We start from the raw sequence: 49141 nt of genomic DNA, 5'->3' as shown, positions 1-49141 counted from the left end.
CCTCGGTGCGTCAAACCCAAACCTAGTAAGTACCCTACTAAAAAGAAAAATGCCAGTCAGCTTAACTGACTGGCATTAAGCGTAAGCTCGCTTTTTTATTGCTAGAAGAAAAAGGGCCGCACCCTTTTTTAGTCGCTTATACTGTTGATAAAGCGCTGTATGCACTGATTAACGCTATCTGGCTGTTCCGCAAATACCATATGCGTAGCACCATCAACAACACTGATACTTGCGTTCGGCAGCTGCTCGTTTAGAAAGCGCGAATATTTAACGGGCGTCATCACATCCTCACTCCCTACAATCAATTGCACGGGAATTGTGATGCTGCTTAATTTATTCATCACATCGAAATCGTTACAGGCCAGAAAGTCTGTAAGCATGACAGCAGCACCGTTTTCTTTCATCGCTGTATTTATTTGCGTTCTTAGCGGCTCATCTATTCCTTGGTTGGGAGTAAATAAGAACTCTGGCAGTGGCCCCTTCTTCTCTACTATTTCAGTAAGTGCACTTAAAAACTGAGGCAACACCTTTAACCTTGCACCAGTACCAATTAATACCAACGCCTTTACTCTACTTGAATGTGCTAGCGCTGCTTGTAACACCACAGCGCTTCCTAAGGAATGCCCCACCAGCACCACATTATCTAAACTCTGCTTTTCTAAGGTAGTTAACAACCATTGCGACATGTCGGTAACACTTAAAAGTGCGTCGCCCTCTGGGTGTCCAGGCAGGTCTACAGCAACACTATTTTGAAAAAAAGAAACCTGATGTGACCAAACGTGATGACTACAGCCAGAGCCATGTACAAAAACTAAATTCATATCGTGATTCATAAAAAGCAGTTTTACCGTGAATTTCACATCACCATATAACGAAACCTGTGATTTTTCTATATGTTAGGTAGGCTTGGATGACCCCGTCTCTATATGAGTTCTTTGTGTGAGCTCTCTATGTAACTCTCCCTGCGTGCTCTTTCAAGTTAGCTTCAAGTTAGCTCTCCTTGGTAGCTCTCCCTGTTAGCTCTTTGTAAGCGGCGCATGTCTGCTTTAGTTAGGGGCTTTAGTTTGGGGCTTGTGCTCAGGTATCAATGCTTAGCACCTCACATGGTAGTGAATATGGCACCTAAGGGAATAATGAAAAACAGCCCACCAATATAAGCAGCACCATAGAGCTTTTGCTCCGCCGCCACCACCGATAGTCGATATGACAGAGTAAGGGGAATTTCCCGCAATAACGGTATACCGTAAATAACGGTTACGCCCAGCACGTTATAAATTAAGTGAACTAGCGCAATTTGAAGAGCAAACCCACTGTTCACCCCCACAACGCCCAACGCGGCAATAAGCGCAGTAATGCACGTGCCGATATTAGCGCCAAGGGTAAATGGATAAATATCTCGCGCCTTTAAAATACCACTGCCTACCAAAGGCACCATAAGAGAGGTAGTGGTAGATGATGACTGCACTAGCACTGTCATCACTGCACCGGAAGTAATACCTGAAATAGGCCCCTTCCCAATGCTTTTATGCAGAAGCTCTTTTGCTTTACCTACCATGAGTGACTTCATTATTTTACCCATATAGGTTATCGACAGCATGATAAGGCCAATCCCAATGATAATTTTAGCCACGCCTGGATAAATGGAAGGTAAAAACTGAAGTAAATTGGTTATCACATCGGTCACTGGTTGAGTAGCCGCCTTTATAGGGTTCACTCCTTCAAGTGACAACGACTGTGAGGTATTAAACAGCGATACAATTTCACCGCTAAGATATTCTAAAATACCAAAAGCCATTTCCAGGGGGAGAAATATAAGTACAGACATAACGTTAAAGAAATCGTGAATAGTAGCGGCATTAAAAGCACGCTGAAATTCATCTTTGCGAGCGACATGACCTAAGCTCACCAATGTATTAGTAATGCTAGTACCAATATTCGCCCCCATCATCATAGGTATGGCTATTGTAATGGGAAGGCCACCGGCCACCATACCTACAATAATCGAGGTTACCGTACTAGATGATTGAATAAGCGCGGTAGACACCATGCCAATGATAAGACCCATAATAGGGTTGGACGCAAAGCTAAACAATTCTCTAGCGTGCTCGCCCGTAGCATATTTAAAACCACTGCCTATCATGCTTACCGCAAGCAGCATGACATAGACTAAGAAAGCCAGCAGTAGCCAGCGCTGCCAGTTGTCGTGCTTTGAAAAGGTGCTTCGACCTACAACTTGAGGGTCATTAGTTGACATAATTCATACAGATAGAAAAGTAATACTTAATACTATGACGCTCGTATGACACAAAAATGACGGATTACTCACCTGCTCACTGACTAGCGCAATACACAATATGAAAAGGTGTTCAAAGGAAGAAAAGTCGGCGGCCTAATGAGGGGAACAGCATTGATACAAAAACACCGGCGCTAGCGGCCGGTGTTTTTACGTAGTGTTTTTTATATAAAGGTTTTTTATATAAAGATAATGAAACCGTTATAGCGAAAAAGCTATACAGATAAGCTAGCCATATCAATAACAAAGCGATGCGCTACATCACCAGCTCTTAAATGGTCGAAGGCTTCATTTACCTGCTCTGCTTTTATCACTTTGCATTCAGGGTGAATACCGTGTTCAGCGCAAAAATCTAATACTTCTTGAGTTTCTTTTATTCCGCCAATAAGCGAACCCGCAACGCGGCGTCGGCCCAGTACTAAAGGCGCAGTCATAGACTCTTCCATAGGTCCTATTTGACCCACGATTACCAACGTACCGTCAATATCAAGCAGCGGCGTGTACTGATCTAAAGAATGCTTCACTGGCACGGTATCAATGATTAAATCGAACGTTGACGCAGCTTCTTTCATCGCCTTTTTGTCTGTTGATACCAAAATACCGTCAGCGCCACTTGATTTCGCATCTTTCTCTTTAGAATCTGAACGTGAGATAACAGTCACTTTGGCGCCCATGGCTACAGCCAATTTCACCGCCATGTGCCCTAGACCACCCATACCGATAACACCTACTCGGCTGCCTGCTTTTACATTCCAGGTTTTAAGCGGTGAATAGGTGGTAATGCCAGCACATAAAATAGGCGCAGTTTTAGCAATATCTAACGCATCCGGTACGCGCAAAACAAATTCTTGGCGAACCACAATATGTTTGGAGTAGCCACCTTGAGTGGTTTCACCAGAAATTCTGTCTGGCGCACCATAGGTAGGCGTCATGCCGTTACGACAGTATTGTTCTTCACTGTGCTCACATTGGTCACACGTTTGACAACTATCAACCATACAACCGACGGCAACGTGATCGCCAACACTGTAGTCACTCACGTCTGAACCAATATCAATCACTTTACCCACTATTTCGTGCCCAGGTACTAACGGGTAAGGTTGAGGCCCCCAATCACCATTTACCGTGTGCAGATCAGAGTGGCACACTCCGCTGTATAAGATCTCAATGGCCACATCATTGTCACGCAATGCTCTGCGTTCGAAATGATACGGTTCCATATGGGCATCTGAAGAATGCGCTGCGTAGCCAATTGTTTTCATGTAGACCTCGATAGTGTTTAGAATAAAGTCGAACAAACAGCATATACCCTTAATACCTTATCGTCATGACCTGTAAGGTGAAAAGAAGCCGCAGTGCTATGAAAAACACAAATAAGTGGTTATTGCTGCCTTTACCGTACTTCTTACCGTACTTCTCACCGTACTTCTCAGGTGTTTTGATTGCAGCACTTTCAATCTCTATCAGAAGGGTTTATGTTTAATAAAAACAGAGGATGTACCCATGAAAATAAAAACGTATAAAGCGAAAGCCCCCTATACACTTCTTATCTTAGCCGCAGCGCTCAGTATATCTGCTTGTACAGAAGAAGATAAAACAGTGGAGTCGACGATGTACGAAAAAGAGAATGCGAAAACAGACAAAATGAAGGCGCAGGAAAATGCCCCCACTGAATTAAAAGCCGAGCCAGTGACACAAGCTGAAGCTAAAGAAGTGAGTGTTAACGATAGTGTTACGTTGAAAGGCAGCATTATTTATAAAGAATTAGAAGGCGGCTTTTTTGCGTTTATTACTGAAAGCGGCGACCGATTTACGCTACACGGTTTAGATGAGGATTATCATCAAAATGGTCTAATTGTTGAAATTGAGGGAGTGACAAAACCCGAAATGATGACCATTACACAATTTGGCACCGTGTTAGAAGTACTCAACGTTAAAGTGCTCGACACCAGCAAAGTTATTAACCGAGTTGAAACACAGTAATAATACTGACCGGGTGAGCACGTAATAGTGAATTCGTGCTGATCGTAACTTCAATTTAAGCGTAAACATCCTTACTGAGGCGTGTTGATCTTTGCTGTACGATTTTTGGGCTAAATGGAAGCATTTTAATCACGGAACAGTCCTGCAGGCCTAGTGGGCTAAGTCAAAGGGCTGTGACAAAGAGTAAAATGCTTCCATAACGCCCCCTTCGGGCAGCGCCTGTGAGCTATTTATCCTGCGTTGAATGGTTTCGATTTAGCCCGCTAGACCTTCAACCATTCGCCTTGTCTAAATAGCTCACAGACCGCTGCAAAAATGTACAGCAAAGATAAACACGCCCTAAATAAAGTTATTAAACAAATGTAATTAAGGATGAACGCAATGATAAACGCATATGCAGCAAAAGAACCCGGTGGAAAGCTGGAGAAATTTGAGTACGATCCTGGGGAATTAGCCAGTCATGACGTTGAAATTGATGTAGAGAGTTGCGGCATTTGCCATAGCGATTTAAGCATGCTCGACAATGAATGGGGATTTACTGAATACCCGTTTGTGCCAGGTCATGAAGTAGTTGGTACCATTAGCAAAGTAGGTGCTCACGTCACCTCTTTGCAGATTGGACAACGGGTTGGTCTTGGTTGGCATGCAGGATACTGCAACAGCTGTCGTACCTGCGAAGAAGGCGATCATAATTTGTGTCAGCAAGCGACCATGACTATTGGCGGTCGACACGGTGGGTTCGCTGAAAAAGTGCGTGCACAAGCCCGCGCAGTTGTGCCATTGCCTGAAAAACTAGACGGCACGAAAGCCGGACCGCTATTTTGCGGTGGTATCACTGTATTTAATCCCCTTGTACAATTTGATATTAAACCTACCTCTGAAGTCGGCGTTGTAGGGATTGGTGGTTTAGGCCACTTAGCATTGCAATTCTTAAATGCCTGGGGCTGCAAAGTAGTAGCATTCACCTCAAGTGAGTCTAAGAAGAAAGAAGCCCACGAATTAGGCGCTCACGACACCATTAATAGTCGCGATGAAGATGAGATACAAAAAGCCGAAGGCCGTTTCGACCTCATTATTTCTACCGTCAATGTAAAACTTGATTGGAACTTGTACTTATCAACGCTTGCGCCAAAAGGTCGTTTACATTTTGTAGGCGCAACCCTAGAACCACTTGATATTGGCGCATTCAACCTTATCGGCGGTCAAAAAAGTGTTTCCGGCTCTCCTGTGGGCAGCCCAGCGACCATCAAAACTATGCTAGATTTTGCTGAGCAGCACGGTATTGAACCGGTAACTGAAACCTTCAAGTTCGACCAAATCAATGAAGCGGTTGAACGCTTGCGTGAAGGCAAAGCGCACTATCGTGTAGTGTTAACAAGATAGAGTATTGACGCGGTAGAGTACTAACTTAATTGAGTACTAACTTGATAGAGTACTAGCTCGATAAAGAATTAGCGCGATACAAAAAATAGTCCAATAGCAGCACTTGGGATAGGTTATATAGCCTGAGCGCTGCATTTACATAATTGGCATTTACAGTATTGGCATTTATATCAGCGAAAACAAAAGCGCCCTACAAGGCGCTTTTTTACTGCCCTTACAATTGTAAGTTAAGGTGTGCGGTGGTAGAATTCGCCGCCCTTGAAAATCGGGGTCGTGAACTATTGGCTAATTATGAGTAATGTTCTTAGGATATTTACTCAGGCCAACAGCGCGTTAACAGTGGGTTTTGGTCGCAAAAACCCACATCATTAACTTATTATTGGAGACATACAATGTCTGATTCAATTTTTAACCTAGACGCTTCTGTTCGTACAGACCTAGGGAAAGGTGCGAGCCGCCGCCTACGTCGCGAAGATAAGCTTCCTGGTATCATCTACGGTGGTGAAGAAGCACCTGTATCTATTACTCTTGATCACAACAAAGTGAACAACTCTGCTGACTTTGAAGCATTCTACTCTCACGTTCTTACATTGAACGTAGACGGTAAAGCGACTGAAGTACTAGTAAAAGATATGCAACGTCACCCGTACAAGCCAAAAATTACACACATCGATTTCCAACGTGTAATTGCTGGTCAAGACGTTCACACTAACGTTCCAATTCACTTCACAAACGAAGACAAGTCTGCTGCTATTAAAGCAGGCGGTATTGCTGAGCACCACGTAAACGAAATCGAAGTTACGTGTCAGGCTAAAGATCTTCCAGAGTTCATCGAAGTAGACATTGCTAACGTTGAAATGGACCAAACACTTCATTTGTCTGACGTTACTTTACCAGCAGGTGTTAAATCTGTTGAGCTTGGTAAAGACGACGAAGCACACGACCTTGCTGTTGTGACTGTTAAGCCAGCTCCTAAAGCTGCTGAAACAGATGAAGACGGTGAAGAAGAAGCTACAGAGGAATAATCCTCTTGGCTGATATTCGCCTTATCGTGGGTCTGGGTAATCCAGGCCCCGAATATGAAAATACCCGACACAATGCCGGCGAATGGTTTCTTAACCAGCTTGCTGACACCTACAATACCCCGCTAAAACCCGAATCCAAGTTCTTTGGAAAAACCGCTCGAATTACTATTGCTGGTAAAGACATTAGGTTGCTCTACCCTACAACTTTTATGAATAAAAGTGGTCAAGCAGTAGCAGCACTTGCGAATTTTTACCGAATTGAGCCAGAACAAATTTTAGTGGCGTTTGACGAGTTAGACCTTCCTCCGGGAGTAGCCAAGTATAAAGTTGGCGGTAGCTCTAGTCAGAATGGTGTTCGCGATATTGTGGCAAGAATGGGTAACAATAAAGATTTTCTTCGCTTGCGAATTGGTATCGGTCACCCAGGACATAAAAGCCGAGTGACGGGACATGTTCTTGGTAAGCCTTCAGCAGAAGAAAAAACGGCCATAGAAAGCGCCGTTGATGAAGCGGTACGCTGTACCGAAATCTTACTGAAAGACGACCTAAAACAAGCGCAAAATCGACTTCATGCTCACAAAGCGTGAGTTCGAGCCAGATATAACTTTTCCAGACAAGGATCCATACCATGGGTTTTAAATGCGGTATTGTTGGACTACCCAACGTAGGTAAATCAACACTTTTTAATGCATTAACAAAAGCAGGTATTGAAGCGGCAAACTTCCCGTTTTGTACTATCGAGCCAAACACTGGCGTTGTTCCTGTGCCAGACCTTCGCTTGGATAAGTTGGCTAAAATTGTAAATCCTCAGCGTGTTATTCCAACAACAATGGAATTCGTTGATATCGCTGGGTTAGTTGAAGGTGCTTCCAAAGGTGAAGGCCTTGGTAACAAATTCCTAGCAAATATTCGTGAAACCGACGCTATTGGTCATGTTGTTCGCTGTTTCGACGATGAAAATATTGTTCATGTTGCTGGTCGTGTAAGCCCGCAAGACGACATTGACGTTATCAACACAGAGCTTGCGCTTTCTGATTTAGAAACAACAGAAAAAGCCCTGCATCGTGTGGCTAAACGCGCTAAAGGCGGCGATGCTGATGCAAAGTTTGAACTGAAAGTGCTTGAAAAAATTAAGCCTCATTTGGATGAAGGTTTATTACTGCGTTCTTTAGAACTGACTAAAGAAGAGCATGCTGCGATTAGCTACATGAATATGCTTACCCTTAAGCCAACCATGTACATTGCTAACGTAAATGAAGATGGATTTGAGAACAATCCGTACCTTGATAAAGTGCGTGAAATTGCAGAAGGCGAAAACGCCACGGTTGTTGCGGTTTGTGCTGCTATCGAATCAGACATTGCTGAACTTGAAGACGACGAGCGCGAAGAATTTATGCAAGACATGGGGCTAGAAGAGCCTGGTCTTAATCGCGTTATCCGATCTGGGTATGAGCTACTTACACTGCAAACCTATTTCACTGCCGGTGTAAAAGAAGTTCGCGCATGGACATTCCCAGAAGGGTCTACTGCACCACAAGCTGCGGGTAAAATTCATACCGACTTTGAGAAAGGCTTTATTCGCGCCGAAATCGTAAGTTACGACAACTTCGTTGAATTCAACGGTGAACAAGGCGCGAAAGACGCCGGTAAGTGGCGCTTAGAAGGTAAAGAGTACATTGTTAAAGACGGCGACGTCATTCACTTCAGATTTAACGTGTAAGCCTTTTCATCAACATCGTGTAAAAGCTTAATGACAAGCCACTCGTAAGAGTGGCTTTTTTATTTGGCTTTTTTATTGTTGCCGCTTTGTGCTACTGATATAACAAGTATATTGAACACAAATAGGTATACCGATGTACTCTAGCACCCCATCAAGCTGTTCCCGTAGAAAACAGCATACAACACCTTTTTTGGCTCATTCGTGGCAACACTCTTTAAGCAGCCTCATAAAAAGTGTCCCCATAAAAAGTAGCACCATAAAAAATAGCTCCGTAAATTCTACTCAATCAAAAGCCTTTAGCTCAATTGTATTTATACTCGCCTCGTTATTCGCCATAGCACTAACATTGAGTGCCAAAGCATACAGCGCAGACAACCCTGTTACGCTAATGAGTGGCAGCAGTAACCATTGGTACAAAGTGCCATCAGAAGATACGGTGACGTTTACTACAGAGTACGGCGATGTTGTCATTGCACTAAACCCTAGCCTCGCGCCAAAACACGTAGAGCGCTTTAAAGCCCTTATTAAGTCAGGCTTTTACGATAAACAGTATTTTTATCGGGTGGTAGATGGTTTTGTGGCGCAGGCCGGCAGTAACGATACCCACGATAAAGAGAAAATAGCACCAGCGCTTTTAGCCGACATTCCTGCTGAATTTACACAACCTTTATCGCACGCTGCTTCCGTTGTTGAGACGCGCGACATGTTTGCCCCGAAAACCGGTTTTTTAGATGGCTTTGCGGTTGGCATAGACGATAAGCGCGGTGAGATGTGGGGGCTGCACTGCCCCGGCACAGTCGCGTTTGCTCGTAACAGTGAAAAAGACACAGCTTCCACTGAATTTTATATTGTGATTGGCCAAGCACCTCGTCATTTAGACAGAAATATGTCAGTGGTGGGAAGAGTGGTAAGCGGAATGCCTGCATTGCAGAAGCTACCAAGGGGAGATGCCCAGTACGGTGGTGTAATACAAGAGGTTACCGATAACAGTAGAATAGGACGAGCCCTCGTTCACAGCGATAATCACCCTAATTATTATATTCAACAGCCCAAGCACGAAGAATACCTATCGCGAATTAACACTGGGAAAACGTTAGATAACCCATTTTTTCATGACAAGGTGTACGCACCACGGCCCGTTGATATTTGTTATTACAAAACAAAAGCAACGCTTAACCCTTAATCTTTGATCGTTGGAAGCTATATCGAGGAGCAATATCGAGGGGCAATATAAAAGATATTGCCCACTTTTGACGGTTAGGTTGGTCAAATTCACTGCGTTTTGCATGTTATTCGAACGGCTCAGCGCACATATTAACCATTTAAAAAAAGTTAGCAAAAAAGGGGTTGACGGGTGCGAGTCATATACGCATAATACGCGCCACTTCCTGAGAGGGAAGAGAAGTATGAAAGGCTACGTAGCTCAGTTGGTTAGAGCACATCACTCATAATGATGGGGTCGCAAGTTCGAATCTCGCCGTAGCCACCACTTCTCACTATCTCTTTTAGGAATGTCTAGCTGCGCGGGAGTGGTGGAATTGGTAGACACGCTGGATTTAGGTTCCAGTGCTTCACGGCGTGAGAGTTCAAGTCTCTCCTTCCGCACCAAAGTTGGGGTATAGCCAAGTTGGTAAGGCAACGGGTTTTGATCCCGTCATTCGTAGGTTCGAGTCCTGCTACCCCAGCCAACTTTGTAACAGCTAGTGTCTATGCGGGAGTGGTGGAATTGGTAGACACGCTGGATTTAGGTTCCAGTGCTTCACGGCGTGAGAGTTCAAGTCTCTCCTTCCGCACCATTTGGGGTATAGCCAAGTTGGTAAGGCAACGGGTTTTGATCCCGTCATTCGTAGGTTCGAGTCCTGCTACCCCAGCCAAATTCTAGAGAGCCGCTCAAACGAGCGGCTTTTTAATGATTTGCAAAAGAAAGGCTAAGTAGCTCAGTTGGTTAGAGCACATCACTCATAATGATGGGGTCGCAAGTTCGAATCTCGCCTTAGCCACCATCTTTTACCTGTCTATTGGGATATAGCCAAGCTGGTAAGGCAACGGGTTTTGATCCCGTCATTCGCAGGTTCGAGTCCTGCTATCCCAGCCATCTTATGAAAAACCGCTCTATTGAGCGGTTTTTTATTGCCTGAAATAAATACCCCCTACTCTACTTGCATACTTTTTCTTAAGTTATGCATAATTCATCACAATAACCGCCACTTTTATGGCTTTATTTGTGTTTAGGTCATGCTAGTATTACCGACTTCTCTGAATTAGACACTTTATTTACTCCAGCTTTTGTGAGCAGTTAAAAGCCATGTCTTTTCTAAAACACCTAAATAAAATAATAACGAAGGAAAGTGCGTGATAAACGAATTCGTTTCATTTGTGAATAATATTTTGTGGGGCGACGGCCAAGTTCTTATCGTTATGCTTTTAGTGTGCGGTATCTGGTTTACCGTAAAACTAGGCGGCGTGCAGTTACGGCATTTTGGCCACATGTTTGCGCTACTTAAAAACAGTAAAACGTCGAACGAAGAAGGGATCAGTTCCTTTCAGGCGCTCTGTACCAGTTTATCGGCCCGCGTAGGCACAGGTAACCTAGCAGGCGTTGCCGTGGCTATTTCTCTTGGTGGGTCTGGTGCCATATTCTGGATGTGGATGATAGCGCTGCTAGGCATGGCCACCGGCTTTGCTGAGAGCGTACTCGGGCAGCTATACAAAGTAAAAGACGAAAACGGCGAGTTTCGTGGTGGCCCTGCTTACTACATTAAACAAGGCTTAAATAAAACCTGGCTAGCCGTTGCCTTCTCATTGTGCTTGTTTTTTGGCTACGGATTTGTATTTAGTGCGGTACAGGCGAACACCATTACCGATGCGCTAAACAACGCTTATGCGTTCAAAAGCGAATATGTAGGCATAGCCATTATTTTACTTGCCGCGCTCATTGTTGTGGGCGGTTTACGCGGAATAGCGCGATTTGCCGAGTTCGTTGTGCCGTTTATGGGAATTGGTTATGTGCTTGTTGCCCTTACCATTACTTTTATCAACATCACCGAATTGCCCGCCATGCTGCTAGACATTATTAAGTCGGCCTTTGGTCTTCAAGAAGCAGGAGCTGGTGCGCTAGGAGCTGCAATTAAAAACGGAATACAGCGAGGGTTATACTCAAACGAGGCCGGCAGTGGCTCGGTACCTCACGCAGCGGCAAGTGCGGCGCCAAACCCTAATCACCCCGTGTCTCAGGGCTATATACAAATGCTGGGTGTATTTTTAGACACGATGATTTTATGTACCTCTACAGCGTTTATCATTTTACTTGCTGGCGGCTCTAGCTCAGAACAGATGGAAGGCATACGGCTAACACAAGATGCAATGAGCAGCCACTTAGGCGAAGGTGGCACTGACTTTGTTGCTGCGGCAATAAGCTTGTTTGCTTTCACCTCGGTAGTAGCCAACTATGCCTATGGCGAGAGTAACCTGCATATGTTCAAACTAGATAACCGCGCAGGACGCGCAGCTTACACCATTGGTTATTTAGGCATGATTTATTGGGGTGCACAAGCAGCACTACCTCAGGTATGGGCCATGGCCGATATGGCGTTAGGGCTTATGACAGTCATCAACATTATTGCCATTGTTTGGATGACGCCTACCATTGTTTCTATCAGTAAAGATTACTTTAAAAAGAAAGACAGCGGAGAGACGGTGAAATACAAAGCCGGCGACTGCGAAATTCAAGGTAAATCTGAAGACGGTATTTGGAAATAGGTCTTACTTGGCAATAGACAGTACTTGGAAATAGACAGTACTAGGAAATAAACAGTACTTAGAAATAGACCGTTTTGTTTATCCAATATGATAAAAACAAAGAAAGGCCTATGTTGTAACAACATAGGCCTTTCTTATTTGTGTGCCACAGCTACTTAACTACAACGCTACAGGCAAATGCCCCGTCTTTACCCAAATCACGGTTTCTTCATCAACAAACGGATGATGCTGACTCATGTGCGGGTTTCGCATCCAGGTACCTTTCGGGTATTCGCCCGCTTCATCCTTAAATGTGCCTGATAACACAAATATCTCTTCACCACCAAAGTGCCTATGGGGTTTAAACACCTCTTTGGCAGGCCATTTAACCAGTGCAACATGCTCATGTTCGAAGTTGTGCAAAGGCATTACCTGCAGACCGCCCTGCCCCTGTAGCCATGGCGTATTAAGTGTATCTACCCTAACTTCTTGAAGATCGCGCTGGTCGAACTGGTTTAATTTTACCAGTATTACACACCCTTCTTTACTAAACGGGCTATGCTTACTGCCTGGTGGATTACGTAAATACGTACCCGCAGGATAATCGCCATTCTCATCAGAAAACACGCCTTCTAAGACAAAAATCTCTTCACCGAAGGGGTGACCGTGTTCACTAAAGCTCGCGCCAGCTTCATACTTAACCACACTGGTAGTATGCCCCGACTCCTTCGCTTCTCGCTCTAGCGGTTTACGCCATACTGTACTCGATGGCGATGCTTGCCATGGCATTGGCGTTGTATCAATCACCATCCGCTCATCAAAATTCATATTTAACATGCTACTTACCCTAGCTAACATTTTAATTTGCAGCCTTTAATTAGCTCTTATATTAAGCACTTAAAATTGGCACTGCTACGTTACACATTTATTTTGCGTCTGGTCGGCGCAATTCAAAGTAGTTACTTTCACTAATAGAAAAATAATCGCCTGCACCGCCGCCGCGCATCACTGGTTCACCCTTCAACGTTTTGTAAACGCCATCTTCAATCAGTGAGGTGTCGATGTGTACACCAACCACTTCTCCCATAATAAACCAGCTGTTCACCAACTCGCCTTTTGCCGATTTTAATTGCGTAATATCAGTTACTTTACACTCCATCGACACTAGGCTTTCTTTCACTCGTGGAACCGCAATAACCTGACTGCTGGCGGTGCCTAACCCTGATGCTGAAAACTCGCTTTCCTCAGGAGACAGAGGCCTACTCGTTTCGTTCATGGCATCGACAAGATGCTTAGATACCAAGTTCCAACAAAACTCTCCCGTCTCTCTGGCATTATTTAGTGAATCTTTATCGCCCACACTGGAAAAGCCAATAATAGGAGGCGTGTAATTCAATGCGTTAAAAAAGCTATATGGCGCTAAATTAAGAACGCCTTGAGTAGATTGCGTAGAAATCCAACCAATAGGACGAGGTGCAATAATGGCATTAAACGGGTCGTGAGCTAAGCCATGCCCGTCTTTCGGCTGATAAAAATGTGTTGAAGACAAAACCATTCCTTCACAAATATTGTTAGTTTATTTATTGTAAACACAGGGGCTTACCCTAAACAGAAAAATCGTGACCAGTAAATCGACCAAACTTCGCTAGCGTTATAAATACATTTGCTACCAGTGATAATACGCGCGTTTTACTTATCCGATCGTTTTGGTCGTTTGTTTTATTCACTGACAATAAGGTAGTACATGAATCCTCGCAATGTTGCATTTTCTCGAACTCGTTTAACCGAACTTATGGTGCCCTCCTACGCCAATTTTGGCGGCAAAGTGCATGGCGGTATTATTTTATCGCTGATGGATAAGGTGGCTTATGCATGCGCGAGTAAACACGCCGGAGCGTATTGCGTTACCGTTACCGTAGATGGCGTAGAATTTTTACAACCCGTTGAAGTAGGTGATTTACTGCATCTAGATGCCACGGTGCATTTTGTTGGCAATACATCCCTTGTAGTAGGCATTAAAGTAACCACTGAAAATATTAAAACGAACAACGTTAAACACACCAATAATAGCTTTTTCACTATGGTGGCAAAAGACGATAACGGCTCACCCGTGCAAGTGCCAGAATTAGAACTTTCCAACCATAAAGAAATGCGCAATTTCGTTACTGCAATTAGACGCAGCAAAATACGTAAAGAAGCACAGATAAAACTTCAGCGTGATTATGACGCATTTATTCCTGAAGAAGATTTTGCGCTAGTAGACAAGCACCGAGGCAACATCACGTTTGATAAGAACAGTTGATGTTAAAAGGGGTGTTCTTAGAGGAGCTTGCTTAAAGGAGCTGGCTTAAAGAAGTTGGTTTCAAGAGAGCTAAGCTTTAAAAACGTGTGATAAGAATGTGGCTAATGTAGAGCATTAGTGAGCGTTAAACGTATAGCGTTAACAAACAAGAATATAAAGAAACCTCGCTGCACTTTAGAGCAGCACAGCGAGGCTTTTTTAAATCAAAGTATCAGGTGGTGTTAGCCCAATATTAGAAGCTATACGACACTTTACCGTAAACATAGCGCCCAGTGAAACCGTATGGCGAAAAGCTTGAGTACGGGAATATGTTCGAGAACGTTGTTACTTCATCCACAAGGTCTCGCGTTGCTTCTGGGTAGACATCAAAGATGTTGTTTGCACCTACCGACACAGCCAGTTGGTCGGTAATCGCAACGCGTACATCAAGATCGGTAATCCACTCAGACGGTATTATCTCATTTCGTGCTTCAACCGATGACGGGTCTTCAACCTCACCGTAGCGAGTTGTTCGCAGCGTGGTTGAATAGATATCGTAAGACCAGGTAACGCCAAGGTTAACTTTGCTATCTGGAGCGCTTGTCTCGAATCGGCGTAACTCTACATCTGAGAATAAATTACCTTGATCAAAGCCTGCCCCCTGAAGCACTGCTGGTGCGTCCAAAATATCTGTGACTTCGTTGTCGTTAAAGTTAACGCCAGCGTTAAAATTAAATGCACCAAAATCTGAGGTATTCAGCGTGTAGGTAGAAACAATGTCTACACCCTCTGTTCTGGAATTAATGGCGTTTAAGAAGAACCGTGCGCGGGTTGCACCAGTACCTTCAAGCAGGCTTTCAATAGCTTGGCCTGAGAGGTTGTTCGACAACACAATGCGATCATCAATATCAATGCGGTAGAAATCTACCGTTAAATTAAAGTCGGCAATGGGTGAATAGGTAAAACCAGCACTGTAGTTGTTTGACTCTTCGGCGTCGAGGCCTGGGCTACCAAGGGCTTGTGCCACATCACTAGAAGGGGCGAATGTACCTGTTTCAGTAGGCTCTCCGTCAACAAATGTGGTAGCCACAGAGGTAAAATACTGTTGCTGCAATGAGGGCGCTCGAAAACCGGTTGATACCGATGCGCGAAGTGCAAAGGCTTCGCTTAGCGTGTATCTCTGCGATACCTTCCAATTAAACGTGCTGCCAAAATCAGAGTAATCTTCAAAACGACCGGCAACAGCAACATTCCAGTTTTCTGTCACATCAGCTTCTACATCTACGTAAATGCTGTAGTTATTTCGACTGTTGTCTCCCGCAGAGGCAGGGGTGAAACCAGGGAAGACCTGAGAGCCCGCAGCGCCGAAAGGCCCATCAACTGGGTCGGTCACTGCACCACCTGGCCCAAATGTGCCTTGAATGTAGGAGTTTTCTTCCCCCGCGGTAATGTCATAGCTCTCGTGGCGATACTCGGCGCCCATGGCAAAATTCATTTCACTGTAAAATACGCCAGTATCTACAAGGCGAGACGCGTCGGCATTGAATATAGTGGTATTGTATTCCAGTGTGCCTGCGTTGAAGTCTGTCTGACTAGTGGCGCCCAACGAAGTGTTTAGGCTATTTACTACGCTGTATTCCAATTCGTTGCTGCCGTGAGTTAGAGACAGGTCGTAATTCCATACATCACTATACCCTTTGATGCCGGTGATAAGTGACATGTCAGAGATATCCGTTTGGATAGACGGTAAAAAGCCATTGGGATAAATATCTACAATGTTTCGGCTGTCTTGAGCGCGACGATAAAAGCCGCCGCCTAAGGAATCACGGCTACTTAGCCCAGCAGTAGCATAAAACTCAATGTCATCGGTAAGACCCTTACCAGCGTTTACAAATAAGGCATAGTCTTCAACTTCGCCATTGCCATACACGTGGTTGTAGCGATTAACGGTTAACTCTCTTTCATCGATATTTCCGTTGGCATCTCGAGCATAGTTTTCTCTTTGGTCGAAATCGGCTCGATTTGCCTGCCCGCGATCGCGATATTCCGCCGATACGTTAACAAATCCATCTTCGCCCCATTCAAAACCAACGTTACCGCGCAGGGTGAAAGTTTGACCGTCGGTTAACTCTCTATCAGAGCCTGTATTAAATACTAAGTCGCCTTGGGCATTAGTAGTGACACTGTCTAGGTTTGGCACGCCGTCCATTGTGGTAACGTTTGCACCATAGGTTGCCGAGATGTCACCGCCTTCACTCGCATCTTTTAGCACAATGTTAATAACACCCGCTATGGCGTCTGAACCATATTGCGCCGCTGCACCGTCGCGTAATACTTCAATACGTTTAATTGCGTTTGCTGGAATGGCGTTCAAATCGACAGCAGAAGAGCCGCGACCTACCGAGCCGTTTAAGTTTAACAGCGCAGAGGTATGACGGCGTTTACCATTAACTAATACCAATGTGTGATCGGGTGCTAGGCCGCGAAGTTGCGCTGGACGCACATGGTCGGTGCCATCTGTAATAGAAGGCTGAGGAAAGTTAAAACTCGGCAGCAGCGAGTTCAAGATCATGTTGGTTTCGGTTAACCCGGTGGCCTCGATCGATGATGCATCAATAATATCAATAGGCACTGGCGAGTCGTTAATAGTGCGCCCTACTCGGCGTGACCCCACAATCTGTATTTGCTCTACTTCTTGTTCGAAACTGGCTTGATCTGAACTCGCCTGTTCTGAATCGAGTTGCACTGGGGCTTGTTGCTGTGCATGCAATGGAGAAGAAATGGCAAGCCCTGCCATCGCACTTGCAATGATCGATAGCTTGAAAACCATAGCGCTATGTTTTGCCTGTTGCATTGTGATATTCCTGAGTTTGAGTGTGTGTTGATATTATGTACAGGTATACAAACCTTCAATGTCATCGTTGAAATAGTAGGCAGGGTTACCTGCGCAACTACTATGCGGTGACATTATCGAGACGAACGAATTTGAGGGTGTTCACTTTCCCTAAACGAAGACAAATTGAATTTGTCAGAAAAAGCGCTGTTATTATTAGTATTGATACTGAGCTTTTTATAAAGCCTAGGACAACAGCTTTTAATGTCAGATTTTTATTAGAAGAATTTTTATAAACGACGTTCTGGATATAGCCACGCCGCTGACACCGCAAAGTAAAACACAGAGGTGGCGAGACATTCAATACTAAAGTAGTAATAACATATGATAAAAATGAGGATGTAATTTCAACGGTTTAGTCTTTGTGAACCACTTTCAGTCCTTGTTCATACAAAGACAATAATCATATAAAAAATCTAATCTACTTGAGGCAATGTCAGATATAGAGTTATTTCTCGTACAACGTTTTGCGGTAACAGAAAAGTAATAGAACTGTCACGCTGTTGTCTTATGAGAAAGACACAGTGACCACATACTCAGGTGTTTAAGAGCTTAGAAGCTAACGAGCTCAGAAAACAAAGAATCTAGAAGTTAAAGAGAATCTCACATGACCGAAACACAATCTTCAGTACATCTTTCGTGTTTTATAGAGGCCATTGCCCTTGCTAAACATGAACAATGCGAAACACGCGACGAACTTAAAGCGCTTTTAGAAAAAAAGGGCTATCAAGATGAGGTGACTTCCCAAACCGTTGAAGAGATTAATCCTCAGCTATTGGTTGTGTCCTAACTAACATTTTTTCTTAATGCCTTTGGTGATTCAGACATAAAAAACGGAAGCATAAGCTTCCGTTTTTGTATTACAGCCTAGCTATTACTTAGGTGACCACTCAAACTTTTTGAACGGTTCGTCAACTGGCGTATCTGCAAGGTGATTGGTGTAGTTACTCATTACTTTTTGCGCTAATATCAACACAATTTCAAGCAGCTGTTTGTGCTCGTAGCCTGCTTTGTAAAATGCATCGAGCTGCGACTTCTCTGCATTTCCTCGGCCTCGAGTTAGCGCAAGCACAGTTTCTTTAAGCGTATTTAGCTTGCTATCAGACAGCGTATCATCGTTGCGAAGCTCTTCAATTAAATCATCGCGCACTTGCATGCTTTTTGCGATGCCGGTATGAGCTGGCACACAATAATGACATGCGTGTTCAACGTTTACCGTTTGCCATACGACGGTTAACTCTTCTGCATTAAACGAGGTGTCTTGTGCGAGCTTGTGCAGCACTTGGTACCCTTCAAGTAGCGTGGGCGCTTCAGCCATTACTGCATGTAGGTTCGGTACCATGCCAAATGCTTTTTCTGAATTATCTAAAAGTGATTTAGACGCTTCTGGCGCTGACTCTTTTGTATGTAGAGTAAAATCTGTCATTTTGTTCTCCTAATGCTGTGAACGAATTGAAACAGATAGACGACAACGGCAACGCTCTGCTTTTCACTATCGATTAAAAAGCGGAACGTGTAATTGATGCACGCTATTAAAAATCGCACTATCGTTCCAGTGGCATCAAACCCTGAAAGGCATATTTACCTAGCTGGTTTAATACCGAATTTACTTAAATTTAAAAACAAGCTTACTAGGATTATCTAAAATATGACTAGCAAGCGATGTGTGTAGACTACACACACTTGAACGATCGTTCAAGTAAAATTTGAACACTCGTTCAAATTGACATAAATAGGAGTTTTAAATACGAAACTTAAATTTTGATAGATGTCGATTTTAACCCGCATTTTTCAATAATGGGTTTACCTTAGCCATTGTTCGAGAGATAATTGAACACACGTTCAAATTTGTATTGAGTATGATGTTATGAAGTACGCACAAGAAGATGCTGTCGAAAAGGCGACTATATTGTTTTGGAAAAAAGGGTTCCAAGGTTCTGGTATGCGCGATATTCAGCAAGCATTGGACATGCGTCCGGGAAGCATATATGCACGGTTTCAAAACAAAGAAGGCTTATTTAAGCTTGTGGTAGAGCAGTACGTAGCTCACAGCAAAGACAAACTGCAGAGCGTGGCCGATAGCGATACCCCACTGCTGTCCCTCCGGGAATTTTTTAAAACAGCCTTGATTAACCCTGATGAGTTGAGATACATGCGCCAATGTTTATTGGTAAAATCGATTACCGAGTTGGAACTGATTGGCGATGTGGGCAAAAAAGCAGTACTTGAAGGAATGGTGTTACTAAATAACTGCTTCGCTAACATCATCGAAAAAGCGATAGAGACGAAAGAGTTGCAAGATACCACGCCAGTGGCGTTTGCAGCCGATTGGCTGCAAAATCAATTCGTGGGATTACGCGCCTTCGCAATATTGCAAACTGACGACAGTGCAATTGAAAAAATGATTGATAAGGTGCTTTACGACCTTACAGCGCAATGGCCCTCAGACTGAATCATTACGCAATGAACTTCATATTGAATCATTATGAAAACGCTAACCTAATTAATTGAGCCACTAAAAGTAACCCCATTAGTGGCCAAATCCACTTCGCCCACTTTGCTGCGTCATCGTTACTTATGCGCATTTTCGAGCGCTCTAAAAGTGGAACAACAATAACTAACGCCGCAAACAATACCGCCAGTAAAATAAGAACTTCCATTAACGCATCCCTATAGCATATTTAAGCACTTCTTTTTTAATTGGGCCCGCATATTCGGCCACCGAAAGAAGCTGGTTTCTTATCCATTTTATGGGGGCTATGTCGTTACTAAACAAGGTGTAGAACCCATCCATTGCTGTCATCATTAACAAGTTGTCCCGTTTGCGTGGCTTCTCGTAATCATTTTTCAGCGCCTTAAAAAAGACCTGAGACGTTACATCATGGCGCTTGGCAGTGACCTCTAATAACGCTTGAACGTCTCTAAAGCCAATATTCACACCCTGCCCTGCAAGTGGATTGATGGTATGGGCAGCATCGCCGATTAATATCATACGCTCTCTCACATATTCACTGGCATGCATGCGAGTGAGCGGAAACGCTGCCTTGTCGATAATAGAGAAGTCATTCTCGTTTTGAGTAAGTTCATCTGGAAAAGCGTCAATAACTTCGTTTTTTAACTGCGTGCTGTTAAGACCTTTCAGGCGTTGTAATTCCTCAGGGGAGTTGTACCACACAAGCGATGCGTACTCGTCAAACATAGGCAAAAAGGCTTTTGGTCCTGTTGGTGTAAACTGCTGCCAGGTAATAGCCTGGGTTTCTTTTGCCATTTTAATGGTAATGCCCATCGCTTGTTGGCCATATTGCCAACCTGACGTGCCAATACCGGCAAACTGACGAACTTGGGATTTTGCACCATCTGCCCCAATAAGCCATTTAGCCTGAATCTGCGTGTTTGAAGGCTGTGTGTTTGCAGACTCAGTGTTTGAAGGCTTGGTATTTGGAGATCCTGTGACTGAAGATTCTTTGACTGAAAAGAGTGTAATACACACGCTTTGCTCGTGTGTGCTTGTCTCGCTTGAGCTTTCTGATGACAGCGCAATGTTGTCTATTTTGTGGTTAAAGATAACTGTCACGTTTTCATGCTGCGTTAGCGCTTGGTGACAGGCTAACTGCAACAAACGGTTTTCGACAAAGTAGCCTAACTGAGGTACGTCGATACTCTTTGCAGTAAAGTCAGTTCGGTGTTTGGGATTATCCCACACGCTCAAACCCACGTAGGGTTTAAGACGCATTTTTTCAATGTTTGTCCACGCCCCTAGTGCTTTTAGCAGGGTAACAGATGCTTCACTAATAGCCGACACCCGTAAATCTGGGCCTTGCTCTACTTCAAATGCGTTAGGCTGGTTTGGCTCTATCACTACCACGCGGTAATTTTGCTGCGCTAGCCCAAGGGCTAATGCTGCGCCCACCATACCGCCGCCATTAATGCAAAAATCGTACATTCGTACTCCGTGGTAACTATAACGTTGAATATAATGAAGAATATAAAATACCCGCGGCCAACACAAATTAAGCGTAAGTTATAAGGCCAGTGCTATTTTTATTACCGAAATTAATTAATCAGTAATCATCGTATTACGCTGGGAATATAGCTGCATAACAGGTAAAATATGCGGCTATTTTGAACATCTTCAACGTAACTGCGTTGTGTGGAGCAACAATATACGCTATTGCTTGCGACGTTTTTTACATTCCACCAACCACTTACCAGAACTTAACAGGTTAACGAATAGTTGTTATGACTAAAAAGCTGTATATCAAAACCTGGGGCTGCCAGATGAACGAGTACGACTCGGATAAAATGGCAGACTTACTAGACTCTACGCACGGCTACACCGCGGCAGACACCGCTGAAGAAGCCGATATCATTTTGCTTAACACATGCTCAATCCGCGAGAAAGCGCAGGAAAAAGTATTCCATCAGCTTGGTCGTTGGAAAAACTTAAAGCAAGATAAGCCTGAGCTTATTATTGGTGTAGGCGGCTGTGTTGCATCGCAAGAAGGCGACACAATTCGTCAACGTGCCCCATTTGTCGACCTTGTTTTTGGTCCACAAACCTTGCACCGTCTGCCTGAAATGATCAACGAGCTGCAAGGTGGCGCTAAATCGGTTATGGATATCAGCTTTCCTGAAATCGAAAAATTCGACCGCCTACCAGAGCCCCGTGCTGAAGGCCCCACTGCGTTCGTTTCCATCATGGAAGGCTGCTCAAAGTACTGCACATTCTGTGTTGTGCCGTACACCCGCGGTGAAGAAGTCAGTCGTCCGGTTGATGATGTGCTGCTTGAAATTGCACAACTTGCTGGTCAAGGTGTTCGTGAAGTTAACTTGTTAGGGCAAAACGTAAACGCCTTCCGAGGCGATCACTACGATGGCACGGTTTGCCGTTTCTCTGAATTACTAGAGTTGGTTGCTGCTATCGATGGCATCGACCGAATTCGGTATACCACCTCACATCCAGTAGAGTTTACTGACGATATTATCGATGCCTATGCAGGTATTCCAGAGCTGGTTGACCATTTACACCTTCCAGTTCAAAGCGGCTCAGACCGTATTTTGAATTTGATGAAGCGTGGTCATACCGCGTTAGAATACAAATCTAAAATGCGTAAGCTTAAAAAAATTCGCCCGAACATAAGCTTGTCGAGCGACTTCATTATTGGCTTTCCTGGCGAAACGGATGCTGACTTTGAAGCAACCATGGATTTGATCCAAGCCGTAGATTACGATTTAAGCTTTAGTTTTATTTACAGTGCTCGCCCAGGTACACCAGCGGCGGATGCAGTAGATGACGTTAGCGAAGAAACCAAAAAGCAGCGTTTACACCTTTTACAGCAGCGTATTACCCAACAGGCCTTGCGCATTGCTCGCCATATGGTGGGTACTGAGCAACGCATTTTGGTAGAAGGCCCATCTAAGAAAAACCCAATGGAGCTTTCTGGCCGTACTGAAAATAATCGGGTGGTTAATTTCGAAGGCACGCCAGATATGATTGGCGAGTTTGTAGATGTGAACGTGGTAGATGTATTTACCAATTCACTGCGCGGTGAAGTTATTCGCAGAGAAAGCGAAATGGGCCTGCGCGTAGCAGTATCGCCTCAAGCGATTTTGGCAAAACATCAAGCAGAATCACCTAACGAATTGGGTGTGGGTCAATTTAACCCAACCTAAAACAGTCGCCACAACAGTGTGGCGCTAATTAACAATATTGAAGACAAAAGCGTAAAGCGAGGAAAACAGAAGTTTGAGTACATTGGTAAGTAATGAATTTGAGTTAGAACCGGCAGATAGTAAGCGTTTGTCGAGTTTATGTGGACCGTTTGATGACAACATCAAGCAAATAGAGCGTAGGTTGGGTGTTGAAATAACATACCGAAATAACGCGTTTAAGGTGCTAGGAGAGCCACAGCAAATAAACAGTGCTACCGAATTACTGAAACTTCTGTACGTTGAAACGCAGCCGATAAAAGGCCGTATTCCCGACCTTGAAGCTGAGCAGGTGCATCTTGCAATTCAGGAAGCTCGCGTTATAGAAAAAGACGCAACAGGCGGCTACGGCAAAGAAATTAACATCAAAACAAAACGCGGCGTAATAAAGCCCCGTAACCCTAACCAAGCGCAATACGTTGCCAATATCGTCAATCACGATATTACCTTTGGTATAGGCCCTGCCGGTACGGGTAAAACCTACCTTGCCGTGGCAGCTGCGGTAGATGCCTTAGAGCGACAAGAGGTTCGACGTATTCTTCTAACTCGCCCTGCAGTTGAAGCAGGTGAAAAGCTTGGTTTTTTACCTGGCGACCTGTCACAAAAGGTAGACCCCTACCTGCGCCCACTCTACGATGCGCTATTTGAAATGCTGGGCTTTGAAAAAGTCGAAAAGCTGATGGAGCGCGCAGTAATTGAAGTTGCCCCCTTAGCCTATATGCGTGGACGAACGCTAAACGATGCCTTTATCATTCTAGATGAAAGTCAAAACACCACGGTAGAACAAATGAAAATGTTCTTAACCCGTATTGGCTTTAATTCGAAAGCGGTCATTACCGGCGATATTACTCAGGTAGATTTACCACGAGGCGCAAAGTCTGGCCTTCGCCATGCCATTGAAGTGCTCAGTGACGTTGACGATATTTCGTTTAACTTCTTTAGTGCCGATGACGTAGTTCGCCACCCGGTAGTTGCTCGCATTGTTCGTGCTTATGAAGAACATGATGCCGAGCAAGAGCGCATTCGCAAGCAAAAGAAAGAAGAGGCATTGCGACAGCAGCAGGAACAAAGCTCATCATCGGTAGGCAGCTCTGATACAAGCAGCAACTCGTGACCGCTATTATCGATTATCAAAATGTGTATGAAGGCAAAGAGGAAATAGCGAATGCTATTCCCTCTGCCGACAGCCTAGCACGATGGGCTAACGCGGTTTTATCTGCAGAAGACTTACGCGAACAAGAAGTGACGATTCGCTTTACTGACGAAGCGGAAAGCCAACAGCTAAACAGTGATTACCGTCAAAAAGACAAGCCTACAAACGTACTTTCTTTTCCTTTTGAAGCTCCACCTGGTATCGAGATTAACTTACTTGGTGATTTAATCATTTGTGCGCCAGTTATTAGCAGAGAAGCCAGTGAGCAGAATAAGGCGGTTGAGCATCACTATGCCCATATGACCGTTCACGGCATATTGCATTTACTCGGCTATGACCATATTACAGACGAAGATGCTGAAGTGATGGAAAGTAAAGAAATAGAAATTCTTTCCGCCTTGGGTATTGCAAACCCTTACGAAATTTAATCAACGCTTTGATAGAAACTGCCCTAGGCTTTACAAACAGTTTTTGTAAGCTTGTAGATTAAAAGCGATTTCAAATTTAAAACAATAAAGCATTGACGACTAACGAGAAGCATTTTAACGTTGGCGTTGAACAAACTATAAAATGGATATTATGAGCGACGACAACCCCCACTCTACCAACGGCTCATCAGGCAAGAGTTGGTTAGATAAACTAAAAAATTCGATTTCTGGCGAGCCGAAAAATAGACAAGAATTGGTAGCAGTAATTACCGATGCGGAGCAAAATGAAATAATTGACCCACAAACCCGTGAAATGATTGAAGGGGTAATTGGGGTTAACGAAATGCGCGTAAGAGATATCATGATCCCTCGCGCCCAAATGTCCACTATCGATGTTGAGCAAAAAGTGGAAGAGTTTCTTCCTATTATGCTCGAGTCCGCTCACTCACGTTTTCCCGTTATCAGCGAAGATAAAGACCACATTGAAGGGATTTTACTCGCTAAAGATCTTCTCTCTTTCGCTTTTAACACCGAAAAGAACTTCAACCTTCGCGATATCCTGCGCCCTGCGGTCATTGTTCCTGAAAGTAAGCGTGTAGACGTACTGCTAAAAGAATTTAGGCAGCAGCGCTATCACATGGCTATTGTGGTTGATGAATACGGCGGCGTATCGGGTCTTGTCACTATCGAAGATATCTTAGAAATTATCGTAGGTGAAATTGAAGATGAATTTGATATTGAAGAAGACGGTACGGATGATATCCGCCCGCTTAATAAATCGACCTACTCAGTTAAAGCATTAACCCCTGTAGACGATTTTAACGAATTCTTTGAAACCAATTTCAGTGAAGAGGAAGCTGATACAATTGGCGGCATTGTGCTAAAAGCATTTGGCCATATGCCTGAAACCAGCGAAGAAGTAACCATAAACGATATTCATTTTAAAGTGACTAACTCTGATAAGCGTCGCTTGATTCAACTGAAAGTTTCGGTTCCCTCTCTCGAATAAATAGGGAGCATAGGCGTTGTCTACGTCTATGCTAAAACTACCCATGCTAAAACGCGCTATTCCTTATTTGCTGCTTATTGTAAGCGGTCTGAGTCTTACGCTAGCTTTTGCGCCCTTCTCTATGTGGGCGCTCACTATTCCAGCTCTCGCTATTGCGATACGACAAGTCATTAAATTACAACACAGGCCCTTTTTTGCAGGGTGGCTGTTCGGCATGGCGTGGTTTGGCGCGGGTGTAAGCTGGGTGCACGTGAGTATTGCCGACTTCGGTGGCCTTCCGCTGATAGCCTCTGTGGGCTTGATGGCGCTGCTCTGCGGCTATTTGGCACTATATCCAGCACTTGCTTTTAAGCTGACGGCCAAATTTTTTAGACCGCAATTATGGCCCTTAGCACTACCTCTATTTTGGGTGCTTGCAGAGTGGCTGCGAAGCTGGATGTTATCGGGCTTTCCTTGGCTATCTTTAGGTTACAGCCAAATTAATAGTCCACTAGCAGGGTTCGCGCCCATTATTGGTGAGACGGGTATCACTGCTCTACTTGTTGTGATTGCAGCATCGCTTGCCATCATTAACAGCAAACGTACCTTACTATCGGCTAGTGCAATAACCGCAAGCTTGCTGATTAGCGGTATTTTATTGCACCAGCACACCTGGGTAAGCCCAACGAAAAGTTATTCTGTTGCGATGGTGCAAGGAAACATACCTCAAAGCCTTCGCTGGGTGCCAGAGCAAGACGCATCTACTATGGAAAAGTATTTATCGTTAACGGAAACGGTGTGGGATAGCGACCTGATCATTTGGCCTGAAGCCGCAGTGCCCAAGCTTGAGCCACTAGCGCAGCCTTATTTAACTCAGTTAAACGAAAGAGCCTTTGTTGAGAACACGGCCCTCATCACGGGTATCGTAAACTTTAACTGGGAAACCGATGAGGCTTGGAACAATCTGATTGTATTGGGTAAAAAAACGCCAAACGCGGCTTATCCAGACTATCAGTATTTTCATAACAATCGCTTTTCAAAACATCACCTATTGCCTATCGGAGAGGTTGTGCCTTTTGAATCGCTGCTTCGCCCTTTAGCCCCTATTTTTGATTTACCCATGTCGTCATTTTCGAAAGGAGACTTTCAGCAGCAAAACTTGGTAGCCAACGGCATTCACCTTGCGCCCGCTATTTGCTTTGAAATTGCTTTTCCACGCCAAGTGACTGCGAACATAAACAGCGATACCGATATGATCATTACCGTAAGTAACGATGCTTGGTTTGGTAATTCTCACGGCCCAGCTCAACATCTTCAAATAGCCCAAATGCGAGCATTGGAGTTAGGCAGGCCGGTGCTACGAGCCACCAATAATGGTATTACTGCGTTTATTGATCACAAAGGTAGGGTTGATGGAAGGCTGCCGCAATTTGAGTCTGCCAATATTAGTGCACCCGTTATTGCCACCACAGGGTTTACCCCCTACTACCACTTGCAAGACTTTGGCGTTTGGTTGTTAGTATTGGTGATGTTTATTTGTGCGTGGCGTTTGCGACAAGGCTAGTTGGCAAACGCTTAACTGGCAGAGAATCGGTTATTCCCCCTTCAGTTAAGCGAATGTATAAAGCTGTTTAAGCGTTTTTCTAAAGCTATATCACGTCACTTGCTCCGTAAGTTTTAGACATACGAAGTTTAATGCTTTACGTCGACTCGATAAGTGCTTGAATAGCTTCGCGCTCGGCCAATGCAAACAAAAGAATAAGCGATGTTTTTCCTTTGATGGTTTTATCGTTTGTGTCGTCTTTGGTGTCTTTGCCTTTTACCTCGCCAACACCATCATTTGCAACTGATTGACTTAGCGCAATTTTGGTGCCTTTTAAAGGGCTATCAGCGCGTTTAATTTGAGCCTGCTTCACTCCGTTTGCTAATAAGTGTTGCTCTACAACATCGGATATTTCACCGAAGTGACGGCCCCTCAAATATTTATCAAGTTCGGTTAATATGTAGGTATCTGGCTGCAACGCTATCACCGCATCAGCCACGTTTGTTATATCAAGGTTTGTTCTATCCCCAGCGTGTCCGAACAGCACTGTGACTTCGCTGTAATCATTTTTTTGCTTTAACCCTAGCGCCATATTAATTACGGCCTGCATGCTATGCGGGTTATGTGCAAAATCGACGATTATGGTGGCATCGCCACGAGTGTAGATATTCGTTCTGCCGGGGTTGTCGGAGGCGTTACTTTCAAAGTCAAACAAGCCCTGACTGATCGCTTCGCTTTCAATTCCCATCGACTTACATAAGCCTACCACCCCTAATGCATTCTCAAGGTTATGCAAAGCGGTACCCTTTACCGTCATTGGTATTAGGTCAATTTGAGCGAGAGACTCTGCCGCTGCGCCGTCAAAATACATAATCTGGTTATTGTCTGCATAAACGCAGGCGCGCCCCGTTGCTTTTGCCTGCACAATTTGAGGGTTATCAGCGCGCTTACTAAACCAACAAATCGATGTACTAGAGCTGTCTGAAAACTTCACTAAGCGCTCATCGTCCGCGTTTAATACCAGTGTGTCGCCATCACGTATTGCTTTGGCCACCATCAATTTTACTTGGGCGATTTCATCGACCGTATTGATACCGTATTGACCTAAATGGTCACTGGCTACGTTGGTCACTAAAGCCGCATTAGCTTGGTATACCGGCAGACCTCGACGCAATAAACCGCCCCGCGCAACCTCTAAAAACGCTATTTCAGTGCGATTGTCACGCAGTAACATTCTAGCGCCACCAGGACCTGAGTAGTCGCCCTCATCAATAATCTGCTCACCTACCTTGATGAAATCGGTAGAGGTAACCCCTGCGTTTAGGTTGGCTGCCTTCGCAATTTGCGCAGCCAACCTTACGCTGGTTGATTTACCGTTAGTCCCAGTTATCAGCGCTAACGGAATATCGCGGAAGCTTTGCCACTCTACTTCCTTTGTATCTGGGAGTGAATCTATAGGCCAGGTTTGCGCGCTAGTACCCGTGCCCAAACTCACTTCATCATCGTCAACTAAACACCTCACATTATTGTCTGTAGCGGCGTTTACAAAAGCGATGAGTGCTGGGTTTCTTTCTTCAATGATGGCGGTTTTTAATTCATCTACTCGACTAGAGAAGTTGGCCAGAGCCGGCGTATCTGAGGGCAGCGAATAACGCTTATTGAAGTCTAACACGCAGCATTCCCACGCTAGCTCGATAACATCACAGGCGCTATACAAAAGGTCGATAGGTGCACTTATTGACATACTTGCGCCCCCCTCATAAAAGCGCACGTATGTATTTTCATTCCAATTAAGCTGCTGCTCAATGGTATGTAGGTGTTTGTGCCAACAATCTACCACCGTTTGAGGGTCTATACCTTCGATAAAAACATCGATAATAGCGCCAGCATCGTTTGACAGTAAGTTCGGTCCTGTGAGGCGCCGAACTTCGTCTAATTCAAGCCTTATAGTTGTGTGCTGCTCTTCCATTTAGTCTGACTCTTCGTCGCGATCGACAACAATATGTACACCACGTTCATCGTTCACAATGCGCTGACCTTCCTGCAACTCAAACTTGTTTTCCACAGGCTCAAACAGTTTATCAGGGTAATCTTGGGAAGGCGTTAAGTTAGCTTGCGATTCAGCCGTTTGTGCTACGCCATCGTTATTAAAATGCACTATTTGCTTCCAACAGCGGGTGATGTTGTCGCCCAAAATTACAATTAAGTCTCCTGCGTGACATGAAGCTAAAGCAGCGTCTATGCTCTCTTCTTCGCTAGGAATAACTTCAATGTCTTTTTCAGCCACACCTTGTTCCATCAGCGTTTTCTTCAACAGCTGCGGTACTTCATCAAAGCCTCGCCCGCGTCTATCATCATCAGCCTTACACACAAAAGTATCGAACGTGGATGCCACTGATTTGGCAGACTCGATGATATCTTCGTCGCGACGATCTCCAGGCATAGCAATAACTAAACGACGTTTACCTTTCACGTCTAATCGAGACGCAAGATCAGAAATTGTCTTAATAGCAGCCGGGTTATGGGCGTAATCCAGAATAACCTTGAAGGGGTGCTCATCGAATATATTTAATCGCCCAGGCGCTTGATAGAACGACGTATTAAATATGCGTAGCCCTTGCCTTATATCTTCTAAGCTGGTGTCAAAACTGTATGCCATTGCGGTGGCAAACATGGCATTTTGAACATTGTGCAACGCTTTACCTTCTATGGTGGCAGGTATTAAGTGCGTCCATAAAAGTGGAATGTGAGCGCCTTTGTCATAAATGGTGATCATGTCACCGTTTATGCCTTTTTCTAATACAACAGCCATACCGCCGCGGCGAATATGTTCGCGCACTAGGCCGTGTCCTGGGTCCATAGTGACGTAGCAAATTTGTTTGGCGCTACAAAACTCCGCCATTTGCAAACAGTGAATATCGTCGGCGTTAAGCACAACACAGTCTTTAGCAACCTCAACCACCACTCGCTTAATTTGCGCGAGTTGCTCTAGGGTGTTGACACCTCGTTGGCCTAAATGGTCTGCGGTAATATTCAGGCAAGCCCCAACATCACAAGTTTGATAACCAAGCCCGCGTTTTACAATGCCGCCACGAGCCGTTTCCATAATCGCAAAATCGACGCTTGGGTCGCGTAATACTATTTGGGCCGACGTTGGGCCTGTCATGTCGCCTTTTACAGTAAGGTGTCCATCAATATACACACCGTCTGTAGAGGTCATTCCCGTTGTATGGCCAGCGGCTTTCATGATGCTGGCCAGCATACGAGAGGTGGTCGTTTTACCGTTTGTACCGGTGATGGCCGCCACGGGAATACGCGAGCTTTTACCAGTGGGGAAAAGCATGTCCATCACTTTACCAGCCACGTCTCTTGGTTGGCCTTCACTTGGCGCCACATGCATTCGAAAACCAGGCGCGGCGTTACATTCACAAATACCGCCGCCTATTTCTTTGTATGAACGACTAATATCTTCCGTTAAGAAATCCACTCCGCCGATATCAAGACCAATTGCTCTAATGGCACGAATTGCCATATCCCGATTGTCAGGGTGCACAATGTCAGTCACGTCAATGGCGGTACCGCCGGTTGATAAGTTTGCCGTTGAACGTAAGAAGAAAGCTTCTCCTTCTGGCAACACCGTTTCTTCAGTGTACTCAGCTTCTTCCATTAGGCGCATTGCTTGGTTATCTAGCTCTAGGCGAGTAAGCACTTTCTCATGTCCTACGCCGCGTCGAGGGTCAAGATTCACAATGTCGATTAATTCTGAGATAGTGTGCTTACCGTCGCCTACTACGTGGCCAGGAACTCGCTTGGCTACCGCAACTAATTCATTGTTAACCACCAGCATACGGTGGTCGTAGCCCGTTAAATAGCTTTCTACTAATACAGCTCTGCTTGTGCCATGCTGCTGGGCTTCGTTAAACGCAACCTGAACTTCTTCATCGGTGGTTAAATTGATACTTACGCCACGACCGTGATTCGCATTTAATGGTTTTAACACTACCGGAAAGCCAATGCGGCGAGCGGCTTTTACCGCCTGTCGCTCGCTATAAATCATAAGCTGTTGGGGTACGGGTAGGCCAAGGTCGTTTAAAAGATTGTGGGTGTCTTCTTTATCGCAGGAAATTTCTACCGCAATATGTTTTGTTTCACTGGTTATCGTGGCTTGAATACGCTGTTGATGCTTACCGTGGCCGAATTGCACCAAGCTATAATTGTTAAGGCGTAGCCATGGAATATCGCGATTTTCAGCGGCAGCAACTAGCGATGCGGTACTCGGTCCAAATTCTTTTCTCTGCGCCATTTTAATAAACGCAGTGAGTTCATCATTAAAGTCAAAATCGTCTTCTATGTCAGCATCTATCGCTTGCTGCACTTCACCTGGCATTAAGTGCTTGAGAAGCTTTAATCCAAGCGCGCCAGCTTCTATACCCACATCGCGCTGATGATATTGGTATACAACGTAATAGCAGCCTTCATTTTCTAAACTGCGAGTACGACCAAAAGAGACGGCCGACCCAGCTAAATTTTGAAGCTCTATAGCCACATGTTCCCAAATATGGCCAATCCAAGTGCCTTCATCTTCATTTAAGCGACGAAGAAAACCACCCGATTCACCATACGAACAGCCGTGTTCTTGCAAGCTTGGAATGGCCGCAACTAATCCATCTATAAACTCTCGACCAAGTTTAACTGACGGCCACTTCTCTAACTCACCAATGTCTATTTGATAACAAATAACCGGAAAATTAGCGTAAACATTAGGCCCAACATACACATTCTGACTTAAAATCTTCATTACACCGAATTTCCCTTTTTCTATACCCAGATTATACAAACACACTACAGAATAATTGGGGTCAGATCCAAATTAACTGACATAAAACAGTCATAAAGGGGGTCAGAACCACATAAACCGTTACCACGTTCAGTTATGTTTCAAAAAAATCTAATTACACTTTTCATTTTTAATCATTGAGCACACAAAAATGGCAAGAAAACCAAGAGTCTCGGTGGCAGGCGTTGCTGAACACGTTATTCAGCGTGGTAATAATCGGCAAAGCATTTTTGCCCACAGCAGTGATATGAAAGCCTATGTGGTTTGGCTAAAAGAGTATGCAGAAAAGTATGAAGTCAACATTCACTCTTGGGTATTAATGACAAACCACGTTCATTTGCTTTGCACACCAAACGTCGAATTTGGTACCACACTTATGATGCAGGCGCTGGGTCGTAAGTACGTGCAGTATTTTAACAGGCGCTATAGTAGAACTGGTACGCTGTGGGAAGGCCGGTTTCGCTCTTCTCTAGTAGATAACGAACGCTATCTAATGCATTTACATCGTTATATTGAGCTAAACCCTGTGCGCGCAGGCATGGTGACAGATCCTGGAGAATATACGTGGTCTAGCTATCAAATAAATGCGTTAGGTAAGATAAGCTCACTCGCAAGTCCTCACCCACTATATTTACAATTGGGTAAATCGGATGTGCAGCGAAGAGAAAGCTATCGAAAGTTATTTGAAGAGTCGCTGGATAGTAAATTGCTAACTGATATTCGCAATGCGGCGAATAAAGGTTTAGCGCTAGGTAGCGATGTGTTTATCAAAGATGTTGAAAAAATAACTGGAAAGCTAGTAAGTAAAGGCAAGCCTGGGCGCCCCAGGCTTGATAGGTAGAGCTTGCTGCGCCCTGTAACAGCGCGAAATAAATAGGGTTCTGACCCCATTTATTTTTAATGTGGACCTGACCCCAATTATGCGGTGGAGGCTTTTCTGTCGGTGATGTTGTAGCGAGCGCCTGAGGCAAGAATATGCACTTTGAGGTTGAGCAGTGTCAGTGCATCGCCAGTGCGGGCCTCTGCCATAGAAGAATATTCTATGTTGCTGGGGTCGACAACCGTGATAGCGCCACTACCAACAACCGTAAACTCATTGTCTGGGTTGATAAATGCAGCAGTGTCTTCGTCAAGGCCAACGCCAATAAGGAAGGGGTTGTATGAGACCGCTGACAATAAACGAGACAAACGATTGCGCTGGTTAAAGTGTTGATCTAACACGATGGTGTTGATAAGCCCCATGCCAGGCGCAAGATTAACGCCATCTTCAGTCGGTACAATACCCGTGTTGCCACCAGTAATCATATGCTGAGAGACAATAGCCGCACCTGCAGAGGTACCTGCATAATGTACGCCCTGCGCATTAAGCTGACGAATGGTTTTGGCAATAGGAGTGCCACCCAAAATAGTCGATAAGCGAAGTTGGTTACCACCGGTAACAAAAATGCCCGTACTTTTTTCTAGGGTTTTCACGTATTCTTCGTTTTGCGCGTCAACACGCTCAGAAATAGGCAGTGAATAGGCTTTTTTAACGCCTATTTCTTCAAATATTTGCTGATAACGAGTACCGGTATCGTCCAATTGAGACGCTGTGGGTATGATCGTTATCACTGCATCTTTGCCGCCGCAAAGCTCAACAAATTTCGCTAAGATTTCTGGGTTATCAATTTTTTCTTCCGCACCGCCAATCGGGATTACGTATCCACGTTGGGTGCCATCAATACTTGGAGAGGGCATAATATTTACTCAAATGTGCCTTTTTTAATTTGCTGTTTATGCTTAACGTGTAACTGCCCAAGGGCCATCACATGCTCAATTCTATTTTGTTTATCAAAAATAAGGATATCGGCATCAGCACCAACGGCTATATGCCCCTTATTGTGAAAATTCATTAGCTGAGCAACGTTTTGGGTAAAAAATGGCAAAAATTGAGACACCTCTTCCCCATTATCAATAAGCTCGTAAAAAACATTAGTCATAGATTGTGAATCAGCAAAATCCATTTTCGCTAAACTACCATCGGCGTGAAAATCCGGTAAACACCCACCGCCGTCTGAACTGATAGTTAATTTATCTTGTGGTAAGTCTTGCTGCATGTAGCGCAGCAATGCGTCTGCAGGGTCGTAGCCTACATCGCCAGACTCAAATGCCGTCACATCTACCCAACACCCTTTCTTCGCTAAGTCACATGCTTCTTCAAACAAAAACTTTTGGCGATTGATGTGTGTCGGGTTATATGTGCGCGGCGGAATTTCTGCGTGTGCTAAGGCGTCACGAATCAAGCCTAAGCCACGCTCGCCGTCGCCTAAATGCAAATGCAGCATTCCTGCTTTACCGGTCATTAGTCGCGCAACATGGGCCTGAGAGGCAACTTTTAGTAGTTCATTTAGCGTGGGCTGACTTGAGCGATGGTCGCTAATCGCTAGTTCGCCAACACCAACAACAGGCTCTATAAATACGATGTCGGTTTGCACCGAGCCCGTAAGCGTTGTAGGCGGCAAATGATATCCACCGGTATAGCAATACGCTGAAAAGCCTTCTTCTCGCAATGCGTACACTTGAGCCACCAAAGATTCAGTGCTGCGGGTAATATCATCCGTACCCAATAACCCTACGGCTGTGGTAACCCCTGCTCGGGTAAATTTGCTCAATGGTACGGGCGGAACACGGGTTGAAAACCCAGCTTCTCCACCACCGCCTGTTAAATGTGTGTGACCGTCGATAAACCCTGGCGTTAGCATTGCGCCGTCAGCGTCGATGACTTCGTGAGGAAGCTCCATCGCCGGTAACGTTTTACCCATATAAATGATTTTGCTGCCCGCACACACCAGATGGTTTATTCCCAATGCCTGTGGCGCAAACACGTTCGCGTTTTTGATAACGGTAATCACAGTGGCTAACTCGCGTTTTATATCGATGGATTCAACAAGGAGCGCATTATATCTTAAGCATGCACTTTAGCTAGCGCAGTTTCGCTTTTTTAAAATTCCCAGCCGTCGTCGGCTATAGCTGCCTTGTTCATTGCGAATGCTGGTATTAAAGCACGGAAGTAAATGCCGGAGTAAAAGCGCCAAAATCAATAAGGGCCATTACCTGTAAAGGAATGGCCCTTATTAACATTTACTGTCTCTGTTTCAGGCTCTCATTTTTGCCTTAAACATATGCTCTAAGCTTGTCATCTACACATATGCTCTGGGCTGGTATTTGAGCATTATATTAGCTGTTGCCTTCCGCCTGAATAGCCGTTAGTGCAATGGTAAATACAATGTCATCAACTAACGCACCGCGACTTAGGTCGTTCACCGGCTTACGCATGCCTTGCAGCATTGGGCCAATACAGACTAAATCAAAACTACGCTGCACCGCTTTATACGTGGTATTTCCCGTGTTTAAATCGGGGAACACAAACACATTTGCTTTTCCTGCTACCGGGCTATTTGGCGCTTTGCTTTTACCAACGCTTTCAATGGCCGCCGCGTCGTACTGAAGTGGGCCATCGATAAGAAGGTCTGGTCTCATCGATTGGGCAATCGCAGTTGCTTCACGCACTTTTTCTACATCGCTTCCTGCGCCAGACGTGCCGGTACTATAGCTAATCATGGCCACTCTCGGCTCAATGCCAAACATTTGCGCTGATGTTGCAGACTGAATTGCTATATCTGCCAGCTGTTGTGCGTTGGGGTCTGGGTTAATAGCGCAATCACCGTAAACCAATACCTGATCAGGCAGTAGCATAAAAAATACTGACGACACTAAAGAGGCATTTTCCGCCGTTTTAATTAACTGCAGCGCAGGACGAATAGTATTGGCGGTAGTATTAACAGCCCCTGAAACAAGCCCGTCAACATGGTCTTGCTGAAGCATCATAGTGCCTAGGGTCACGTTGTCTTGAAGTAATTCGTTGGCCACCACGTCAGTAACGCCTTTGTGCCCGCGAAGTGCCACAAGGCCTTCTATGTATTCGCCGCGAACTTGCTCAGGCGATAAAATCTCAACGCCATCACTTAACACCACGCCCTGTTGCTCTGCAATACGTCGAATTTCGGTCTCATCTCCCAATAATACGGGTCTTGCCAAACCTCGGCTCGCACAAATTGAGGCCGCAACAACGGTACGAGGCTCATTACCTTCTGGCAGCACTATTCGCTTATTAACCTGTCTGGCACGGTTGGTGAGATAATACCTAAATGCCGATGGTGACAGCTTACGCTGTCTAGATACTTTATCGGTAAGTGACGTTACCCATTCTGCATCTAAACTTTCAGCGGTATGCACCATCACTTTTTCAATACGCTGACTGTCGTCTACCGGCACTTCTTGATTAAACGCGTGCAAGTTCTGGGCGGTTTGCCATGTATTAGTATTAACTAACATTACCGGCAACCCCGTTTCCATGGCTTGGCTACATAAAGCCGCTATGTTCTCATCGGGCTCATAGCCGCCGGTCAGTAACAGCGCGCCCAGCTTTGTACCATTTAATGCAGCAAGGCAGCAGGACACAAAAACATCGCTTCTATCGCCAGACAGCACCAATAATGCTCCCGGCTTTAGCGCATGAGTCATATTGTGAATTTCTCGCCCACAAAACGTCACGCTACTGAGTCGGCGCTTGGCCATGTCACCCTCATTGATTGAGGTGGCGTTAAGGTGCTTAGCAACGTCGATAGCGCGGGGAGAGACTAGCTCGGCGCTCCAATCAACGTTTCCAAGCAGGCTTAACCCTTTTTTGAAAATAGGCAAATTTTTCAGCGCAGTTGAGCGAGCTTCATCATGCTCTGGCTTATCTACAACACCTATATCTGCGCGCAAACGTCCATGCTCGTCAAACGGTGCATTAACTTTGTTAAAAATACACCCTACTACCTTCTGACTTTTATGCCCGCCGTAGGTATCCACTACAATTTCTAGTCTGTGGTTAATATCAACGGTATCGTCGTTACCGGGAACCGCCACAAACACAATATCAGCATCTAGTGCGCGACTAATTTCTAAGTTTAATCGCTCAGCATAGGGGTGGTGCCTGGTCGTTACCAACCCTTCAATAACCGTGACGGCATCTTGCTCGCAGTTATTTTCAAAGCGCTCAATAATGTCTTCTAACAATTCATCAGTATTGTCGTTGCTGATCATTCGCTCGACATAGTCGAGCGTAAATGGGGTAATTGGCGTTACGCTGGCGTGATGGGCAATGATAGCCGTTGAACGCTCTTCGCCTTTATCACCGCGGCGAGGCTGTGCCACAGGTTTAAAAAAGTTGAGCTTAATGCCCTGCTCTTCAATGGCGCGAACAAGGCCCATGCTAACCGTTGTAAGCCCAACGCTTGAACCAACTGGGATCAGCATAATTTTACGAGACATAATTTCTCCTGCTTTTTAAGGCACTGTTAAGCGAACGTAGCCGCTTCAGCGGCAATCACCCACTCTTCATTCGTGGGTACAACGAAAACGGTCTTTTGTGATGAGGAAGCGGTTATCTCGCCTCCCTTGCCAAACCGTGCGTCGAGATTCTTTTGTTGGTCAATGGTAACGCCCATGTGCGCGAAATAACCCATAGTGGTTTCTCGAATAAGTGACGAATTTTCACCAATACCGCCAGTGAACACAATGGCATCTAAGGAAGGCACTGCAATAAGGTAACTAGCAATATATTTCGCTAAACGATAGCAGAATATTTCGATAGCAAGTTTTGCCCCTTCATGGCCCTTTTCTGCTTCTTCTTCCAACGTTCTACAATCGTTACTAAGCTCCGAGATGCCTAACAATCCAGACTGCTTATTTAATAAATCGCTAATTTCATCTGCGGATTTACCTAATTTTTTCTGAAGCGTAGCCGGAAGGCTAGGATCTAAATCGCCACATCGGGTGCCCATCACTAACCCCTCTAGAGGAATAAAGCCCATGCTTGTATCAACAGCTTGGCCTTTTTCAATTGCTGCTACGCTGCAACCGTTTCCTAAGTGAGCGCTGATAACACTTGTCTCTTCAACCGGCTTATTCAGAAGCGATGCCGTGCTGTCGAGAATAAACTTATGGCTGGTGCCGTGAAAACCATATCGGCGTATTCCATGGTCTCTATAAAGGTTCATTGGGAGCGCATAGATAAACGCTTTCTGCGGCATGGTTTGAAAAAACGAGGTGTCGAATACGCATACATGAGGTAAGTGAGGGTAGGCTTTTTGCGCCGTCACTACACCTTTTGCATTGGCTAGGTTATGAAGCGGCGCCATACTGGCGTAGTCTTTAACTGCCGCTAATACCTCGTCGTTAACCAATGCAGCCTGCTTAAATTTTTCACCGCCATGTACCACGCGGTGACCTACCGCAACAGGTTTAACCCCTGTATCTTCAATGATTGTTGAAATAGCATTGAGCGCCTCGGTATGACCTGCGTTGGCACTTAATGAGAACGACGTTTTATCGCCATTTAATTTGTAAGTGATACTTGCATCGGCATTACCTAAGCTTTCTGCTAAACCGGATAAACCAGCTTCGCCAGTATTAGCATCAATTATGGCGAATTTAACGGAAGAACTGCCACAATTTAAAACAACAACTTCTTTTTTCATGAATTTATTCGTATAAAGGTTAAACGGTGAGTGTGTTGGAATTGTAGCATTTATAATCAACGACGTTGGTTAATGGTTTGCTAAATGTTTTATAAGATGTGTCACAAACCTTTCATTTTGATAAACAAATTTATTCAAACACTCGGCGATTGATGTACTTCACGAACTCTCCAAGTGAATATCAAAGTATGTGGGAATGAAGCGTGAATGAAGGTGTTGGCAGAGCGCGTATATGAGAGTGCGTGTATGAGAGCACATGTAAGAGCTCGTATAAAAGCTCGTATAAAAGCTCGTATAAAAGCTCGTATAAAAGCTCGTATAAAAGCTCGTATAAAAGCTCGTATAAAAGCTCGCTAGTAGCGTACACAACACCACCCAGCAAAAGACCAGCAAAAAAATTAAAATTAAACGATTTAAAATCAGCAACTTAGAAATTTTTTCAATGTTTCTTTAAAATAAATTCACCTTTTTCCTTGAAAAGCATTTGGCTAATCCCATATCTGTTATGTCGGCGCTGAAAGGTCAGGTCGACAATACTGCCGCCGCATGTCGGGGCATCATTTTTTAACATATTGCTTTATTTTAAGGATATGACTATGCGTAATATCGATCTATCTCCACTATACCGTTCATTCATTGGTTCAGACCACCTTGCATCACTTGTAGACGCCGCTGCGCGCTCTGAAAAGCAAAGTACTTACCCGCCTTACAACATTGAGTTGCTAAGCGACGACAAGTACCGCGTTACTATGGCCATCGCTGGTTTTAGTAAAGACGATGTGTCTATTCAAGTTGAGGAAAACACGCTCACCATTACCGGCAACAAAAAGGCCGACAGTAATGAAAACAGCGAGCGAAAGTATCTTCACAAAGGTATTTCTGAACGCAACTTTGAACGAAAATTCCAATTAGGTGACCATGTAAAAGTGTTGGCTGCTGATATGGAAAATGGCCTTCTACATATCGATATGGAGCGAGTCATTCCTGATGCGAAGAAACCACGAACGATTGAAATTGGTTCGAAGCTAATAGAGAACTAGTCTTTAAATATTGTGTGTTTCCCTGTTTTAAACGGCGCTGTGTGGGCGCCGTTTTTTTATGCGTAATATAAAAACAGAGAAAATAGAGAGAAAAATAGAGAGACTACGGTTGAGGTTGCAGTCTGCTTCGCTTAAGCAGACTGTATGGGTTTGCCGGTCGTAGGAAGTTGTGCGCCATAAGCGATGTTTTTCACGCAGATGTATTATGTAAGCGCTATGGCTTTATTTATCCTTGAGTAGCACGGTAAACGCAGTGCTCAAAAAAGACCCTTTTCAGGAAGTGTCTCATCAATAAATGCGTTACTCAGTAAGGGCAGTAAATGCTTCACTCTGTAAATGAATAGTTCGCTTTACCAGACTCAGCGGAGGTGAAGTGCCCAGTAAGATTCACGCCGGAAAGCTCTCCAGTCGCAGTCCCCGCTACAACGGTGAACGCGCTACGCGCAACGCCGTCCTCAAACGAACCATCGTGTTTAAACGTAACGGTGCCTCGTCGCCCGTCAATCACACCGATAAACTCTTCAAAGCCAACAAAACATGCACTAATACCACTTTTGTAACTCATGATGAACTCAACGTGACCTTCTCCCTTCATATCACCTTCGTAGGCTTGAACAACGCTGGCGTGCACAGTTTTCACCTGTTCGCACTTCTCTTTTATTACCTCTTCATTCCATTGTGTGATGGTAAATATGCCTTCGCCGTTCATGATTGACTCGCTTAATATTCGCTTTCAGCCATATTATTAAAAATAGTTAATAAAAAGCAATACTGAATTTGTTACCAAGAGTAACCGGAGGATTTTATTTACTTTTTACCTCACTACTGTACCTACGAGAATACTGTACCTACGAGAAACAATCCGTAAGCGTGTTCCCCACTGACCTGATACCCATAAATGGTATTAAATAAAGCCTTTTAATGTAGCCAAGCCGAATGCATTACAGCTAGAGGCGTCTTGAATTTCGCCCGCTATGATTTTGTTTTTAAACTCTTCAACAGGCATTTTGAGTACCTTAAGGTCTTCTTCCTCACTGTCGAGCTCTTGTTCTCCCTGGCTCAACTCAGAGGCGACAAAGATGTGATAGCCCTGATTACAAAATCCATAAGCGAGATATTGAAAACCCACATATTCCATTTTGCCAGCTCTAAGGCCTGTCTCTTCTCTTAACTCCCCAGCAGCAAGTGTTAGCGGCGATGCATCTGGGTTATCTTCCCATGCACCTTGAGGGAACTCTGTTTGTCGTTTGCCAATGGTATATCGGTACTGTTCCACTAAATAAACATGGTCTTTATCGATGGGAATAATAATCGCAAAATCAGGCTTCTCTACCACACCGTAAATGCCTTCTTTACCACTGGCCCGTAGAATTTTATCTTCTCTTAATGTAAGCCATTTATTCTGGTATACCACTTTGCTGTCTAGCGTTTCTATATCTTTCATAAAACTCCCTACATAAGCATGAAATGTATATGACTGGCATAAACAAAAACGCCGAGCTTAAGCTCGGCGTTTACATTATTTTGTATTATATGGCCAACGCTAAGCTGGCGCTAAATATATTCTACTTCGATAATTTCAACTTCAACACTGCCAGCAGGCGTTTGAATGGTTACTGTATCATCTAACTCTTTACCAATTAGCCCGCGAGCAATTGGTGAATTTACTGAGATAAGGTTATTTTTGATATCAGCTTCATCGTCGCCAACAATGCGATATGTCGTTTCTTCTTCGCTGTCTACATTAAGGATAGTTACAGTGGTACCAAAGATAACTTTGCCCGTATTTTCCATTTTAGTAACGTCGATAATTTGCGCGTTCGACAGCTTACCTTCAATGTCTTGAATACGCCCTTCGCAAAAGCTCTGTTGCTCTCGAGCAGCATGATATTCAGCGTTTTCTTTCAAATCGCCGTGTTCACGGGCATCCGCGATGTCCGCGATAATACGAGGACGTGTCTTGGTTTTAAGTTCGTTTAGCTCATCGCGCAGCATTTGGGCGCCATGCGCGGTCATTGGGTACTGACTCATAAATACAGTCTCGACTAACGTAATATTTAAACTGAAAAATGCGCCCTAAGGGCGCACTTTTATATATTCACACAAATGTAATAAACCTAGGATACCTCGTATCCTAGCTCATGTCATTAGTGATTAATTCGAGCGTGTAGTTCTTGAACAGAGGCTACTTTGTTTCTATCGTCTGCAGATTTTGCTCTGATAGTTGCAAATGCAGCGTTCATTGTCGTGGTATAGGTTACCTTGTTGAGTAACGCTTCACGGCGAATGTACACTGAATCTGTGATTGCCTGACGACCTTCTGTTGTATTGATTAAATAGGCATACTCACCGTTTTTAATCGCATCAACAATGTTGGGGCGACCTTCAGACAACTTATTCACTACTGAACTCATAATGCCTGCATCGTACAGTGTTGTCGCTGTACCGCGAGTAGCCTCAACAGTAAATCCTGCGTCAACCAGGGCTCTTGCAAGCTCAATGATTTTGCCTTTGTCAGTGTCACGAACAGAAATAAGTGCCTTACCGCTTTTCGGCAGTGGCGCACCTGCACCTAAGTTCGCTTTGGCATATGCCTCTTCAAACGTATCGCCAACGCCCATAACCTCACCCGTAGAGCGCATTTCTGGGCCTAACAGTGGATCAACACCTTGGAACTTCGCGAATGGCAGTACCACTTCTTTCACTGAGTAAAACGGTGGGATAATTTCTTTAGTAACACCCTGTTCAGCTAAACTAACGCCAGCCATGGCGCGTGCTGCCACTTTTGCTAACTGAACGCCGGTTGCCTTAGAGACAAAAGGAACCGTACGTGCAGCACGTGGGTTAACTTCGATAAGATAAACTTCACCGTCTTTAATCGCAAACTGGGTATTCATTAAACCGATTACGCCAAGCTCAAGGGCCATTGCACGAACCTGTTCACGCATGGTGTCTTGAATTTGTGCTGACAGTGAGTGCGGTGGCAATGAACATGCAGAGTCACCAGAGTGAACACCCGCCTGCTCGATATGCTCCATAATACCGCCGATAACAACCTCTTTGCCGTCGCAGATGGCATCGATATCTACTTCAATGGCATCATCAAGGAATCGGTCTAGCAATACTGGGGCGTCGTTCGATACTTTAACCGCTTCATTTAGATAGCGCTTGAGATCTTTGATGTCGTAAACAATTTCCATTGCACGACCACCAAGAACATAAGACGGTCTAACGACTAACGGAAAGCCAATTTCTTCGGCCATCGCTAGTGCTTGCTCTACATTGGTAACCGTAGAGTTAGCAGGCTGCTTAAGATTCAGCTTGTTAACCATCTGCTGGAAACGCTCGCGGTCTTCCGCGCGGTCAATCGCATCAGGTGAGGTACCCATAATTGGTACGCCCGCAGCTTCAAGGGCCCGTGCAAGCTTAAGGGGCGTTTGCCCACCGTACTGAACGATGACGCCTTTTGGCTTCTCTTTTTCAACAATTTCAAGCACATCTTCAAGGGTGACAGGCTCGAAATACAAGCGGTCAGAAGTGTCATAATCGGTAGAAACCGTTTCTGGGTTACAGTTAACCATAATGGTTTCGTAACCATCTTCACGCATCGATAAAGCCGCGTGAACACAACAGTAATCAAACTCAATACCTTGACCAATACGGTTCGGTCCGCCGCCAATAACCATAATTTTGTCACGGTCTGTTGGGTTGGCTTCACACTCTTCATCATAGGTTGAATACATGTAGGCGGTGCTGGTAGAAAATTCAGCAGCACAGGTATCAACACGCTTATACACCGGCGCAATACCGAACTCTCTGCGCGTTTCACGCACGTCGCTTTCCGCTACTTTGGTCAGCTCTGCAAGACGAGAATCTGAGAAACCTTTACGCTTAAGTGTGCGCATAAGGTCTGTGTCTATGCCAGGCAATCCAAGTTCAGCAATCTGAGCTTCGTGTTTAATCAAGTCTTCTAGCTGCACCAAGTACCAGCGGTCGATATTGGTTAAGTCGAATACTTCATCGACACTCATGCCCATGCGGAATGCATCGCCGATGTACCAAATTCGCTCAGCGCCTGGTTGACGTAATTCGTATATCACCTTGTTGCGTGATTCAGAATCGTCTAAATCCACCATTGAGTTCAGGCCGTTAGCACCCACTTCTAAACCACGCAATGCTTTTTGCAATGATTCTTGCTGGTTACGTCCAATGGCCATTACCTCACCAACAGACTTCATCTGCGTAGTTAAACGGTCATTTGCACCGGCGAACTTTTCGAAGTTAAAGCGTGGAATTTTAGTCACAACGTAATCGATAGACGGTTCGAAAGACGCCGGCGTTAAACCACCAGTAATGTCATTCGCTAACTCATCAAGGGTATAACCTACCGCAAGCTTGGCAGCTACTTTAGCAATAGGGAAACCTGTCGCTTTAGACGCCAACGCAGAAGAGCGGGATACGCGAGGGTTCATTTCGATGATAACCAAGCGCCCTGTTTCAGGGTCAACACCAAACTGAACGTTTGAACCGCCGGTCTCAACACCAATTTCACGAAGTACCGCCATGGCAGCATTTCGCATAATTTGGAATTCTTTGTCGGTCAGAGTTTGTGCTGGCGCTACAGTAATCGAGTCGCCAGTGTGAACACCCATGGGGTCGAAATTCTCAATGGTACAAACAATAATGCAGTTGTCTGCTTTATCGCGAACCACTTCCATCTCGTATTCTTTCCACCCTAGCAAAGACTCGTCAATAAGCAGTTCGTTTGTAGGTGAAAGGTCGAGGCCTCGGGTACAAATTTCGTTGAATTCGTCAATGTTGTAAGCAATACCGCCACCGGTTCCGCCCATAGTAAACGAGGGACGGATAATACATGGGAAGCCAATGCGGCTAAGCACGTCATGGGCTTCATCCATGGTGTGAGCAATTTCAGCACGTGGACATTCAAGCCCAATGTTCTTCATTGCTTTGTCGAAACGCTCGCGGTTTTCAGCTTTATCGATAGCATCAGCAGTAGCGCCGATAAGCTCGCAACCAAACTCTTCAAGCACACCGTGCTTGTCTAACTCGAGTGCGCAGTTGAGTGCCGTTTGCCCACCCATAGTAGGAAGAATGGCATCTGGACGCTCTTTCTCAATTATTTTGCGTACTACTTCCCAGTGAATTGGCTCGATGTAAGTGGCATCTGCCATTTCGGGGTCGGTCATTATCGTCGCTGGGTTAGAGTTAACCAGAATGACGCGGTAACCTTCTTCACGCAGCGCTTTACACGCTTGAGCGCCTGAATAATCAAATTCACAGGCCTGGCCGATAACAATAGGGCCAGCACCTATAATAAGAATACTTTTTATGTCGGTACGTTTTGGCATATTGGCTAATTCCTACTGCTTGTGTTGTTCAATAAGTTCAATGAAGTGGTCGAATAATGGCGCCGCTTCGTGAGGGCCTGGGCTTGCTTCAGGGTGACCCTGAAAACTAAACGCTGGCTTGTCGGTGCGGTGAATACCCTGCAACGACTTATCGAACAATGAAACGTGGGTGATTTCTAGGTTATCTGGCAAGCTAGATTCATCAACAGCAAAACCGTGGTTTTGGCTGGTGATCATGACCACGTTACGCTTTAGATCTTTAACCGGGTGATTGGCACCATGGTGACCAAATTTCATTTTGACGGTAGTCGCACCGCTGGCAAGCGCCAATAGTTGGTGCCCTAAGCAAATGCCAAACACTGGGATACCCGTTTCAACAATGGTTTTGATTGCTGTAATAGCGTAATCACATGGCTCTGGATCACCTGGTCCGTTTGATAGGAATACCCCATCTGGACTCATAGCAAGCACGTCATCAGCAGGTGTCTGTGCCGGTACCAAAGTGATTTTGCAACCGCGGTCGGCAAGCATACGAAGGATGTTGTGTTTAACACCGTAGTCGTACGCTACCACATGATATTTGCTTTCACTTGGTGTTACGTAGCCTTTACCAAGCTCCCAGCTTCCTTCTGTCCATGTTTTTGGTTCGGTAATACTCACTACCTTTGCCAAATCCATGCCTTTAAGACCCGGGAATGCTTTGGCTTGCTCTAACGCACTAGACTCGTCTAATTCATCAGTACAAATGATACAACCATTTTGCGCGCCTTTATCTCGAAGAATTCGAGTTAAACGACGGGTATCAATATCTGCTATACCTACAATGCCTTTCGCTTTGAGGTATTCAGATAGAGTTTGTTGTTGACGATAGTTACTGGCTACGAGCGGCAAATCGCGAATAATAAGACCTTTTGACCAGATTTTATCTGCTTCAACGTCTTCAGAATTAGTGCCGGTGTTGCCAATGTGTGGATAGGTAAGGGTAATGATTTGTTCAGCGTAAGATGGGTCGGTAAGAATTTCTTGATAGCCTGTCATGGAAGTGTTGAAAACAACTTCCCCAACGGAACAGCCAGCGGCACCAATAGCAGTACCTTTAAAAACAGAACCGTCCTCTAACACCAAAAGGGCAGAATGAGCCAAGTCAACCTCCAGATTAAGGATAACTATGTGTTTGTGCAGTTTTTTGCACAAACCCCACAAAAAACGGGAGGTAATGAAAACAATACATCCCGTTTCACGATCTTTGCAGCTAATAAATACGTGCTCTACAGCCGATTTACTCGCTAAGAATTCGAAATTCTGGCAAATTCCGGCGAGTATACATTACTCACCGAAAATGTCTAATTTATTTGTAATAATTTATTAAAATAGCCCTTAACATCGTTTTTTTGCGCAGAACCACTGAAAGTACGGCTTAGTGTTTAAATAACGCTCGCACCGCTCATTCAACGCTCAACTCATGCCCTAGCCGTCGCTGCTCAAGTAGTCCGCGTTCAAGCCCAAACTGAATTAGCGCGGTACTCGTTATATTGCTTTTTTATCGTAGGCAGAAGATAAGCAACAGCTCCATAGCTATTGAAAGCTTCAAATTAAAGCTTTAAATTTAAAACATCAGTCATGGAGTATAGTCCAGGTTTTTGACCACACAACCACTTTGCAGCATGAACAGCACCTTTAGCAAACGTAAGTCGACTCGATGCTTTATGCGTAATTTCTAAACGCTCGCCAATATCAGCGAAAAGCGCAGTGTGCTCTCCCACAATATCACCGGCTCTGACCGTAGCAAAACCGATGGTGCCTTGGTCTCTTTCAGGCTCTTTGCCCTCACGACCATAAACTGCGCAGGTACTTAAATCTCTTCCAAGTTCCTCTGCAATGGCCTCACCAATTGCCATGGCTGTGCCTGATGGCGCGTCTTGTTTAAATCTATGGTGGGCTTCAGTTATTTCAATGTCTGCCGTTTCACCTAACACGCTAGCCGCTTGCTTTACTAGCGACAGCATTAAATTTACGCCAACACTGTAATTTGCAGCAAATACGATAGGGATATGCTTAGCTGCTTCGTCTAGCGCTGCCAACTGCGCTTTGTTAAGCCCTGTAGTACCAATTACTACTGGCGTATTGTTCTCAACGCACCAATTTAAATTGGTCTCGATGATAGATGGCAATGTAAAGTCGATCATGACATCGGCATCTTCTTTTGATAGCGATGAAAATCCTGAACAATCGACTGGCTTTTTACCAATGCCTGCCAACTCGCCCACATTCATACCCACCCAAGGTGAGTCATCTCTCACTGTAGCGACACTTAGGTCTGCATTTTCACTTAGGTCGAGGGCTTCAATTAACACCCTACCCATGCGCCCATTCGCGCCAAATAGTCCTACTTTCATGTTTTATCTTTTAAATAATTCTAAACTTGTTCACATTCTGCCAAATGCATTCACTAATGCAATGCGATTGTTAGATTAATTGAGGTGATATCATCGTTTGCAGCATATATAGAAGATCACATGAACTTACATAGAGGGCGACATAGAAGGCTACATAGCAGGTCATAATTTTTATCACCCTCGCCTACAGTGTTATTTTTATCAGTTCGAACTCGAATTTTGAGTGCAGAGTCGATACGATAAAGAAAAACGCTCTCTTATCTACTCAACCATAAAAGAACACCTCTTATGAAAAAAAGGCTTATCTGGGATTTGCCCACTCGACTGTTTCACTGGCTATTGGTGCTGAGTATTTTGGCTCAATACGTGACCGCTGAGTTACTTGACGATGCCCTGCAGTGGCATTTCTATATTGGTTATTTTACGTTGGGGCTGATTATATTCAGGCTACTTTGGGGGATGTTTGGCCCAAGGTACGCCAAATTTAGCCAATTCGTAAAAGGCCCTGGAGCTGTGTTTGCGTACGTAAAGACTCTCTTTGATAGAGACAGCTTGCCATCCGTTGGACACAATCCACTAGGCGGCTGGTTTGTGGTGGTTATGATAACACTTGTGCTAGTGCAAGCCGTTTCAGGACTGTTTATGACTGACGATATATTTCTGGATGGACCTTTGCGAAGCATGGCGAAAGACGATGTCTTATCAATCATGAATACACTGCACCATCTGTCATTCGATACACTGGTGTATGTAATTGTGCTGCACATTGGCGCTAGTGTATTTTACGGTTTCTACAAAAGACAAAAGCTTGTGCCGCCAATGATAAGCGGTAAAAAGCCTCTGCCTGAAGACGAAGCGCAATACTACGGCGAAGCTCAGGGCATAACACACTCTCAATTAGGCAAGGCCATTATTATTGCCCTTGTCGCTGCTGCGTGTGTGTATGTTGTGGTTGAAGTATTACCACCTTCGGCCCCTGCCGCCCAGTATTATTACTAGCATATTTTTAGTGCTAGCCCGTAATTATTACTAAAGCGTGTAGTTCAATAAGAGCGCTAGCATCCGGATGAAAATGGATAGGCTAGCAGCGCTTTTTAGATGATACGCTAGCGGCGCTTTTTAGAAGATACGCTAGCGGCGCTCTCTAGAAGAGGCGCTAGCGTTAGGTTTGAATACAAAGTAAATACCTATACCTCGGCTGCTTCTACAAGCCCTTTATCGCGCATTAACGTGGCAATTTCAGCAACGCTGCTCGGGTCGTCTATGGTTGAGGGAACTGACACGGGTTCGTCTGCAGCTATTTGTCGCAATAATTTGCGCAGAATTTTACCTGACCTAGTTTTCGGCAGACGCTTAACAACAATGGCGCGTTTAAAACAGGCAACGGGACCAATGCTGCTCCTTACCGAAGCAACCAGTTCTTTTTCTAAGTCTGCCTCATTAATATCAACGCCGTCTTTTAACAAAACTAAACCTACAGGGAGTTGACCTTTTAGTGCGTCGTTGACCCCGATAACGCTGCATTCAGCTACTGCAGGGTGTGCAGCAAGTACTTCTTCCATTTCCCCTGTAGAAAGCCTATGGCCTGCTACATTGATAACATCGTCGGTGCGCCCCATGATAAACACGTAACCGTCTTCATCGATATAGCCGTTGTCACCCGTGCTGTAGTAGCCCTCAAACTCTCTTAGATAACCATTCACTAACCGAGAGTGGTCTTGCCAAATCGTAGACAAACACCCTGGAGGCAGCGGCAGTTGAATGGCAATAGAGCCTTTTTGTCCGGGTGCCGATTC

General features: G+C 44.8%; 40 protein-coding genes and 7 tRNA genes (1 of these 47 running past the window's edge). 25 read left to right on the top strand and 22 right to left on the bottom strand.

Going from position 1 to position 49141, the window contains the following annotated elements:
• Window positions 1–128: 128 nt before the first annotated feature.
• The 3 genes from JV36_RS0110400 to JV36_RS0110390 all read right to left on the bottom strand — a co-directional run bounded on the left by JV36_RS0110400 (window position 129) and on the right by JV36_RS0110390 (window position 3555).
• Entirely contained in the window at window positions 129–821 is a 693-nt protein-coding gene (locus tag JV36_RS0110400) for an alpha/beta fold hydrolase (RefSeq protein WP_160173369.1), read from the bottom strand.
• Between the two features lie 278 nt (window positions 822–1099).
• The gene (locus tag JV36_RS0110395; RefSeq protein WP_032097042.1) at window positions 1100–2254 is read right to left on the bottom strand and encodes a Na/Pi symporter; all 1155 of its coding nucleotides are present in this window, start codon (window positions 2252–2254) and stop codon (window positions 1100–1102) included.
• A 254-nt stretch (window positions 2255–2508) separates the two neighbouring features.
• Entirely contained in the window at window positions 2509–3555 is a 1047-nt protein-coding gene (locus JV36_RS0110390; protein WP_032097041.1) for an NAD(P)-dependent alcohol dehydrogenase, read from the bottom strand.
• 241 nt (window positions 3556–3796) lie between these two features.
• Between JV36_RS0110390 and JV36_RS0110385 the strand changes: the two genes are divergently transcribed.
• The 14 genes from JV36_RS0110385 to JV36_RS0110320 all read left to right on the top strand — a co-directional run bounded on the left by JV36_RS0110385 (window position 3797) and on the right by JV36_RS0110320 (window position 12163).
• Window positions 3797–4276: a hypothetical protein gene (locus JV36_RS0110385; protein WP_052010280.1), complete on the top strand. Its 480-nt coding sequence runs from the start codon at window positions 3797–3799 to the stop codon at window positions 4274–4276.
• 381 nt (window positions 4277–4657) lie between these two features.
• Window positions 4658–5659 (top strand): NADPH-dependent aldehyde reductase Ahr, encoded by a 1002-nt coding sequence (gene ahr / locus JV36_RS0110380; RefSeq protein ID WP_032097040.1) that lies wholly within the window; start codon window positions 4658–4660, stop codon window positions 5657–5659.
• A 392-nt stretch (window positions 5660–6051) separates the two neighbouring features.
• A complete protein-coding gene (locus JV36_RS0110375; protein ID WP_032097039.1) occupies window positions 6052–6684 on the top strand; it encodes a 50S ribosomal protein L25/general stress protein Ctc in 633 nt (210 codons plus the stop codon).
• Between the two features lie 5 nt (window positions 6685–6689).
• A complete protein-coding gene (gene pth / locus JV36_RS0110370) occupies window positions 6690–7271 on the top strand; it encodes an aminoacyl-tRNA hydrolase (RefSeq protein WP_032097038.1) in 582 nt (193 codons plus the stop codon).
• A 41-nt stretch (window positions 7272–7312) separates the two neighbouring features.
• Window positions 7313–8404 (top strand): redox-regulated ATPase YchF, encoded by a 1092-nt coding sequence (ychF, locus tag JV36_RS0110365; protein WP_032097037.1) that lies wholly within the window; start codon window positions 7313–7315, stop codon window positions 8402–8404.
• A 346-nt stretch (window positions 8405–8750) separates the two neighbouring features.
• The gene (locus tag JV36_RS0110360; protein WP_235207821.1) at window positions 8751–9587 is read left to right on the top strand and encodes a peptidylprolyl isomerase; all 837 of its coding nucleotides are present in this window, start codon (window positions 8751–8753) and stop codon (window positions 9585–9587) included.
• Window positions 9588–9816: 229 nt separating this feature from the next.
• Window positions 9817–9893 (top strand) — tRNA-Met (locus JV36_RS0110355).
• Between the two features lie 34 nt (window positions 9894–9927).
• Window positions 9928–10012 (top strand) — tRNA-Leu (locus tag JV36_RS0110350).
• Window positions 10013–10016: 4 nt separating this feature from the next.
• Window positions 10017–10092: transfer RNA gene (locus JV36_RS0110345), tRNA-Gln, on the top strand.
• A 23-nt stretch (window positions 10093–10115) separates the two neighbouring features.
• A tRNA-Leu gene (locus tag JV36_RS0110340) sits at window positions 10116–10200 on the top strand.
• Window positions 10201–10202: 2 nt separating this feature from the next.
• Window positions 10203–10278: transfer RNA gene (locus JV36_RS0110335), tRNA-Gln, on the top strand.
• A gap of 52 nt (window positions 10279–10330) precedes the next feature.
• A tRNA-Met gene (locus JV36_RS0110330) sits at window positions 10331–10407 on the top strand.
• Window positions 10408–10423: 16 nt separating this feature from the next.
• Window positions 10424–10499 (top strand) — tRNA-Gln (locus JV36_RS0110325).
• 257 nt (window positions 10500–10756) lie between these two features.
• The gene (locus JV36_RS0110320; protein WP_032097036.1) at window positions 10757–12163 is read left to right on the top strand and encodes an alanine/glycine:cation symporter family protein; all 1407 of its coding nucleotides are present in this window, start codon (window positions 10757–10759) and stop codon (window positions 12161–12163) included.
• A gap of 159 nt (window positions 12164–12322) precedes the next feature.
• On the opposite strand, the gene JV36_RS0110315 is transcribed toward JV36_RS0110320, so the two are convergent.
• Window positions 12323–12979 (bottom strand): cupin domain-containing protein, encoded by a 657-nt coding sequence (locus JV36_RS0110315; protein ID WP_032097035.1) that lies wholly within the window; start codon window positions 12977–12979, stop codon window positions 12323–12325.
• 88 nt (window positions 12980–13067) lie between these two features.
• Window positions 13068–13691, bottom strand: a complete 624-nt coding sequence (locus tag JV36_RS0110310; RefSeq protein ID WP_081926597.1) for a flavin reductase family protein — start codon at window positions 13689–13691, stop codon at window positions 13068–13070.
• Window positions 13692–13886: 195 nt separating this feature from the next.
• Here JV36_RS0110310 and JV36_RS0110305 point away from each other — a divergent pair, with 195 nt between their 5' ends.
• Complete coding sequence (locus JV36_RS0110305) at window positions 13887–14444, top strand: acyl-CoA thioesterase (protein WP_032097033.1); 558 nt, start codon at window positions 13887–13889, stop codon at window positions 14442–14444.
• A gap of 232 nt (window positions 14445–14676) precedes the next feature.
• On the opposite strand, the gene JV36_RS0110300 is transcribed toward JV36_RS0110305, so the two are convergent.
• A complete protein-coding gene (locus JV36_RS0110300; protein WP_032097032.1) occupies window positions 14677–17277 on the bottom strand; it encodes a TonB-dependent receptor plug domain-containing protein in 2601 nt (866 codons plus the stop codon).
• Window positions 17278–17923: 646 nt separating this feature from the next.
• On the opposite strand from JV36_RS0110300, the gene JV36_RS0110295 reads away from it, so the two are divergent.
• Window positions 17924–18106 carry a hypothetical protein gene (locus JV36_RS0110295; protein WP_032097031.1) on the top strand — a complete coding sequence of 61 codons (183 nt, stop codon included), beginning with the start codon at window positions 17924–17926 and terminating at the stop codon, window positions 18104–18106.
• A gap of 84 nt (window positions 18107–18190) precedes the next feature.
• Here JV36_RS0110295 and JV36_RS0110290 read toward each other — a convergent pair whose 3' ends face one another.
• A complete protein-coding gene (locus tag JV36_RS0110290; protein ID WP_032097030.1) occupies window positions 18191–18742 on the bottom strand; it encodes a carboxymuconolactone decarboxylase family protein in 552 nt (183 codons plus the stop codon).
• Window positions 18743–19183: 441 nt separating this feature from the next.
• On the opposite strand from JV36_RS0110290, the gene JV36_RS0110285 reads away from it, so the two are divergent.
• Window positions 19184–19768, top strand: coding sequence for a TetR/AcrR family transcriptional regulator (locus tag JV36_RS0110285; protein WP_032097029.1), 585 nt, complete (start codon window positions 19184–19186; stop codon window positions 19766–19768).
• Window positions 19769–19799: 31 nt separating this feature from the next.
• Here the strand turns inward: JV36_RS0110285 and JV36_RS19775 are convergent, their stop codons facing one another.
• Together JV36_RS19775 and JV36_RS0110280 are read right to left on the bottom strand one after the other, a co-directional pair.
• Window positions 19800–19976, bottom strand: a complete 177-nt coding sequence (locus tag JV36_RS19775) for a hypothetical protein (RefSeq protein ID WP_200883149.1) — start codon at window positions 19974–19976, stop codon at window positions 19800–19802.
• Window positions 19976–21259 carry an FAD-dependent monooxygenase gene (locus JV36_RS0110280; RefSeq protein ID WP_032097028.1) on the bottom strand — a complete coding sequence of 428 codons (1284 nt, stop codon included), beginning with the start codon at window positions 21257–21259 and terminating at the stop codon, window positions 19976–19978. Before JV36_RS0110280 ends, JV36_RS19775 begins: the two co-directional genes overlap by 1 nt.
• A 296-nt stretch (window positions 21260–21555) precedes the next feature.
• Here JV36_RS0110280 and miaB point away from each other — a divergent pair, with 296 nt between their 5' ends.
• From miaB to lnt, 5 genes are all read left to right on the top strand, one after another.
• Window positions 21556–22989: a tRNA (N6-isopentenyl adenosine(37)-C2)-methylthiotransferase MiaB gene (gene miaB / locus JV36_RS0110275; protein WP_032097027.1), complete on the top strand. Its 1434-nt coding sequence runs from the start codon at window positions 21556–21558 to the stop codon at window positions 22987–22989.
• Window positions 22990–23062: 73 nt separating this feature from the next.
• Window positions 23063–24139: a PhoH family protein gene (locus tag JV36_RS0110270; RefSeq protein WP_032097026.1), complete on the top strand. Its 1077-nt coding sequence runs from the start codon at window positions 23063–23065 to the stop codon at window positions 24137–24139.
• Window positions 24136–24606 (top strand): rRNA maturation RNase YbeY, encoded by a 471-nt coding sequence (gene ybeY, locus JV36_RS0110265; protein ID WP_032097025.1) that lies wholly within the window; start codon window positions 24136–24138, stop codon window positions 24604–24606. The genes JV36_RS0110270 and ybeY overlap by 4 nt, the downstream gene beginning before the upstream one ends.
• A 151-nt stretch (window positions 24607–24757) precedes the next feature.
• Window positions 24758–25615 carry a CNNM family magnesium/cobalt transport protein CorC gene (gene corC, locus JV36_RS0110260; protein ID WP_032097058.1) on the top strand — a complete coding sequence of 286 codons (858 nt, stop codon included), beginning with the start codon at window positions 24758–24760 and terminating at the stop codon, window positions 25613–25615.
• 43 nt (window positions 25616–25658) lie between these two features.
• Window positions 25659–27158 (top strand): apolipoprotein N-acyltransferase, encoded by a 1500-nt coding sequence (lnt, locus tag JV36_RS0110255; protein WP_081926599.1) that lies wholly within the window; start codon window positions 25659–25661, stop codon window positions 27156–27158.
• A gap of 136 nt (window positions 27159–27294) precedes the next feature.
• Here lnt and JV36_RS0110250 read toward each other — a convergent pair whose 3' ends face one another.
• The gene (locus JV36_RS0110250) at window positions 27295–29106 is read right to left on the bottom strand and encodes a Mur ligase family protein (protein WP_081926596.1); all 1812 of its coding nucleotides are present in this window, start codon (window positions 29104–29106) and stop codon (window positions 27295–27297) included.
• The gene (gene cphA, locus JV36_RS0110245) at window positions 29107–31935 is read right to left on the bottom strand and encodes a cyanophycin synthetase (protein WP_032097024.1); all 2829 of its coding nucleotides are present in this window, start codon (window positions 31933–31935) and stop codon (window positions 29107–29109) included. It abuts the gene before it with no gap.
• A 190-nt stretch (window positions 31936–32125) separates the two neighbouring features.
• On the opposite strand from cphA, the gene JV36_RS0110240 reads away from it, so the two are divergent.
• On the top strand, window positions 32126–32815 hold the full coding sequence (locus JV36_RS0110240; RefSeq protein WP_032097023.1) for a transposase: 690 nt from the start codon (window positions 32126–32128) through the stop codon (window positions 32813–32815).
• A 77-nt stretch (window positions 32816–32892) separates the two neighbouring features.
• Here the strand turns inward: JV36_RS0110240 and JV36_RS0110235 are convergent, their stop codons facing one another.
• From JV36_RS0110235 to JV36_RS0110220, 4 genes are all read right to left on the bottom strand, one after another.
• Complete coding sequence (locus JV36_RS0110235; RefSeq protein WP_032097022.1) at window positions 32893–33711, bottom strand: cyanophycinase; 819 nt, start codon at window positions 33709–33711, stop codon at window positions 32893–32895.
• 5 nt (window positions 33712–33716) lie between these two features.
• Window positions 33717–34865, bottom strand: a complete 1149-nt coding sequence (gene iadA / locus JV36_RS0110230) for a beta-aspartyl-peptidase (RefSeq protein ID WP_032097021.1) — start codon at window positions 34863–34865, stop codon at window positions 33717–33719.
• A gap of 325 nt (window positions 34866–35190) precedes the next feature.
• Window positions 35191–37332: a phosphate acetyltransferase gene (pta, locus tag JV36_RS0110225; protein WP_032097020.1), complete on the bottom strand. Its 2142-nt coding sequence runs from the start codon at window positions 37330–37332 to the stop codon at window positions 35191–35193.
• A gap of 26 nt (window positions 37333–37358) precedes the next feature.
• Entirely contained in the window at window positions 37359–38540 is a 1182-nt protein-coding gene (locus JV36_RS0110220; RefSeq protein WP_032097019.1) for an acetate kinase, read from the bottom strand.
• Between the two features lie 596 nt (window positions 38541–39136).
• Here JV36_RS0110220 and JV36_RS0110215 point away from each other — a divergent pair.
• Entirely contained in the window at window positions 39137–39580 is a 444-nt protein-coding gene (locus tag JV36_RS0110215) for an Hsp20 family protein (RefSeq protein ID WP_032139774.1), read from the top strand.
• 325 nt (window positions 39581–39905) lie between these two features.
• Here JV36_RS0110215 and JV36_RS0110210 read toward each other — a convergent pair whose 3' ends face one another.
• From JV36_RS0110210 to dapB, 6 genes are all read right to left on the bottom strand, one after another.
• Window positions 39906–40289, bottom strand: a complete 384-nt coding sequence (locus JV36_RS0110210) for a DUF3224 domain-containing protein (RefSeq protein WP_032097017.1) — start codon at window positions 40287–40289, stop codon at window positions 39906–39908.
• A gap of 195 nt (window positions 40290–40484) precedes the next feature.
• Window positions 40485–41024 (bottom strand): NUDIX domain-containing protein, encoded by a 540-nt coding sequence (locus JV36_RS0110205; RefSeq protein ID WP_032097016.1) that lies wholly within the window; start codon window positions 41022–41024, stop codon window positions 40485–40487.
• A 110-nt stretch (window positions 41025–41134) separates the two neighbouring features.
• Window positions 41135–41611, bottom strand: a complete 477-nt coding sequence (gene greA, locus JV36_RS0110200; RefSeq protein WP_032097015.1) for a transcription elongation factor GreA — start codon at window positions 41609–41611, stop codon at window positions 41135–41137.
• Window positions 41612–41727: 116 nt separating this feature from the next.
• Window positions 41728–44949, bottom strand: coding sequence for a carbamoyl-phosphate synthase large subunit (gene carB, locus JV36_RS0110195; RefSeq protein WP_032097014.1), 3222 nt, complete (start codon window positions 44947–44949; stop codon window positions 41728–41730).
• Between the two features lie 12 nt (window positions 44950–44961).
• Window positions 44962–46092, bottom strand: coding sequence for a glutamine-hydrolyzing carbamoyl-phosphate synthase small subunit (gene carA / locus JV36_RS0110190; protein ID WP_032097013.1), 1131 nt, complete (start codon window positions 46090–46092; stop codon window positions 44962–44964).
• Window positions 46093–46541: 449 nt separating this feature from the next.
• Window positions 46542–47345 (bottom strand): 4-hydroxy-tetrahydrodipicolinate reductase, encoded by an 804-nt coding sequence (dapB, locus tag JV36_RS0110185; RefSeq protein WP_032097012.1) that lies wholly within the window; start codon window positions 47343–47345, stop codon window positions 46542–46544.
• Between the two features lie 288 nt (window positions 47346–47633).
• Between dapB and JV36_RS0110180 the strand changes: the two genes are divergently transcribed.
• Window positions 47634–48344: a cytochrome b/b6 domain-containing protein gene (locus tag JV36_RS0110180; protein WP_032097011.1), complete on the top strand. Its 711-nt coding sequence runs from the start codon at window positions 47634–47636 to the stop codon at window positions 48342–48344.
• A gap of 188 nt (window positions 48345–48532) precedes the next feature.
• On the opposite strand, the gene JV36_RS0110175 is transcribed toward JV36_RS0110180, so the two are convergent.
• Window positions 48533–49141 carry the end of a propionyl-CoA synthetase gene (locus tag JV36_RS0110175; RefSeq protein ID WP_032097010.1) on the bottom strand. It continues 1293 nt past the right edge of the window, so only the last 609 of its 1902 coding nucleotides appear in the window; the start codon falls outside the window, past its right edge; the stop codon is at window positions 48533–48535.

The organism is Alteromonas sp. LOR, from assembly GCF_000753865.1.
Lineage (GTDB): Bacteria > Pseudomonadota > Gammaproteobacteria > Enterobacterales > Alteromonadaceae > Alteromonas.
The sequence above is the reverse complement of the archived record's forward strand: the minus strand, read 5'-3'. Positions and strand labels throughout refer to the sequence as shown.

Excerpts from the sequence above, each read along its gene's own strand:
- JV36_RS0110400 (WP_160173369.1), bottom strand. The coding sequence starts at position 821 with ATGAATTTAGTTTTTGTACATGGCTCTGGCTGTAGTCATCACGTTTGG.
- JV36_RS0110395 (WP_032097042.1), bottom strand. The coding sequence starts at position 2,254 with ATGTCAACTAATGACCCTCAAGTTGTAGGTCGAAGCACCTTTTCAAAG.
- JV36_RS0110390 (WP_032097041.1), bottom strand. The coding sequence starts at position 3,555 with ATGAAAACAATTGGCTACGCAGCGCATTCTTCAGATGCCCATATGGAA.
- JV36_RS0110385 (WP_052010280.1), top strand. The coding sequence starts at position 3,797 with ATGAAAATAAAAACGTATAAAGCGAAAGCCCCCTATACACTTCTTATC.
- ahr (WP_032097040.1), top strand. The coding sequence starts at position 4,658 with ATGATAAACGCATATGCAGCAAAAGAACCCGGTGGAAAGCTGGAGAAA.
- JV36_RS0110375 (WP_032097039.1), top strand. The coding sequence starts at position 6,052 with ATGTCTGATTCAATTTTTAACCTAGACGCTTCTGTTCGTACAGACCTA.
- ychF (WP_032097037.1), top strand. The coding sequence starts at position 7,313 with ATGGGTTTTAAATGCGGTATTGTTGGACTACCCAACGTAGGTAAATCA.
- JV36_RS0110315 (WP_032097035.1), bottom strand. The coding sequence starts at position 12,979 with ATGTTAAATATGAATTTTGATGAGCGGATGGTGATTGATACAACGCCA.
- JV36_RS0110305 (WP_032097033.1), top strand. The coding sequence starts at position 13,887 with ATGAATCCTCGCAATGTTGCATTTTCTCGAACTCGTTTAACCGAACTT.
- JV36_RS0110300 (WP_032097032.1), bottom strand. The coding sequence starts at position 17,277 with ATGCAACAGGCAAAACATAGCGCTATGGTTTTCAAGCTATCGATCATT.
- JV36_RS0110295 (WP_032097031.1), top strand. The coding sequence starts at position 17,924 with ATGACCGAAACACAATCTTCAGTACATCTTTCGTGTTTTATAGAGGCC.
- JV36_RS0110290 (WP_032097030.1), bottom strand. The coding sequence starts at position 18,742 with ATGACAGATTTTACTCTACATACAAAAGAGTCAGCGCCAGAAGCGTCT.
- JV36_RS0110285 (WP_032097029.1), top strand. The coding sequence starts at position 19,184 with ATGAAGTACGCACAAGAAGATGCTGTCGAAAAGGCGACTATATTGTTT.
- JV36_RS19775 (WP_200883149.1), bottom strand. The coding sequence starts at position 19,976 with ATGGAAGTTCTTATTTTACTGGCGGTATTGTTTGCGGCGTTAGTTATT.
- JV36_RS0110280 (WP_032097028.1), bottom strand. The coding sequence starts at position 21,259 with ATGTACGATTTTTGCATTAATGGCGGCGGTATGGTGGGCGCAGCATTA.
- miaB (WP_032097027.1), top strand. The coding sequence starts at position 21,556 with ATGACTAAAAAGCTGTATATCAAAACCTGGGGCTGCCAGATGAACGAG.
- corC (WP_032097058.1), top strand. The coding sequence starts at position 24,758 with ATGAGCGACGACAACCCCCACTCTACCAACGGCTCATCAGGCAAGAGT.
- lnt (WP_081926599.1), top strand. The coding sequence starts at position 25,659 with ATGCTAAAACGCGCTATTCCTTATTTGCTGCTTATTGTAAGCGGTCTG.
- JV36_RS0110250 (WP_081926596.1), bottom strand. The coding sequence starts at position 29,106 with ATGGAAGAGCAGCACACAACTATAAGGCTTGAATTAGACGAAGTTCGG.
- cphA (WP_032097024.1), bottom strand. The coding sequence starts at position 31,935 with ATGAAGATTTTAAGTCAGAATGTGTATGTTGGGCCTAATGTTTACGCT.
- JV36_RS0110240 (WP_032097023.1), top strand. The coding sequence starts at position 32,126 with ATGGCAAGAAAACCAAGAGTCTCGGTGGCAGGCGTTGCTGAACACGTT.
- JV36_RS0110235 (WP_032097022.1), bottom strand. The coding sequence starts at position 33,711 with ATGCCCTCTCCAAGTATTGATGGCACCCAACGTGGATACGTAATCCCG.
- pta (WP_032097020.1), bottom strand. The coding sequence starts at position 37,332 with ATGTCTCGTAAAATTATGCTGATCCCAGTTGGTTCAAGCGTTGGGCTT.
- JV36_RS0110220 (WP_032097019.1), bottom strand. The coding sequence starts at position 38,540 with ATGAAAAAAGAAGTTGTTGTTTTAAATTGTGGCAGTTCTTCCGTTAAA.
- JV36_RS0110215 (WP_032139774.1), top strand. The coding sequence starts at position 39,137 with ATGCGTAATATCGATCTATCTCCACTATACCGTTCATTCATTGGTTCA.
- JV36_RS0110210 (WP_032097017.1), bottom strand. The coding sequence starts at position 40,289 with ATGAACGGCGAAGGCATATTTACCATCACACAATGGAATGAAGAGGTA.
- JV36_RS0110205 (WP_032097016.1), bottom strand. The coding sequence starts at position 41,024 with ATGAAAGATATAGAAACGCTAGACAGCAAAGTGGTATACCAGAATAAA.
- greA (WP_032097015.1), bottom strand. The coding sequence starts at position 41,611 with ATGAGTCAGTACCCAATGACCGCGCATGGCGCCCAAATGCTGCGCGAT.
- carB (WP_032097014.1), bottom strand. The coding sequence starts at position 44,949 with ATGCCAAAACGTACCGACATAAAAAGTATTCTTATTATAGGTGCTGGC.
- dapB (WP_032097012.1), bottom strand. The coding sequence starts at position 47,345 with ATGAAAGTAGGACTATTTGGCGCGAATGGGCGCATGGGTAGGGTGTTA.
- JV36_RS0110180 (WP_032097011.1), top strand. The coding sequence starts at position 47,634 with ATGAAAAAAAGGCTTATCTGGGATTTGCCCACTCGACTGTTTCACTGG.